Source organism: Nocardioides donggukensis (assembly GCF_014842875.1).
GTDB lineage: Bacteria > Actinomycetota > Actinomycetes > Propionibacteriales > Nocardioidaceae > Nocardioides > Nocardioides donggukensis.
Genome location: NZ_JACYXZ010000003.1, coordinates 112177 through 168335, shown reverse-complemented (window position 1 = coordinate 168335; position 56159 = coordinate 112177). Strand labels below are relative to the sequence as shown.

The window sequence follows — 56159 nt, the reverse complement described above, 5'->3', positions numbered from 1 at the left end:
GCGCGACTGCTCGCCGGCTACCTCGAGAAGGAGGTGCGCAACCAGGGGGTCGCCTCGTTCAGCCAGTCGATCGCCCTCGGCCACGCCGAGGGCCTCATCGGCGACGAGACCGCGGCGTTCGTCAAGGACAACGCCCGCAAGCTCGACGTCGCCGTGGACGAGGCCAACGACCGGCGCTTCGAGTACTTCGGGCTGCGGACGGTGGCCGACCGCTACCTGCTGCGGCACCCGCACACCCGGCTGGTGGTGGAGACCCCGCAGTACTTCCTGCTCCGCGTCGCCTGCGGCCTGGCGACCTCGCCGGGCGAGGCGATCGAGTTCTACCGGCTGATGTCGAGCCTGGCCTACCTCCCGAGCAGCCCGACGCTGTTCAACTCCGGCACCCGGCACACCCAGATGTCGAGCTGCTACCTGGTCGACTCGCCCCGCGACGACCTCGACTCGATCTACGACCGCTACCAGCAGGTGGCCCGGCTCTCGAAGTTCGCCGGGGGCATCGGCCTGGCCTTCTCCCGGATCCGCTCCCGGGGTGCGCTGATCCGCGGCACCAACGGGGCCTCCAACGGCATCGTCCCGTTCCTGCGCACGCTGGACGCCTCGGTCGCCGCGGTCAACCAGGGTGGTCGCCGCAAGGGAGCGGCCTGCGTCTACCTGGAGCCGTGGCACCCCGACATCGAGGAGTTCCTCGAGCTGCGGGAGAACACCGGGGAGGACGCCCGGCGCACGCACAACCTCAACCTGGCCAACTGGGTGCCCGACGAGTTCATGCGCCGGGTGGAGGCCGACGAGCAGTGGTCCCTGATCGACCCCGACCAGGCCCCCGAGCTCCCCGACCTGTGGGGCGAGGCCTTCGACGAGGCCTACCGGCGCGCCGAGGCCGAGGGCCGCGTCGTACGCCGCGTGGCCGCCCGCGACCTGTACGCGCGAATGATGCGCACGCTGGCACAGACGGGGAACGGCTGGATGACGTTCAAGGACGCAGCCAACCGGACCTGCAACCAGACCACCGACGCCGGGGGAGTGGGCGCCCCGGTCGTGCACCTGTCCAACCTGTGCACGGAGATCATCGAGGTCTCCTCGGACGCCGAGACGGCCGTGTGCAACCTCGGCTCGGTGAACCTGGCCCGGCACGTGGGGCCCGACGGCGTCGACTGGGAGAGGCTCCGCGCGACCGTGCGCACCGCGGTGCCGCTGCTCGACCGGGTGATCGACATCAACTACTACCCGAGCGAGCAGGCGGCCGCCTCGAACCCGCGCTGGCGTCCGGTCGGCCTCGGGGTCATGGGGCTGCAGGACGTCTTCTTCGCGCTCGGGCTCCCCTTCGACTCCGACGAGGCGCGCGAGCTGTCGACCCGGATCTCCGAGGAGGTCTACCTGACCGCACTCGAGGTGTCGTGCGACCTGGCCGCGCGGCACGGCGCGCACCCGGCGTGGCCGCAGACCAGGGCCGCCGGCGGCGCCCTGCAGCCGGACCTGTGGGGGGTGCGCCCCACGCAGGAGGAGCGCTGGGAGGCGCTGCGGACCCGGATCGCCGAGCACGGCCTGCGCAACTCGCTGCTGGTCGCGATCGCGCCGACCGCCACGATCGCCTCGATCGCGGGCTGCTACGAGTGCATCGAGCCGCAGGTGTCGAACCTGTTCAAGCGCGAGACCCTGTCGGGTGAGTTCCTCCAGGTGAACGCCGCGCTCGTGCGCGAGCTCAAGGCGCGGGACCTCTGGACGCCCGAGATCCGGGAGGCGGTCAAGCGGGCCGAGGGCTCGGTCCAGGGGATCGCCGCGCTCCCCGACGAGGTGCGCCGACTCTTCCGGACCGCGTGGGAGCTGCCGCAGCGGGCGCTCATCGACACGGCGGCCGCGCGGGCGCCGTACGTCGACCAGAGCCAGTCGCTGAACCTCTTCCTGGCCGCACCGTCGATCGGGAAGCTCTCGTCGATGTACCTCCACGCCTGGAAGTCCGGGCTGAAGACCACCTACTACCTGCGGTCGCGACCCGCGACCCGGATCCAGCAGGCGACCGTCGGCTTGGAGCCCGGGCGCCCCGCCGCTACCACGGGGGCCGCCGGGGTCGCACCGACGTCGCCCGGCACCGACCCGACAGCGGGGGACCAGGCGCTGGCCTGCTCCCTGGAGAACCCCGAGACCTGCGAGGCATGCCAGTGACCACCCCTGAGACGACCGGCCCTGAGACGACCGGCCCTGAGACGACCGGCCCTGAGACGACCGGCCCTGAGACGACCGGCCGGTCCGGTGACCGGATGCTCCTCGACCCGGGGATGAACCTCACCCTGCGGCCGATGCGCTACCCGCACTTCTACGACCGCTACCGCGACGCGATCAAGAACACCTGGACGGTCGAGGAGGTCGACCTGCACTCCGACCTCGCCGACCTGAAGCGGCTGACGGCCGCGGAGCGGCACCTGGTGAGCCGGCTGGTGGCGTTCTTCGCGACCGGCGACACCATTGTGGCCAACAACCTCGTGCTGAACCTCTACCAGCACATCAACTCCCCGGAGGGCCGGCTCTACCTGAGTCGCCAGCTGTTCGAGGAGGCGGTGCACGTGCAGTTCTACCTGACACTGCTCGACACCTACGTCCCCAACGAGGACGAGCGGCACGAGGCGTTCGCGGCCGTCGAGACGATCCCCTCGATCAAGCACAAGGCGGACTTCTGCTTCCGCTGGATCGACTCGACGTTCGACCTCGACGAGCTCCGCAGCAGGGAGGACCGGCGGGCGTTCCTGCTCAACCTCATCTGCTTCGCGGCCTGCATCGAGGGCCTGTTCTTCTACGGAGCCTTCGCCTACGTGTACTTCCTACGCTCGCGTGGCCTGTTGAACGGTCTGGCGTCGGGGACCAACTGGGTCTTCCGCGACGAGTCGATGCACATGGCGTTCGCGTTCGACGTCGTCGACACCGTGCGCGAGGAGGAGCCCGATCTCTTCGACGAGGAGCTGACCGAGCAGGTCCGCGCCATGCTGCGCGAGGCGGTGGACGCCGAGGCGCAGTTCGCCGAGGACCTGCTCGGCGGCGGTGTCGCCGGGCTGTCCACGAGCGACATGCGCTCCTACCTCGAGCACGTGGCCGACCGTCGGCTGCAGCGCCTGGGCCTGGAGCCGGTCTACGGGTCGCCGAACCCGCTGGCCTTCATGGAGCTGCAGGACGTGCAGGAGCTCTCGAACTTCTTCGAGCGGAGGGTCTCGGCCTACCAGGTGGGGGTGAGCGGCGCGGTGGGCTTCGACGAGGAGTTCTAGCGGACGGTCCGTGCGGTGAACCGGAAGCGTCGCTTGTCGTCGCGGGGGGTGCCGTTGCAGGCGTAGCCGCCGCCCGTCCCGCAGCGGTAGGACAGTGAGGCGTTGGCCAGGTTCAGCGACACCTTCCGGACCTGGTCCGGTGCGAAGTCGACCCGGAGGGTGCCGTTGCCCTTCGGCCCGAGGTCGACGACGCGCCGGGTCAGGGACCCGTCGCGACGGTGGACGAGCACCGAGGCGCGCGAGACGTCGCTCGGCCCGTTCACCGTGATCTTCAGCCGCCAGTTCGGGGCCAGCGCGGAGTCGGGCACCAGCCTGTAGTTGCGCGAGGACAGGTGCCGGATGCCCTGCGACTGCTCCTTCGTGCTGCGGGTCGAGCTGCCGAGGGTCCACTTCTGCGTCACCCCGGCCGTCGGATAGAGGTGGCCCTCGTCGTAGGACTTCTTCGGTGCGTTGTTCACGACCGAGAACGCGGCGAACTCACGCGCCATCGAGGAGCCCCTCGACGTGAGGGTGCGGTTCACCGCCTTGGTCGAGTGGGTGTCGACGGCGCGTTGCCACATGGCCCGGACCAGGCCGGTCCCGAGCTCCTCGCGCTCGGTGAGGAACCGGAAGAACACCCAGTTCCCGTACCAGGTCCGCGGATGGTCGAGGGCGAGCCGCGGCTTGGCGAGCGAGCTCTCGGCGAGGAAGTTCACATTGTCGTTGACCGCGTCGAACACCTCGTCCTCGATCCACGTCGCCGTGGACTCCATGAACCAGGGGTCCTCCAGGCGGTCGTAAGCGAACTGGATCGCATGGAAGAACTCGTGTGCCGCCGTCGCCTGCAGCACCTCGACGGGGTCCGCGTCGAAGGATGCGTAGTTGTTGTCGACCACGAGGTAGGCCGAGGAGGTCCTGCGGTAGCGGTCGTCCGGGACCGCGTACCCGTACAGCTCGGGGCTCAGGCGAGCGACGTACACGTCGAGCTTGGTGTCCGTGCCCTCCGAGGGTGGGCCGTCGTCAGGGAGAGGAGCGAGGTACCCCATCCGATCGACCTCGTCGGCCCACGCAGTCTCGAACGTCTCCAGGACGGTCTTGGCCCAGCGTCGTCCCGACCTCTCCTTGCCCTCCTTGGCCCGGGTCACGCAGACGTGCTCGCCGCAGATCACGCGCGTGGGGTTGTCGCCGTAGTTGTCGTCCGGCACGCCGTACTCGACGCCGTCGTCAGTGGGACGCGCGAACAGCGCCTCGGCCTGCTGCCGGTCCCGACCCTCGAGGTCGTCCACCTCGGAGGCGAGCTCGGCCAGCGCGAGGGTCGGATCGAGGTCACCCTCGCCGGCCAGTGCCTGCTCGGCCTGCTCGAGGGCCTGCTCGGCCTGGTCGGCGGCGGGGTCCGGCAGCGTCGGGAGCCCGGGGTGCGCCGGGTCGGCGGCCGGCGGGGTCACCGTGGGCGCGACGGCATCGGACGTGGTGGCGTCGGGCATGGCGGACGCGGACGTCGTGGAGGCCAGGACCAGACCCGCCAGCAGCGGGAGGACGGTGACCGAGAGCGCGAGGCGAGCCGGCCTTCCGGGGCGGGGGAGGCGCATGGAGGACAGGCTACGTGAGAAGTCCCACGTGGCGTCCAGCCCTGATTGGTCCTCAGTCGGTGGAGGAGATCTTCTCGATCAGCGCCGTGGTCGAGATCGCCGGGGTGCGGGGCAGGTACACCACCTCGCAGACGTCCTCGAACTCGTCGAAGCGCCCCTGCCAGTCGTCGCCCATGACGAGCACGTCCGCGCCGTACTTCACGATGTAGTCGCGCTTGAGCTCCAGGCTCTCCTCGACGAAGACCTCGTGGACCGGCTTGAGCGCCGCGACGATGGCCAGCCGCTCGGCCTGGCTGAACACCGGGACCCGGCCCTTCTTGCGCTCGTTGAGGGCATCGGCGGAGACCCCGACGACCAGCCGGTCACCGAGGGCCGCGGCACGCTCGATGACGCGCAGGTGGCCGACGTGGAAGACGTCGAAGGTGCCGAAGGTGATCACGGTGCGGGCCATGGCCGGGATTGTTCCACGGGTGCCCGGTGCGGCCCAGCCGGAGCCGCGCGTTTGGCGGGCGGAGGTTAGGCTAACCTTAGTCTCGCTGTCGTACCCGTCCCCGAAGGAGCCGACCGTCCATGCGCAAGCCCGCCCTGCTCGTCTCCGGCCTGGCCATGGCCACCCTCGTCACGGCCTCGGGGTGCAGCGCCTTCGGCAGTGACGAGCCGGCCGACCTGCAGGTCTACTCGGCCCGACACTACGGGGCCGAGGAGGTCTTCGCGCAGTTCACCGAGGACACCGGCATCACCGTGGACTTCCTCGCCGGTGACGACGCCGAGCTCCTGCAGCGGATCCGCGCCGAGGGCGAGGAGTCGCCGGCCGACGTCTACATGACCGTCGACGCCGGCAACCTGTGGGCGGCCGCCGACCAGGGCGTCCTGGCGGCCGTGGACAGCCCGGTGCTGGACGAGGCGGTGCCTAAGCAGTACCGCGACTCGCAGGACCGCTGGTTCGGCCTGGTCATGCGGGCCCGCACGGTGATCTACAACCCCGACAACGTCGACCCCTCCGAGCTCGACACCGAGGACACCTACGCCGGCCTCGCCGACCCGACCTGGGACGGGCGGCTGTGCATGCGCGGGACGACCGGCGTCTACACCGCCTCGCTGGTCGCCTCCCTGATCGACCTGCACGGCCGGGAGAAGGCACTCGAGATCGTCGAGGGCTGGGTGGCCAACGACGTCCGGATCGAGTCCAACGACGTGCTGCTGATCGACGCCGTCGACGCCGGGACCTGCGACGTGGCACTGGTCAACCACTACTACCTGGCCCGCGAGCTCGAGGAGCGGCCCGACCTCGACGTCGAGCTCATGTGGGCCTCGCAGGACGGCGCCGGCACCCACGTGAACGTCTCGGGGGCCGGCGTCGTGGAGTCCAGCGACAACCCCGAGGACGCCCAGGCGCTGATGGAGTGGCTGGCCACCGACGGCCAGGACGACCTGGTCGCCGGCAACCAGGAGTTCCCGGTCAACGCCGACGTGCCGGCCGAGGACATCGCCTCCGGCTTCGGCGACTTCGACCCGATGCCGATCGACGCGGAGGCCTACGGCTCGCTGAACGCCGAGGCGATCGACCTGCTCGCGGAGGCTGGTTACCAGTAGCCGTGACCCAGACCGCCTTCCCCCCGCCGCCGACCCGGCTGTCGGCCCGGGGACCCGCCCAGGCCCGGATCCGCCGTGCGAGCTCGCGCGGCCGACCGGGCTGGTCGGCGTTCGTGGTGCTGGTGGCGGTGCTGGTCGCGGCGCCGGTGCTGGGGGTCCTCATCGACGCCGGCACCGGGCAGGCCCCCGACCTCCCGCGCAACGTCGGCGACATGGTGCTGACGACGCTCCTGCTCATGGGCGGCGTCGGCCTCGGCACGCTCGTGCTGGGTGTCGGGCTGGCCTGGCTGGTGACCGCCCACACCTTTCCCCTGCGCAACGTGCTGGTCTGGCTGCTGGTGCTGCCGCTGGCGATGCCGGCGTACATCCTCGGCTTCGTCTTCCTCTCCACCCTCGACGCGGCCGGACCGGTGCAGTCCGCGGTCCGTGGTGTCGTCGGCGACGGGTTCGCCTTCTCCCTCGCGACACTGCCGGGCTGCGTGGTGGTGATGTCGCTGACGCTCTACCCCTACGTCTACCTGATGGCCCGGGCGGCGTTCGTCGAGCAGGCGCCCACGACGTACGACGCGGCGCGCACGCTGGGCGCCGGGCGGGCGCGGGCCTTCTTCCGGGTCCTGCTCCCGCTGGCCCGGCCCTCGGTGGCCGCCGGCCTGGCGCTGGTGATGATGGAGGTGTTGACCGACTTCGCCACCGTGCAGTACTTCAACGTGCAGACCGTCTCGGTCGGCGTCTACCTGGTCTGGAAGGGCAGCTTCGACTTCGCGTCGGCGGCCCAGCTCGCCTCGCTGGTCATGCTGTTCGCGGTCGCCGTGCTCGCGGGGGAGCGACTGATGCGGGGTCGGTCCCGGTTCACGCAGAAGGGTGGGCGCGGCTCCGGCCTGCGCCCGGCGCCGTTGACCGGGGCCCGGGCCTGGCTGGCCACCGGCGTCTGCCTGCTGGCCCTCGGGGCGAGCTTCTTCGTGCCGGTCCTGCGGCTCGGCGCCTGGGCGGTCGAGCGGGCCGCCAGCGACCGGCCGAGCGCGCTCGGCGGGCAGTTCGGCGAGGCGTTCGTGAACTCCGTGGTGGTCGCCGTCATCGCCTCGCTCACCTGCGTGACCCTGGCGCTGGTGATGGGCCACGCCCTGCGCCTCGGCGGCGGGAGGTCGATCCGGGCCGCCGCTCAGCTGACGACCTTCGGGTACGCCGTCCCCGGCGCGGTCATCGGCATCGGCACCCTGCTGACCTTCGCGTGGGCCGACCGCACGCTCGAGGCCGTGGGAGTGCCGGGCGGCACCGGTCTCCTGGTGACCGGCTCGGTCCTCGGCATCCTCTACGCCTACGCGGTCCGGTTCCTCGGCCCCGCCTACCAGGCCGTCGACGCGGCGTACGCCTCGGTGCCGACGACGATCACGCAGAGCGCGCTCAGCCTGGGAGCCGGACCGGTGCGGCTGCTCGGCCGGGTGCACGCGCCCCTGGTGCGCTCCGGGGTCGCGGTCGCGCTGGTGCTGGTCGCGATCGACGCGATCAAGGAGCTGCCGCTGGTGCTGCTGCTGCGTCCGTTCGGGTTCACTACGGTGTCGGTGTCGGTCTACCAACTCGCCAAGGAGAACCTGTGGGACCAGGCCGCGCTGCCCGCGCTGGTGATCGTGGCTCTGGCCATGGTGCCGGTCTTCCTGCTGTTCCGGCAGGTGCGGCACGGGGACCGCGGGAGCCGGCCGTGACCGCCACCCCGGCCCTGGTCCTCGAGGGAGTCTCCAAGTCGTACGGCGCGGTGCCGGCCGCCTGCGACGTCGACCTGGTGGTGCCGTCCGGGGAGCTGGTGACGCTGATCGGCCCCTCCGGGTGCGGCAAGTCCACCGCCCTGCGGCTGATCGCCGGACTGGAGCGACCCGACCGGGGGGAGATCCGGATCGCCGGGCAGACCGTGGCCGACGGGCGCACCTTCGTGCCGCCCGAGCGGCGCCGGGTCGGGTTGGTCTTCCAGGACCACGCGCTGTTCCCCCACCTCTCGGTCCGCCGCAACGTCGAGTTCGGCCTGCACGGCCAGCCGCGAGCCGACCGCGCGGCCCGGGTGACGCAGGTCCTCGACCTGGTCCGCCTGGGCCACCTCGCGGACCGGTACCCGCACGAGCTCTCGGGCGGCGAGCAGCAGCGGGTGGCCCTGGCCCGGGCGCTCGCCCCACGGCCGGCGGTGGTGCTCCTCGACGAGCCGTTCTCCTCCCTCGACGAGAACCTGCGCGCCCAGGTCCGGGCCGAGCTGGTCGGCGTGCTCCGCGAGACCGGCACGACGGCGGTGTTCGTGACCCACGACCAGACCGAGGCGCTCTCGATCGGCGACCGGGTGGTGGTGATGACCTCGGGCCGGATCGAGCAGGCGGACACGCCGTCCCGAGTGTTCGAGCAACCGGCCACCCGGTTCGTGGCGTCGTTCATGGGCGACGCGGACTTCCTCCGGGCGCACGTGCACCGGGCGCTGCTCACGTGTGAGATCGGCGTGGTCTCGACGGTCCCGGGCTGGGCGGACGCCGAGACCGACGTCGACGTCGTGCTCCGGCCGCACGAGGTGGCCCTGACCGCCGAGCCGGACCGGTCCGACGACGGACCGGCGGTGGTGGCGGTGGAGTACCACGGCGCGTTCGTGCTGCACACGGTCCGGCTCGGCTCCGGGCAGACCGTCCGCTCCTGGCAGCCGCACTCGGTGCGGCACCCGGTCGGGACGCCGGTGCGGGTCTCGGTGGTGCCCGGCGTGACCCCGACCCTGCTGGTCGGGGACACCGCGGTGAGCAGCCCGCCGCCGCGCGGCTGACACAATCCCAGCGATGACGATTCCCCTGATCACGCCGGAGCCGGATGCCGACGCCGCCCGGGCCTCCGCCCTGCGGCGGATGCGTGCGGTCGCGCTGGGTCTGCTGCTGTTCGCGGCGGTCGTCTACGTCCTCACCCGCGGCACCGACGGGTGGCTCGGCTTCGTCAACGCCGGAGCCGAGGCGAGCATGGTGGGCGCGATCGCGGACTGGTTCGCGGTGACCGCGCTGTTCCGGCACCCGCTCGGGCTGCCGATCCCGCACACCGCGCTGATCCCGCGCCGCAAGGACGACCTCGGCCGCGGGCTCGAGGAGTTCGTGGGGGAGAACTTCCTGCAGGAGGACATCGTCCGCGAGCGCACCCGCGCCGCACGGGTGGCGATGCGGCTGGGTCGCTGGGCCTCGCAGCCCGAGCACGCCCGGCGCGTGGTCGACGAGGTCACCGACGTGGCCGCCATCGGCCTGGACACGGTCCGCGACCACCACATCGCGGAGTTCGTGGAGCAGGCGCTGGTGCCGCGGTTCCGGGAGGAGCCGATCTCGCCGATCCTCGGCAGCTTCGTCACCGAGGCGGTCCGTGACGACCTGCACCACGGGGTGGTCGACCTGGCCCTGGAGGAGATGTACGACTGGCTCACCGACAACCAGGAGACCTTCGCCGACGTCCTGACCGAGCGGGCTCCGTGGTGGGCGCCGGAGCGGTTGAACGAGGCGGTGACGACGCGCCTGCACGCCGAGGCGATCCGCTGGCTGGGCGACATCCGCGACGACCCGCGGCACCGGGCCCGGCTGGCGCTCGACTCGATGCTTGCCCAGCTCGGCCAGGACCTGCTCACCAACCCCGACACCCAGGAGCGCGCCGAGAACCTCAAGCTGCGGCTGCTGGAGCACCCGCAGTTCCCGGCCACCGCGATCTCGCTGTGGAAGGCGTTCCGGACCGCCCTGCTCGAGGCGCTCCGCGACCCCAGCGGGCCCCTCAAGGAGCGGCTCACCGCGGAGCTGGTCGCCCTGGCCGGCAGGGTCACCACCGACGCGGAGCTGCGCGAGCGGCTGGACGGGCTGTTCGAGGACGTCGCTGTCTTCGCGGTGTCGCGCTACGGCGCGGAGCTGACCACGGTGATCACGCACACGATCGAGCGGTGGGACGGCCAGGAGGCCTCCCGGCGGATCGAGCTGCACGTCGGTCGCGACCTGCAGTTCATCCGGATCAACGGCACCATCGTCGGCGGCCTGGTCGGGGTGCTCATCCACACCTTCGCCGTCCTCCTCGGATGAGGGCCGGCCGCCCGCCCGCCCGGTGGTTGAGGAGCGAGCGCCCCCGGTGGTTGAGGAGCGAGCGCCAGCGAGCGTCTCGAAACCCGCGGTGGTTGAGGAGCGAGCGTCGCTCGGTGGTTGAGGAGCGAGCGCCAGCGAGCGTCTCGAAACCACTCGGAGGTTGAGGAGCGAGCGCCACCCGGTGGTTGAGGAGCGAGCGCCGCTCGGTGGTTGAGGAGCGAGCGCCAGCGAGCGTCTCGAAACCACTCGCGGGGGTCTCGAGACGGGCCTGGCGGCCCTCCTCGACCACCGGGCAGGGGCCTGGACGGTAGTGGAGCGAGCGTCGCTCGGTGGTAGAGGAGCGAGCGCCAGCGAGCGTCTCGAAACCCCCGGAGGTCTCGAGACGGGTCTGGCGGCCTCTCGACCACCGTCGGGCCGGGTGCGGGCACAATGGCGGGGTGAGCGAGCAGCCGAGCGGCGAACCCGTGGACGTGCCCATCCGTGACCGGTCGATCCGGCTCGGCCAGTTCCTGAAGCTGGCGAACCTGATCGAGAACGGCTCGGACGCCAAGCTCGTCACCGCGGACGGCGCGGTGAGCGTCAACGGCGAGGTCGAGACCCGTCGTGGCCGCCAGCTGGTGCCCGGTGACGTCGTCGCGCTCGGTGGGCTGACGGCGCGGGTCGCCGGCGAGGGCTGACAGGCAGGGCTGACCCCCAGGGTTGGGCGGTCAAGAGTGGGCGGCCAGGGCTGACAGGAAGGACCCGGCGCCGCGCCGGGTCAGGAGACCGAGACCAGGTCCACCACGAAGATCAGCGTCTCGCCACCGGCGATCACGCCGCCGGCGCCCCGGTCGCCGTACCCGAGGTGCGGCGGGATCACGAGCTGGCGTCGGCCGCCGACCCGCATGCCCTGGACTCCGGCCTCCCAGCCGGCGATGACCTGGCCGGCGCCGAGCCGGAACCGCAGCGGCTCGCCGCGGTTGTACGAGGCGTCGAACTCCTCGCCCGTCGAGTGCGCCACCCCGACGTAGTGCACGGTGACCGTGCTGCCGGAGACCGCCTCGGTGCCCTCTCCGGCGAGGAGGTCGTTGGCGACCAGGTCGTCCGGGGGCGGGAAGTCGGGGAAGTCGATCTCAGGCTTGTCCACGGGGTCCTCTCGGCTCAGGTCTGGTGCACGTAGTGGTCGAGCTGGTCGCGCTCGAACTCGAGTTCGCCGATCCGGCTCTTGACCACGTCGCCGATGCTGATGATGCCAGTGAGCCTGCCCTCGGTGAGCACCGGGACGTGCCGGATCCGGTGCTCGGTCATGATGTGCATGAGCTCGTCCACGTGGGTGGACCCCTCGCAGGTCTGCACGGTCGTGGTCATGATCGCCGACACGGGCCCATCCAGCAGCGCCTCGTCGTCGTGCAGGCTGCGCACCACGTCCCGCTCGGACACGATCCCGTCCACCGAGGTGCCGTCCTGACTGACGATGAGGGCTCCCAGGTTGTGCTCGGCCAGCAGCCCGATCAGCTCCCGCACACCCGAGTCCGGGCCGACCGTGACCACGTCCTGTCGGGCCTTGCCCTTGAGCACGTCGTTGATGCGCATGCGACCTCCTGGAGTTCGTCCGCCTCGTGGAGGAACGCTATCCGGGCGAGCCGTCACTTGGATAGAGGCGTGCCGGCTCAGCCCAGGGGAGGCTCGTCACCCTTGCCCGCCGGGGTCCGTCGCGACCTGAGGTCGTGCACCGATCCACCGGCCGAGCGGGGGGAGTCGGGGTCGTCGCCGTCCACCGAGCCCAGGAACGCCAGCGCCGCCTCGTGGAGGTGACCGTTGCTGGCGACGGCGTTGCCGCCGAACGGTCCGGGGGTCCCGTCGAGGGCGCTGAACTGGCCTCCGGCCTCCCGGACGATGACGTCCAGCGCGGCCATGTCGTAGAGCTCGAGCTCCGGCTCGGCGGCCAGGTCGACGGCACCCTCGGCCAGGAGCATGTAGGACCAGAAGTCGCCGTACGCCCGGGTCCGCCAGCAGCGTCGGGCCAGCGACTGGAAGTCCTCCGACCGGCCCCGCTGCTCCCAGCCGGACAGCGACGAGTACGACAGCGAGGCGTCCTCGAGGCGGCGGACGTCGGAGGTGTGGCACTGGGTGGCCTTGAGCAGCGACTTGCCGGTCCACGCGCCGTTGTCGCGGGAGGCCCACCAGCGCCGCTGCAGCTGGGGCGCGGAGACCACGCCGGCCACGACCTCCTCGTCGACGACCAGGGCGATCAGCGTGGCCCACACCGGGACGCCGCGCACGAAGTTCTTGGTGCCGTCGATCGGGTCGATCACCCACTGCCGCTGGCTGTGGCCGCTGGAGCCCATCTCCTCGCCGAGCACCGCGTCGCGCGAGCGGACCCGGGAGAGGGTGCGCCGGATCCCCTCCTCGACGGCCTGGTCCGCGTCGGTCACGGGGGTGAGGTCCGGCTTGCTCATCACGTGCAGGTCCAGGGCCCGGAACCGTGCCGTGGTGGTCGAGTCGGCGTCGTCGGCCAGCACGTGCGCGAGGCGCAGGTCGTCGGTGAAGTCGGTCGGCATGACACACAGGCTATTCCCCGTGCTCGGGACGCCGGCTGGCCTAGGGTGCACCCCATGGACATCAATGGCCTTCCGCTGCACCCGCTCGTGGTGCACGCGGCCGTGGTGCTGATCCCGATCGCGGCCGTGCTGGCGGGTCTCTACGCCGCCGTCCCACGGTGGCGGTGGGCCACCCGGTGGCCCATGGCCGGCGCGGCGCTGGCGGCCCTCGGGTCGGTGCTGGTCGCGTACTTCTCGGGGCGGGACTTCGTCAAGGAGCGCTTCCCGGACGAGCGGTCGACGGTGATCCAGCTCCACGAGGAGCGGGCCGAGGTCCTGCTCTGGCTGACGATCATCTTCGTCGCGGTCGTGCTGCTGGCGGCCTGGGGGCTCGGTGGCCCCTCCGCCCTGGCGTCCGGGCGGGGCGCCCGGGGCAAGCACGCCCCCCTGATCGAGTGGTCGCTCGTGGCGATGCTGGCGATCTTCGCGGTCTCGCTGATCCTGATGACGATCCAGACCGGGGAGGCCGGGGCCCGCTCGATCTGGGGCTGACAGGTCAGTCCGCCGAGGCCTCGCGCGCCGCGAGCAGCCTCCGGAACGACTCGACCCGCAGTGGGTCGGCGTGCCCGGCCGCCAGGGCGTCGTCGAGGCCGCACTCGGGCTCCCCGGCTCCGTGGCTGCAGCCCCGCGGACAGTCCTCGGTGAGCTCCTCGAGGTCCGGGAACGCCCCGATCAGCCGCTCGGGCTCCACGTGGGCCAGCCCGAACGACCGGATGCCGGGCGTGTCGATGATCCAGCCGGCCTGGTGGGGGAGCGGCATGAGGTACGCCGAGGTCGAGGTGTGCCGGCCCCGGCCGGTGACCGCGTTGACGTGCCCGACCTCCCGGTCGGCGTCGGGCACCAGCGCGTTGACGAGGGTCGACTTGCCCACACCGCTGTGCCCGACGAGCACGCTGGTCTCGCCGGCGAGCACCTCGCGCACCGGTGCCGGGTCCGCGCCACGGCGGGTGACGACGTACGGCACGCCGAGCGACCGGTAGGTGGTGAGCAGGGTCTCGGGGTCGGCGAGGTCGGCCTTGGTGAGGCACAGGATCGGCCGCATCCCCGCGTCGTACGCCGCCACGAGGGCGCGGTCGATCAGCCGCGGCCGCGGCTCGGGGTCGGCCAGGGCGGCGACCACCACCAGCTGGGTGGCGTTGGCGACGATGACCCGCTCCACGGGGTCGTCGTCGTCGGCGGTGCGTCGCAGCGTGGTGGTGCGCGGCGCGACCTCCACGATCCGGGCGAGCGAGCCGTCGGCGCCGGAGGTGTCCCCGACGACCCTGACCCGGTCCCCGACCACGACCCCCTTGCGGCCGAGCGGGCGCGACTTCATGGCGGTGACGGTGCGTCCGTCGACGAGCAGGGTCCAGCGGCCGCGGTCGACGGTCAGGACGAGGCCGTCGACGGCGTCGGCGTACGTGGGTCGCTCCTTGGTGCGCGGCCGGGTCCGGCGCCGGGGACGCTCGTAGTGCTCGTGGTCGTGGTCGGAGTAGCGCCCGCTCACGTGCGGCTCACCCGGCCCTGCCGGCGGGGCTCTCCTCGAGCAGGCCCGCCCAGAACGCCGCGAAGTCGGGGAACGTCTTGGCGGTCGTGGCGACGTCCTCGACCAGCACGCCGTCGACAGCGGCGCCGACGACCACGCCTGCGTGCGCCATGCGGTGGTCGGCGTAGGTGCCGAAGACCCCGCCGTGCAGCGTGGCCGGCCGGAGCGAGAGCCCGTCGTCGTGCTCGGTGACGTCGGCGCCGAGGCCGCCGAGCTCGGTCGCGAGGGCGGCCAGCCGGTCGGTCTCGTGGCCGCGGATGTGGGCGATCCCGCGCAGGTGGGTGGGCCCGTCGGCCAGCGCGCACAGAGCGGCGACCACGGGCGCCAGCTCGCCCACGTCGTGCAGGTCGAGGTCGACACCCTGCAGCCGGTCCGGCCCGGTGACCGTGAGACCGGCGTCGGAGAGGTCCGCGGAGCAGCCCATCTCGGTGAGGATCCCGCGGAGCGCGTCGCCGGCCTGGGTCGTGTGCCGCGGCCAGTCCCGCACCGTCACCGAGCCCCCCGAGAGCGCGGCCAGCGCCAGAAACGGACCCGCGTTGGAGAGGTCCGGCTCGATCAGGTGGTCCCGCGCGGCGACCGGGCCCGGTGCCACCGTCCACCGGTGCGGGTCGGCGTCGTCGACCTCGACGCCGTGCTCGCGCAGCATCGCCACGGTCATGTCGATGTGGGGGAGCGAGGGGACCGGCTTGCCGTCGTGCCGGACGTCGACGCCCTGCTCGTAGCGGGCGCCGGCCAGCAGCAGTGCCGAGACGAACTGGGAGCTGGCGGAGGCGTCGATGACCACCCGACCGCCGCGCACGCGTCCCGCGCCGGTGACCCGGAAGGGCAGCCGGTCGCCGTCGGAGACCGCGACGCCCAGGCTGCGCAGCGCCGCCAGCACCTCGCCGATGGGGCGGTTGCGCATGTGCGCGTCCCCGTCGAAGTCGATGGACCCGTGTGCGAGCGCGGCCACCGGCGGCACGAACCGCATCACGGTGCCGGCCAGGCCGCAGTCCACGGCGGCATCGCGGTCGAACGGTCCCGGGGTGACGACCCAGTCCTCGCCCCCGGTCTCGACGTGCGACCCGAGGGCGGTCAGCGCTCCCGCCATGAGCGAGGTGTCGCGCGAGCGGAGGGCACGGCGTACGACGGAGGGGCCGTCGGCGATCGCGGCCAGCACCAGGGCCCGGTTCGTGAGCGACTTCGACCCCGGCAGGGTGACGGTGAGGTCAACCGGCGTGCGGGCGCGCGGCGCGGGCCAGGGAGAGCTTGTCGTCACACGCTGCAGGTTAGTCGTCCTGCCTCACTGTCCACGACTGCGTGTTGTTCGTCTCGTCGGAATCCGTGAAGCCCACCGGCACGGCAACCACGTCGAGCCGTCCTCCCTGAGCCCGGGAGACGACCGGCAGCAGCACGTCCGGGGACTCCTCCGAGACAGTGCACGTGACCAACTTGCTGTCCGCCCGCTGGCACTGGCTGGGCAGCAGGTCGTTGTCGATGATCGCGTTGAAGGCGTTGCTGCCCGTGATGTCCAGGCGAGCGTGGATCTCGGCGCCGGCCGGGATGCCGGTCGTGGACAGCTTGAGCACCGCCACGTCGACCGGGAAGGGACCGATCGCCAGCGAGGCTCCGACCGAGACCGCGGACTCGATCGGGAGCAACGTCAGATCGCTTGTCGGCTGGCCGTCTCCGTCGCCGCCGTCGTTGCCGCCGTCGTCGTTGCCGCCGTCGTTGCCGCCGTCTCCGCCGTCTCCGCCGTCTCCGCCGTCTCCGCCGTCTCCGCCGTCTCCGCCGCCGTCTCCGCCGTCTCCACCGGTTCCGCCGTCTCCACCGGTTCCGCCGTCTCCACCGGTTCCGCCGTCCTCGCCGGTTCCGGTGCCGCCGTCTTCGCCGGTGCCGCCGTCTTCGCCGGTGCCGGTTCCGCCGTCTTCGCCGGTGCCGGTGCCGCCGTCTTCGCCGGTGCCGGTGCCGCCGTCTTCGCCGGTGCCGGTGCCGCCGTCTTCGCCGGTGCCAGTGCCCGTGCCGTTCCCGTTCCCGTTCCCGTTCCCGTTCCCGTTCCCGTTCCCCGTGCCGGTGCCGTTCCCGTTCCCCGTGCCGTTCCCGTTCCCGTTGCCGGTCCCTGTGCCAGTCCCGTTGCCGGTCCCGTTGCCGTTCCCGGTGCCGGTCCCGGTGTTGTCCCCGGTCCCGCTTCCCGTACCCGTCCCGGCCGAGCCCGTCGGCTGGGTGGCGCCGTCGCCGGCGACCACCGGTGCGGCGTCGGTGACCGCGTCGACGGGCGCGTCGCCCGGTGGTTCCTGCGCGGCCAGCGGCGGTGCCGTGCGCTCGTCAGGCCGGGTGCGGTCGCGTCGCTCGGCCCGCTCCTCGCGGTCCCGGCGACGCTCCGCGCGACCCTTGCGGGCGTCGGTGTCCGGGGTGACGGACTCGTCGGCGGTGCCGGCATCGGGCGTCGCCGCGGGGGCAACGGCCTGGTTCGACGGCTCCGCGAGGATCCGCTCATTACCGTTCGCGACGACGGCGATCGTCAGGCCGACCACCGCGGTGGCGGTGACCACGCCGCCGACGGCGGCGGCCTGCGTGTTCGCCGCCACGAACTCCTTGGTCCGGCCGAACGCCGCGAGCAGCAGACCGCCCTTGACCGCGCCGCCCGCCGCCAGGTAGCCGCTCGCGGCCGCACCCAGGAGCAGCGGGGCGAGGATGCCGGAGAGGTTCGAGTTGACCTCGACCAGCTCGAGGTAGACGCCCATGCAGGACCGGCAGCCGTCGAGGTGCTGCTCGACCTTGGCCGCGTCCCGCTTCGAGGCGCCCTTGCGCACGTAGGCGCCGAGGTGCTCGTGGGTCCAGCGGCACTCGGCCTCGTCGAGGGTCTCGGCATGCGAGGTGAGGAAGGCCTGGCGCAGCCCCTCGCGGGCCCGGTAGGCGAGCGCCGAGACCGAGTTGGCGCTCATGCCGAGCAGCTCACCCACCTCGGCGGGCTTCTGACCCTCCACCTCGGTGTGCCACAGCACGAGCTGCCAGCGCTCCGGCAGCGAGGCGAAGGCCCTGGCCGCGGCGGCGTTCTCGAAGCCCTCGACCGCGGTGTCCCGGAACGGCACCCCCGGGTCGAAGGCCTCCATGTCGTCGGTGGTCTGCAACCGCGAGGTGGCCCGGATCCGGTCGACGTGCAGGCGGCGTACGGCGGTCAGCAGGTAGGCGCGGAAGGCGACGTCCGGCCCGCCTCCGGCCTGGAGCACGCGCAGGACCTTGGCGAAGGCGTCCGAGACCAGGTCGTCGGCGTCGCCGGCGCTCACCAGCTGCCTCGCCAGCCGGCGGGCCGCGCCCACGTGCCGTTCGAACAGCGCGCCGTACGCGGACACGTCCCCACCGCGGACGGCCGAGATCAGCTCGGCGTCGCCCGGATCTTCGAGACGGATGAGCGTTTCGGTCACGGTGCTCAGCGTTCCTCATGGCGATGGGACCCTCGGATTCTAGACCGGCGGGTACCCCGGGGGGTGCCGAAGAGAAAAAGTGGACGAACCGCGTCATGGGTGGGCCAGACCGCCGTTCCTCCAGTGAGACCGACGAGGTCTCTTTCGTCGTGGAGCATGAGACCGAGGGGAGCAGCCGTGGGTTTCTTCGTGGACCGACCACGTAGGACGCTCATGGACGGTCCCGAGGCGACGCTGGAGCTGCCCGAGCACGTGCGGACGAGGATCCCGGCACGGTTCGAGGCGGTCGGGGAGGCGTTGGCCTCGGGATCGGGCTCCACCCGTGCCTGCGAGGTGGCCGCCCAGGCCCTCGCCCGCGACGGTGCCTCCCTCGACGAGGTGTTGGCCGGCCTGCGGGCCACGGCCCAGGCCACCATCGGCTCCGATCCGGACTTCGCCGACACCCAGACCATGTGCGTCGCCTGGAGCGAGGCGACGCTGGCCTACCTCCACCAGCTCTCCTGCGAGGACCCGCTGACCGGCCTGGCCAGCCTCTCCCACGTGCGGAGCCGGATCTCCGAGCTCTACCGCGCGCGGGCGCACGGCTCGAGGCCCCTCCAGGAGAGTCACGGACTGATCGTCATCGACCTGCCCGACGATCGTCCCGGGGAGGTCGAGGGCGACTCCTTCTCGCGGGCGATGCGCCTGGTCCGCCTGGGGGAGCGGGCGCGGGCCGTGTTCTCCGGCGAGGAGACGATCGGCCGGCTGGGGACCAACCGGATCGTGGTGGTGGCCCAGCGCGACCCGCAGCTGGGACGCCGCGTCGCGATCCTGCGCACCATGCTCGCGATCGTCGAGTTCCCGACCCGGGTCTGGATCGAGGGGCTGCCCTCCACCGACCACGCCGCGGCGATGCTGCTCGACGAGCTCGCCCGCCCCTGACCCCGGTCGGCCCTAGGCTGGGGCCATGTGCGGTCGCTACGCCTCCTCGCGCAAGCCGGAGGACCTCGTCGAGGAGTTCGAGGTCGAGGCGCCCCGGATCGCGGAGCCGCTGGCCCCCGACTACAACGTGGCGCCCACCAAGGAGGTGTACGCCGTGCTCGAGCGGCCGCCGCGTCGCGGGGAGCCCGAGCAGTCCGGTGGGGAGAGCCCCCCGGACCGGCCCGCCGAGCGGCAGCTGCGGGTCCTGCGCTGGGGGCTGGTCCCGTCGTGGGCCAAGGATCCCTCGATCGGCAACCGGATGATCAACGCCCGCATGGAGACCGTCGCCGAGAAGCCGGCCTACCGCCGCGCCTTCGCGGCCCGGCGCTGCCTGCTGCCGGCGGACGGCTACTTCGAGTGGTACCCCACCAGCGAGCTGACCTCGGCGGGCAAGCCCCGCAAGCAGCCGTTCTTCATCCGGCCCACGGACGGCGGGGTGCTGGCGATGGCCGGCCTCTACGAGATCTGGAGGGACCCGACCCGGACCGACGACGATCCGGACCGGTTCCGGTGGACCTGCACCGTGCTCACCACCCGGGCCGAGGACGACCTCGGCCACATCCACGACCGGATGCCGCTCATGGTCCCCCCGGAGCGTCGGGCGGCCTGGCTGGACCCGACCCGCTCGGCCACGGGCGACCTGCTGGAGCTGCTCGAGCCGGCCGCCCCGGGCCGGCTGGAGGCCTACCCGGTCTCCACGCTGGTCAGCAACGTCCGCAACAACGGGCCCGAGCTGCTCGAGCCCCTCGAGGCCCAGGAGTGACCCGCCGATGACCGAGCGCACGATCGCCACCCCGCACGGCGACGCCCGACTGGTCTCGCACCGCTCCCGGCACCCGGTGGCGACGCTGCTGCTCAGCCACGGCGCCGGCGCCGGGATCGACACCCCGGACCTCGAGGGCCTGGCCCGGTCGCTGCCCGGTCACGGGATCACCGTGCACCGCCTGGAGCAGCCGTGGAAGGTCGCCGGGCGCAAGGTCGCCACCGCCCCTGCGACCCTGGACGACGCGCTGCGCGCCGCGGCGGACTGGATCCGGCCGCGCACGCCCCTGGTGCTGGGGGGCCGCTCGGCCGGAGCCCGCTCGGCGGCCCGCAGCGCCCGGTCCCTCGGCGCCTCCGGACTGCTGGCGCTGTCGTTCCCGCTCCACCCGCCCGGCCGGCCGGAGAGGAGCCGCCTCGACGAGCTGGTCTCGGCCCGGGTCCCGACGCTGGTCATCCAGGGGGAGCGGGACCCGATGGGCACGCCCGAGGAGTTCCCGGACGGGACCAACCTGACCGTCGTACCCTTCGCCGACCACTCGCTGCGGGTGCCGAAGTCGGCCCCGCTGAGCGCCGACGACGTGGTCGCGATGGTCGTGGAGGCCACCCTGGAGTGGATCGTGCGCGACGTCGCCCGCGGCTGAGCGGGCGCCGGCCGGCGCCGCCGTCGGCGCCGTGTTCGGTGACATCGGTGGGGATCGGGGGAATTGTCACGGCCCGCCTCCTGTTCTCCCCTCGTGCTTGCCGTACTGGACCGTCCCACGTCCCCGCTAGTCTGGGAGGCGATGACTGACTCCCTGACCGGTGCCGACGTCGACGTCGCCACCGAGACCGACGCCGAGCGCTCCGCGCGCTTCGAGCGCGACGCGCTCCCGTTCCTCGACCAGCTCTACTCCGCGGCGCTCCGGATGACCCGGAACCCCGCGGACGCGGAGGACCTGGTCCAGGAGACCTTCGCGAAGGCCTTCTCGGCCTTCCACCAGTTCAAGCCCGGCACGAATCTCAAGGCCTGGCTGTACCGGATCCTGACCAACACCTTCATCAACTCCTACCGCAAGAAGCAGCGCGAGCCGCAGCAGTCGATGTCGGAGGAGGTGGAGGACTGGCAGCTGCACCGCGCCGAGTCGCACACCTCGAGCGGGCTGAAGTCCGCCGAGGCCGAGGCGCTCGGGCACCTGCCGGACTCGCAGGTCAAGGACGCCCTCCAGCGGCTCCCCGAGGAGTTCCGGCTCGCGGTCTACCTCGCGGACGTCGAGGGCTTCCCCTACAAGGAGATCGCCGAGATCATGGACACCCCCATCGGCACCGTCATGTCCCGGCTGCACCGCGGCCGTCGCCAGCTCCGGGACATGCTCGAGGGCTACGTACGCGAGAACGACCTGCTCACCGTCGGCCGGGAGAGGGGGAAGGCATGAGTGCGGACCTGCCCCAGGACCAGCAGGGCGACCAGCCCAGCAAGGGCGAGTGCGTGGAGTACCTCGAGCGCATCGTCTACCTCATCGACAACGAGCTGGACCAGAAGGACTGCGCCGAGGTGCAGCTGCACCTCGAGGAGTGCGCCCCCTGCCTGCGTGAGTACGACCTCGAGCGCACCGTGAAGGCCGTGGTGGCCCGCTCCTGCTCCGAGACCGCCCCCGAGGACCTCCGGCAGCGGGTGCTGCTGAGGATCCACGAGGTGCAGGTCCGCATCGGCGACGCCTGAGACACCCGTGCGGGGTGCCCCGGGTCGGACCCGATTCGCGGAGCGGCCCGCGACCTGAGAAGATGACGGCTGCGATCACTCCAGGAGGACACCATGGGCAAGACCGGACGCAAGCGCCGCGCTCGCAAGAAGAAGGGCGCGAACCACGGCAAGCGCCCCAACGCCTGACCGATGCGGTCTGCTGAGCCCCCGAGCCCCCTGGGCGTCGGGGGCTCGCTGCATCTCGGGGGCCCGCGTTCCTAGACTGCCCGACATGGACGCCACGCTGACCTTCACCGTGACCGACGACGACACCGCGAGCGCGCTCGGCTCCGGGACGCTGCCGGTGCTGGCCACCCCGCGGCTGCTGGCGTGGTGCGAGGCGGCCACCTGCGCCGCGATCGACCCCGCCCTGGGCGCCGGCAGCACCTCGGTGGGCACCCGGGTCTCGCTGGAGCACTCCGGCGCCAGCGCGGTGGGCGCCGAGGTCGAGGTGACCGCCTCGGACACCTACGTCGACGGCCGGCTGCACCGGTTCACGGTCTCCGCCCGGTCGGGCGGGAAGCTGGTCGGCTCCGGCGAGATCACCCGGGTCGTCGTCGACGCCGACCGGTTCCTCGCCCGCCTCACCTGACCCGTCGCTCGGGTCCACCCGCCACGCCGACACTCACGACGGGTCGAGGGGGAGGGTGTAGGCGATCAGGCCCACCCCCGGCAGCGGACTCCAGTCCCGCTCCGGCGCCCGGGTGAAGCCGAGCCGCTCGTAGAGCCGGTGCGCCGCGCTCATCACCGGCAGGCTCGAGATCACCACCCGGCGGGCCTGCTGCTCGCGGGCCCGGTCCAGGGCCAGCCGCACCAGCGCCGCCCCCACGCCACGGCCGTGCGCGGTCGGCGCCACGGACAGCATTCGGAACTCGCCCTCCTCGGCGCGGGCCAGCTCCCGCCACGGGGAGCCGGGCGGACAGACGGTCACGCTGCCGAGCACGACGCCCTCCTCCTCCGCGACCCACAGCTCCGCCTCCCGGTGCCGGCTGGCGGCGTCGCGCAGCCGGTCGGCGTAGGAGTCCTCCGGGCCGCCGAGGAACGGGGCGTACGCCGCCACCGTGATCTCCCCGATCCGCTCGAGGTCGGCCGGCACGGCGCGGCGCAGCAGCATCCTCAGATGCCGAAGGTGGCGCGCGGGTAGGCGGCCTCGACGTCGGTGATCACGTTGACCAGGTACGGCACGCCCGAGGCGAAGGCCCGGTCCAGCGCCGCCCCGATCTGCCGCGGGTCGCTCACGGTCTCCCCGGCGCCGCCGAGGGCCTTGACCACCTCGTCGTACCGCGTGCGCGGCGCCAGGTCGGCGGCCACGTCGTACCCGTAGAGCATCTGCATCGGGCCCTTCTCCAACCCCCAGGCGGAGTTGTTGCCGCAGACCATGACCACCGGCAGGTCCTGCCGGACCAGGGAGTCGACGTCCATCAGCGAGAACCCGGCCGCCCCGTCGCCGAGCAGCAGCACCACCTGCGAGGAGGGCCGGGCGATCCGGGCCGCCATCGCGGCACCCAGCCCGGCGCCGAGGCAGCCGTACGGACCGGGGTCGAGCCAGCAGCCGGGCCGCTTCGGCTCGACGAACTTGCCGGCGAAGCTGACGAAGTCGCCGCCGTCCCCGATCACCACCGCGTCGTCGGCCAGCCGCGGCACCAGCTCGCCGTAGATGCGTGCCGGGTGGATCGGGTCCGCCTCGGCGTCGAGCAGCAGCCGGTCCCGGGCGACGGCGGCGGCCACGGTCTCTTGGAGCCCGCTCACCCACGGCCCCCAGTCGGGTCGCCGCACCAGCTGGTCGACGGCGTCGCGCAGCCCGTCGAGGACCGCCGTGAGGTCGCCGTGCACGGAGGCGACCAGCTCGGCGTGCCCCGAGACCTGCCCGGCGGAGTCGGCCACGTGCACGACGCTGGCCATCGGCGCGCCGTCCTTGCCGCCGAAGACGCCGTACCCGAGCCGGAAGTCGAGCGGGGTGCCGACCACGATGGCCAGGTCGCAGGTCCCGAGCGCCTGTCCCCGGGCCTTCGTCACCAGCTGGGGGTGTCCGCCCGGGACGACACCGCGCCCCATGCCGTTGGTGATCGCCGGCAGCCCGGTGGCCTCGACCAGGTCGAGCGCGGCCTGCTCGGCTCCGTCCGCCCAGACGTCGGTGCCGAGGATCAGCACCGGCCGCTCGGCCCGGCCCAGCAGCTCGGCGATCGTGCTGATCGCCTCCGGGTCCGGGTCCTCGCCGCGGGGGCCTCCCTCCTCCAGGTGGGGCGCCTGCGCGCTGTTGAAGAACTCGTCCATGGGGACGTCGACGAAGACCGGTCCCCGGTGCGGCGACCCGGCCACCCGGAACGCCTCGTCCATGCCCGGGACGATGTCGGCCGCGGTGTGCAGGGTGCGGGCCAGCTTGGAGACCGGGGCGATGATCGGCGGCTGGTCCAGCTCCTGGAGGCTGCCGCTGCCCCACCGGTTGGCCGGCGCCCGGCCGCCGACGACCACCATCGGGGAGCCGGCGAACTGGGCCTGGGCGATCGCGCTGAGGCCGTTGGTGACGCCCGGCCCGGCCGTGAGCACCGCCAGCCCGGGCGTGCGGGTCAGCTTGCCGGTGGCCTCCGCGGCGAAGGCCGCCGTCTGCTCGTGCCGGACGTCGACCAGTCGCATCGGCGGGTCGGCCTTCACCGCGCCGTCGTACATCGGGAACACGTGCGCACCCGAGAGCGTGAACATCGTGTCCACGCCGTGCGAGCGGGCCACCTCCACGGCCAGCGCACCCCCGTGGCCGGAGAGCGTGGGCCCCTCCGACTGGCCGTCCGTCGGTTCGGCGGTGGTCTGGTCCGTACGCCGCGCGGTCTCAGTCGGCTCCGTCGTCTCGCTCATGGGGCGAGGTTAGCGACCGCCCCGCAGATCCGGGTTCGTGGCTCGCAGGGCGTCCACCAGGACCAGCAGCAGGTCGGGGCGGACCGCCGGGTGCGGCCGGTCGGCGCTGGGCTGTCCGATCGAGAGCCGCAGGTAGAGCGCCCGCAGGTAGCCCTCGACGTCGTGCGTCCGCTCGAACGGGTTGGCCGCCCCGGAGGCGTGCTCCCGGTCGGCGCCGAGTGCCAGCCGGGACACCCACGGCTCGAGCACGCGCAGGGGTACGACGTCGCGCCGCAGGATCTCGACCGTCGCGGCGGCCATCCGGTCGGGCTCGCCGGCGACCATGACGCCGGGTGCGGGCAGCAGCAGCCGGTCGGCGATGACGTCGAGGAGGACCGTCAGCTCCGGCGCCGCCAAGCCGGGGGAGCGGGCCAGTGCACCCAGCGCGTCGGCTCCGTGCGCCGCGGCGTGCGCCCAGCCCTTGCCCGGCACGAAGCCGCGCAGGTCCTGCTCGCGGACGTACCACGCGGCCAGCCGGTCGCCCCAGGTCAGCACCCGGCTCACCGGCAGCAGCTGCCGCACGTTGTCCCGCGCGATGCACCTGCCGAGCAGCAGCGCGGAGAAGCTGCGGCGGAACACCGTGTCGGTGCCGGACTCCCCGAGCCCCACGTCGAGCCCGGCGGTCATGCCGTCGCCGAGGCCGACGAGCAGGTCGTCGTACACACCGCGGTCCAGCCACGTCGACAGCAGCTCGAGGGCGCACCCCTCCCGGAGCGCGGGGTCGGTGCTGCCGAGCATCGTCGTCAGCTCGGCCGTCAGCTCGCCCAGGGGACGGTCGGTGGGGACCTGGAGGCCGTCCGCCACCACCTGCTCCCAGAAACCCGACGCCATGGCTCCATCCTGCCAGCACCGGCAACGTCGGGGACCGGGGAGGGGCGAGGGTTACAGTGACCCGCGTGCCGACCCTCGACGAGCTCGCCACGGCGCACACGGGCCTGGCCGCCGACGACCTGCGCTGGCTGCACCTGCTGACCGCGGACTGGCAGATCATCGCCGACCTGTCCTTCGCGGACCTGGTGCTGTGGCTCCCGGACCGCGAGGGTCAGGGGTTCTGGGCGGGTGGCCAGATGCGGCCGACCACCGGCCCGACCGCGCTGCTCGACGACGTCGTGGGCTCGTTCGTCCCGCACGGTCGGCGGCCCCTGCTGGACCTCGCGTGGAGCCAGGGGCGGCTGGTCCGCGAGGGCGACCCGGAGTGGCGCGACGACGTCCCGGTGCGCGTCGAGACGATCCCGGTGCGGCGGGAGGACCGGGTGATCGCGGTCGTGGCCCGGAACACCAACCTGCTGGGGGTGCGCACGCCCAGCCGGCTGGAGCTGTCCTACCTGCAGACCGCGAGCGACCTCACGCAGATGATCAGCCGGGGCCACTTCCCGATCCCCGGGGAGCGCAGCGACCACGCGGACTCGCCGCGGGTGGGTGACGGCTTCGTGCGGGTGGACGCCGCCGGACGGGTCGCCTACGCCTCCCCGAACGCGCTCAGCGTCTACCGCAGACTCGGCCACACGGGCGACCTGACCGGGCACCACCTCGCCGAGCTGACCCGACAGCTGGTGCCGCCACGCCGCCGCCCGGACGAGGAGACCCTCAGCGCCGTGCTCGGTGGTCGGCTCGCCCGGGACACCGAGGTCGGCAGCGGCGGGGTGTCCCTGATCCTGCGCTCGATCCCGCTCCGCCCGCAGGGCGAGCACCTCGGGGCGCTGGTGCTGCTGCGCGACGTGACCGACCTGCGCCGGCGGGACCGGGAGCTGGTCACCAAGGACGCGACGATCCGGGAGATCCACCACCGGGTGAAGAACAACCTGCAGACGGTCGCGGCGCTGCTCCGGCTCCAGGCCCGGCGGATCGGGTCGCCCGAGGCGCGCTCGGCGCTGGAGGAGGCAGTACGCCGGGTGGGGTCGATCGCGATCGTGCACGAGACGCTGAGCGCCGCGGTGGAGGAGAGCGTCGACTTCGACGAGGTGGTCGACCGGCTCGGCCGGATGGTCACCGACGTCGGCGCGCTCGGGGGTGCGGTCCGGGTCCGTCGCACCGGCAGCTTCGGCGTGCTGTCCTCCGAGACCGCGACCGCGCTGGCCATGGTGGTCACCGAGCTGCTGCAGAACGCGGTCGAGCACGGCTACCCGACGGCCGGCCGGGACGCCGACCGGCCGGGGGAGCCGGGGGAGTCGGCTGAGCCGGGTGAGCCGGGTGAGCCGGGTGAGATCGTCGTCGACGCCCGCCGACTGGTGGGCCGGCTGCACGTCAGCGTGGCCGACGACGGCAGGGGGCTGCCCGAGGGCTTCTCGCTCGACGAGTCGGTCAACCTCGGGCTGTCGATCGTGCGGACCCTCGTGGAGTCCGAGCTCGGGGGTCAGCTGGACGTGGGTCCGGCCGGTGGGGCCCAGCTGTCGGGCACCCGGATCGGGATCGACCTGCCACTCGAGTGAGACACCCCCAGGGGCGCAGGTGGGCGAGCGGGCGCCCCGCTCAGGCGGTGCGCACGCGGGCCCGCGCGTTGCGGCGCTTCAGCGCGCGGCGCTCGTCCTCGCTCAGACCGCCCCAGACGCCGTGGTCCTGGCCCGCCTCCAACGCCCACGCGAGGCACTGCTCGCGCACGTCGCAGCGTCGGCACACCTGCTTGGCCTCCTCGATCTGGAGGATGGCCGGACCGGTGTTGCCGATCGGGAAGAACAGTTCCGGGTCCTCGTCGAGGCACGCGGAACGATGGCGCCAATCCACGCTGGGAGACTCCCTCTCTCGATGACGTGGCGGCCCGACGGGCCGCTGCAAGTGTGTGCGCGCAGGACGAAGTAGTGAAGACGTTCACGAGCGCAAAGGCAAGATTCCCAAGTCTGCGCCCCCAAGACAACCCCTCGGGCGGGTCACGTTGGTCACAAGTAGGGTTTTCTCCCGTGAGCACCCCTCCCGGACCGGCCGGCAACCGCATCCCGCGGGACCTCCCGCCCCCACTGACGGTGGCGGCCAGCCTGGCCGCGATCGAGGGCCTCGGGCTGCTCGCCTACGCCGTGCTGGAGGTGGCGGCGACCACGTCCAGCCGCCTGGCCGTCGGCCTGACCACGTCGTTCTTCTTCGCAGCCTACGGCGCGGTGCTCATCGGGTGCGCGTGGGCCCTGACCCGGGGACGGTCCTGGTCGCGCAGCCCCGTCGTGCTGGCGCAGCTGATCCAGCTCGGGGTCGCCTGGAGCTTCCGCGGCGGGGACACCACGCTGATCGCGGTCGCCCTCGGCCTGGTCGCCCTGATCGTGATCGCCGGCCTCCTGCACCCCGCGAGCATCGCCCATCTCACCGAGGAGGAGCCGGCATGACGCCCCGAACCCCCACCCGGCGCTTCGACTTCCGGTTCGCGCCGGCCTACCGGCCCCCGGCCCTCGCCCTCGGCATCACTCCGCGAACGGCGTGGGTCGACCTCGACGAGGTCGAGCTCCGGGTTCGGTTCGGGCTCTGGTCGATGCGGGTGCCGCTCGCCCACGTGGTCGGGACCAGCCTGTCCGGCGGGTATGCGTTCTTGAAGACGGCCGGCCCGCCGCACCTGTCGTTCACCGACCACGGCGTCACCTTCGCCACCAACGGTGAGGCCGGTGTCTGCGTCCGGTTCAGCGAGCCGGTGCGGGTGCTCGACCCCACCGGTCGCCTCGGGCACCCCGGCGCCACCCTCACGGTGCGCGAGCCCGCCGAGCTGGCCGCGGCGCTGGAGGAGCTCAGGCCGGCTCCGTGAGCAGCCGGTGCAGCTTGGCCATCGCGACCGCGCCGGCCACCGGGCCGATCGCCAGCAGCGCGGTGGCGGCCGGCCAGCCGGCCACCTCGACGACGTAGGGCACGGCGTTGATCGTGGCCACGGTCAGCAGGAAGCCGACCGCGGTCTGCGTGGTGAGCGCGGTGCCGACGTACCTCGGGTCAGCGACGTCGGCCACGCAGCTGGAGAACAGGCCCGAGTCGGCGATCACCGAGGCGCCCCACAGCAGCAGGACCGGCAGGACCAGCCACGGGGACTGGCCGAAGACCAGGGCCGCGAGCAGGCAGCAGGCCGCACTCACGCGCATCGCCCAGCCGGCCACCCTGGCCCGTCCGAGCCGGTCGCCGAGCAGTCCGCCGCCCAGGCACCCGACGACTCCGGCCACCCCGATCACGGTGAAGGCGGCCAGGCCCACCACCGTCCGGGAGCCCTCGACCGAGCCGTCCTCGGCGAGGCTCGCGGCGAGGTAGGCCGGGGTCCAGGTCCACATCGCGTAGAGCTCCCACATGTGGCCGAAGTAGCCCAGGTTCGCCAGCAGCGGTCCGCGCTCGGTGAACAGCGTGAGCACGTAGCGCGGGTGCAGCGGAGGAGCCGGCCGCGCCAACGGCCCCGGGCGGACCAGCAGCCAGGCCACGATCGCGCCGGTCAGCGAGAGCAGCGCGGAGACCACCAGGACGCCGCGCCACGGCAGGGCGGCGAAGCTGCTCACCAGCTGCGGCAGGGCGCTGCCGAGCGTGAGGGCCGCGACCAGCACGCCCAGGGCCAGCCCGCGCCCCCGGTCGAACCAGGACGTCATCAGCTTCAGGCCGGTGGGGTAGACGCCGGCCAGTGCCATGCCGGTGACGAAGCGCAGGAGCAGGGCCGGCGCCAGGGAGTCCACCGTCAGCGCGATCACCGCGGTGGACGCCGAGGCGACCAGCGCCGAGACCGCGACCACCGCGTGCGCGGGGAACAGGTCGGAGACGTTCAGCGCGGCCGAGGTGACCGCCCCGGTCACGAAGCCCAGCTGCACCGCCACCGTGAGCAGCGTGGCCTGGCCGGCGGTGATCCCCCAGTCGACGCGGAGCGCCGGGACCACGGCCGAGGCGGAGAACCAGCAGGACATCACCAGCACCTGGACGGCGGCGATGAGGGCCAGCTGGGTCCGCGGGGTGCTGGTCGCCGCGACCGCCGTACCGCTCACGGGTGCTCCCGCTCCTCGACCAGCGACTCGCGCAGCCGCTCGAGGGTCCTGTTGAGCAGCCGCGAGACGTGCATCTGGCTGATGCCCACCTCCGCGGCGATCTGGGACTGCGTCATGTTCCGGAAGAAGCGCAGCAGGAGGATCGTCTTCTCGCGGTCGGGCAGGACGTCCAGGAGCGGCTTGAGCGACTCGCGGAGCTCGACCCGCTCCAGCCCGGCGTCGTCGACGCCCATCGTCTCCAGCATCGACACCGGGCCGGTCTCGGAGCCGTCGCCGGCATCGAGGGACAACGTCGAGTAGGCGTTGCTCGACTCGATCCCCTCGATCACCTCCTCGACCGGGCAGCCGATCTCCGTGGCCAGCTCGGACGGCGTGGGGGAGCGGCCGAGGCGCTGGTTCAGCTCCGCGGTGGCGGTGGCGATCTGCATGCGCAGCTCCTGCAGCCGCCGCGGCACCCGGACCGCCCAGCCCTTGTCGCGGAAGTGCCGCTTGATCTCCCCGATGATCGTCGGCGTGGCGTACGTCGAGAACTCCACGCCGCGCTCGGTCTGGAACCGGTCGACCGCCTTGATCAGCCCGATCGTGCCCACCTGGACCAGGTCCTCGAACGGCTCGCCCCGGTTGCGGAACCGGCGGGCGCAGTGCTCGACCAGCGGCAGGTGCAGCCGGACCAGGTCGTCGCGGGCCCGCGCGCGGTCCCCGTCCGAGGCGGCGCCGTCCTCGGCGGCGGCGAACAGCGCCCCGCTGGCCTGCTTCATCGCCGAGAGCGGACTCGTCCCGCTCGGCTTCCCCCCGTCGTCGGTCATGTCAGGCGTCGACGCTCGACGTGGTCGTGAGCGACACGGTGAACTCGCCCCCCTCCGCGGAGACCCCGGTGCTGGTGGCCAGGGCGCTGAGCACCTGCCACGCGAACCCGTTCTCGTCGGGGAGGTCGGGGGCGTCGCTGACCACGGTGACGGTCACCGTCAGCTCCCCGGGCCGCAGGTAGAACCGGTTGGTCAGCCCGGAGTCCGGCTCCGCGCTGGGCAGCACCATCGCGCAGGCCTCGCCGACCGCGATCCGGAGGTCCTCGATGTCGTCGATGGTGAAGTCCAGCCGGGCGGCCAGGCTGACCGTGGTGGCCCTCAGGACGGCCACGTAGGCACTGTCGGCGGGCAGTCGCAGCTCGACGTCGGGGCGCATGGGGTCAATCTAATCGACCGGGTCGGCCGCGCCGCTCGCTCACCCCGGGGACGACGAAGGGGCCGGCGCTGGCGCGCCGGCCCCTTCGTCTGACCGTTCGTGGTCACCGTGAGCGGTGAAGGGTCCGGCGCTGGCGCGCCGCTCCCTTCCTTCGGACCGTGCGTGGTCACCGTGAGCGGTGAAGGGTCCGGCGCTGGCGCGCCGCCCCCTTCCTTCGGACCGCGAAGGGCTTCTCTTCGTTCAGCCCTTCTTGGTCTCCCAGAAGATCTCGGCGATCTCGTCGATCTTCGCGAGCAGCTCGTCGGCCTTAGCGGCGTCCAGCTCGCCCTTGGTGCCGCTGGCGCCGGCCAGCTTGGTGGCCTCGTTGAAGAGCGTGTGCAGCTGCGGGTACTTCTCGAAGTGCGGGGGCTTGAAGTAGTCGGTCCACAGCACCCACAGGTGGTGCTTGACCAGCTCGGAGCGCTGCTCCTTGATCAGCACCGCACGGGTCCGGAAGTCCGCGTCGTCGTTGTCGGCGACCTTGGCGATGATCCCCTTGATCGACTCCGCCTCGATGCGGGCCTGGGCGGGGTCGTAGACACCGCAGGGGAGGTCGCAGTGGGCCTGGACCTCGACGGTGGGGGCGAAAATGCGCGAGAGCATGCTTGGCGTCTCCTTCTCGGGTCGGTGTCTTCGATCACCTGCGACACTACTCTGCGTGCCACGTCGCCAGATCCGGTGCCCGCAGGGGCGCTCCGACAAACCCCGGGGGGCCGGACGCTGGGGTCTCGCGGTGGTCCGCGGGCGCTCGATGGAGCCCGGTCTGCGCGACGGCGACCGGCTCCTGGTGCGGTACGCCGCGGTGGTGCGGCCCGGCTCCCGGGTCCTCGTCCGGATGCCGGACGGGACGCTCGCGGTCAAGCGGGCGGCCGAGCGCCGCGCCACCCGGACCGGCGCCGACGGGTGGTGGGTGCTCAGCGACAACCCGGACGAGGGAGTCGACTCCCGGCACCGTGGCGTGCTCGACGAGGAGGCGGTGCGGGCCGTGGTCCGGCTGCGGGTCTGGCCACCGGGCCGCCGCTGACCCGGCGCCTCGCCGTGTGTCAGGATGACCGCAGGGAGACCCCCTGGTCCACGAAGTTCCGCGAACCACCACTCCGCGTCGAGCTTGACCTTGCCCACGCCGTTCGCCAGATCGAGAGTTCCCGCCATGCCTGCCCCAGCCGACGACGTCCCCACGGGTCACCCGCACGCCGGCGACCCGGTGTTCGACCTCCACCTCGGGGGCAAGATGGGGATCCGGTCGGCGGTCGAGCTGACCGGCTCGGAGGAGCTCTCCCTCGCCTACACGCCGGGCGTGGCCCGGGTCTGCACGGCGATCGCCGACGACCCGACGATGAGCGAGCACTACACCTGGGTGCCGAACACGGTGGCGGTGGTCACCGACGGCACCGCGGTGCTCGGGCTGGGCGACATCGGACCGGCCGCGGCGATGCCGGTGATGGAGGGCAAGGCCGTGCTGTTCAAGCAGTTCGGCAACGTCGACGCGATCCCGATCTGCCTGGCCACCACCGACGTCGACGAGATCGTGGAGACCGTGGTCCGGCTCGCGCCGTCGTTCGGCGGGATCAACCTCGAGGACATCTCCGCCCCGCGCTGCTTCGAGATCGAGCGGCAGCTCAAGGAGCGGCTCGACATCCCGGTCTTCCACGACGACCAGCACGGCACCGCGGTGGTCACCCTCGCCGCCCTCGAGAACGCGCTGCGCCTCACCGGGCGGACCATGCACGAGACCCGGGTGGTGATCTCCGGCGCCGGGGCGGCCGGCGTCGCCGTGGCCCGGATCCTGCTCGCCGCCGGCCTGCGCGACCTGGCCGTCGTCGACCGGCAGGGCGTGCTGAACTCCGAGCGGTCCGACCTGACGCCGGTCAAGGAGGCGCTGGCCCGCGACACCGCGGACCACTTCGGACGCTCCGGGACGCTGGCGGAGGTACTGGAGGGGGCCGACGTCTACATCGGGGTCTCCGGCGGCACCGTGCCCGAGGAGGTCGTCGCGCGGATGGCGCCGGAGTCGATCATCTTCGGCCTCGCCAACCCCACCCCCGAGGTGCACCCCGACGTCGCGCACCGGCATGCCCGGGTGGTGGCCACCGGCCGGTCGGACTTCGCGAACCAGATCAACAACGTCCTCGCCTTCCCCGGCATCTTCCGCGGCGCCTTCGACGCCCGGGCGACCTCGATCACCGAGGGCATGAAGCTCGCCGCCGCCACGGCGCTGGCCGACCTGGTCGGCGACGACCTGGCCGAGGACCTGGTCATCCCCGGACCGTTCGACCCGCGGGTCGGCCCGGCGGTGGCCACCGCCGTGGCCGAGGCGGCCCGCCGGGACGGCGTGACCCGGGCCTGAGCGCGGCACCGCGATCGGAGCCGGCCCGGCGGGACTGGATCCGGCGGGGCCCGATCGGCCCGGCCAACCCCGGTTGGCTAGCCTCGGGGGCATGTTCGCTGTCTACGCCTCGTCCTTCTCCGCCGACGACCCGCTGAGCGGGCTGGTGGTCGGGGAGCGCCCCGACCCCGAACCCCGCGACGGGTGGACCACCGTCTCGGTCAAGGCGGCCTCGCTCAACCACCACGACCTGTGGTCGCTGCGCGGCGTCGGCCTGCGCGAGGAGGCGCTGCCGATGATCCTGGGCTGCGACGCCGCCGGGCTCGACGAGGACGGCAACGAGGTGCTCGTGCACGCGGTCGTCAGCGACCCGGACTGGTCCGGTGACGAGACCCTCGACCCGAAGCGCTCCCTGCTCTCCGAGCGGCACCAAGGGACGTTCGCGGACACGGTGCTGGTGCCGCGGCGCAACGTCGTACCCAAGCCGGCGTCCCTGTCGTTCGAGGAGGCGGCCTGCCTGCCCACGGCCTGGCTCACCGCCTACCGGATGCTCTTCGTGCAGGGCGGGCTCAAGGCCGGCGACTCCGTCCTGGTGCAGGGTGCCAGCGGCGGCGTCGCCACCGCGCTGATCGTGCTGGGCCGGGCCGCGGGGCTGAAGGTGCTCGCCACGAGCCGGGACGAGGGGAAGCGGGCGCGCGCGCTCGAGATCGGCGCCCACGAGGTGTTCGAGTCCGGCGCCCGGCTCCCGTTCAAGGTGGACGCGGTCATGGAGACCGTCGGCCGGGCCACCTGGTCGCACTCGATCCGGGCGCTGCGGCCCGGCGGCGCGATCGTCATCAGCGGTACGACGTCCGGACCCCAGCTCGACGACGCCGAGCTGACCCGGATCTTCTTCCTGCAGCTGCGGGTCGTCGGCTCCACCATGGGCACCCGCGGCGAGCTCGCGTCCCTGACGCAGATGCTCGACGCCACCGGGGCCCGGCCGCTCATCGACCGGACGGTGCCGATGACCGAGGCCCGCGACGGGTTCGCGGCCATGGCCGAGGGGCAGCAGTTCGGCAAGATCGTCTTCACTCGATGATGCGGCACCTCATCACCGGTGCCGGGTCCGGGATCGGCGACGCGCTGGCCCGGGCCCTGCACGACCGGGGCGACGAGCTGTGGCTGCTGGCCCGCTCGACCGAGCGGGCCGCGGACCTGGAGGCTTCGTTCCCGGGCGCCCGCACCGTGGTCGCCGATCTCGCCGACGCCGAGGGGCTGGCCCGGCTCGCGGATTCGGGCGACCTGCCGGACCGGATCGACTCGCTGGTGCACAGCGCGGGCGTCGTCGAGCTCGGGACGGTGGCCGACCTGGGTGTGGCGGAGATGCGGGCCCAGCTCGAGGTCAACCTGCTGGCGCCGATGGTGCTGACCCGCGCCTGCCTGCCGGCGCTGCGCGCCGCCCGCGGCCTCGTGGTGCTGGTCAACTCCGGCGCCGGGCTGGCCGCCAACCCCACCTGGTCGGCGTACGCCGCGTCCAAGTTCGGCGCCCGCGGCTTCGCCGACGCGCTGCGCGCCGAGGAGGGCGAGCACGGCGTCCGGGTGACCAGCGTCTACCCCTCCCGCACGGCCACGCCCATGCAGGAGAAGGTGCACGCCCAGGAGGGCAAGGACTACGACGCCGCGCAGTGGATCCAGCCGGGCACCGTGGCGGCGACGATCCTGCACGCGATCGACCTGCCCGCCGACGGCACGGTCTCCGACCTCACCGTGCGCCCGGCCCCACGCTGAAGCCCCGCGGCCTGCTCGACCCCCGGCTCAGTCGTCCGGGTCGTCGAGGCGGGCCAGCCAGGTGGCCAGCCGCTCGACGGCGGTCTCGAACTCCGGGTGGGTGTCGGTGAACTCCTGCAGCCGGTCGGCCACCCACGCCAGGGTGACCTCCTCGTCACCCCGACGCTTCTCGAGCTCCTCGATGCCGCGGTCGGTGAAGTACACGGCTCAGTAGTCGTCGGTCCGGGCGCCCGACGCCGCCGAGGCGAACGAGCGGGCGATCAGGTCCTTCTGCTCCTCCTGGTGCCGCTTCGCGACGCCGACCGACGGGGCGGCCGACGCCGAGCGCGAGACCCGCTCCACGGTGATGCCGTGCTCGGCCGCGATCTCCGGCCAGACGTTGAGCTGGTAGTGCGGCCAGGGGCCCATGTTGGCGGGCTCGTCCTGGACCCAGCGGATCGTCCTGAGGTTGGGGTAGCGCCTGATCTCCTCGCCGATGAGCTCGTCCGGCGCCGGGTAGAGCTGCTCGACCCGCGCGATCGCGAACTTCCCGCCCTCCTCGCGCTTGCCGCGCTCGACCATGAGGTCCCAGGTGACCCGCCCCGAGCACAGCAGCAGCGTCTCGACGGCGTCCGGGTCGTCGGTCCCGTCGCCGATCAGCGGCCGGAACGAGCCGTCGGTGAAGTCGACCGGCTGCGAGGCCGCCTCCTTGCGCTTGAGCATCGACTTCGGCGTGAACACCACCAGCGGGCGGTGCTCCTCACCGAGCGAGTGCCGCCGCAGCAGGTGGAAGTACGACGCGGGCGTGGACGGCTGCGCGACCACCATCGCGTCCTCGGCGCACATCGTGAGGAAGCGCTCGATGCGGGCCGAGGAGTGGTCGGGGCCCTGGCCCTCGTAGCCGTGCGGCAGCAGCAGCACGACACCGGACTGCTGGCGCCACTTGGTCTCGCCGGCGGAGATGAACTCGTCGATGACCGTCTGGGCGCCGTTGACGAAGTCGCCGAACTGCGCCTCCCAGAGCACCAGCGCCTCCGGCCGCGCCACCGAGTAGCCGTACTCGAACCCGAGGGCGGCGTACTCGGAGAGCAGCGAGTCGTAGATGTGGAACTTGGCCTGGTCCTCGGTGAGCGTGGTCAGCGGGACCCACTCGTCGGCGTTGTGCCGGTCGATGATCGTCGCGAACCGCTGCACGAACGTGCCGCGCCGCGAGTCCTGCCCGGCGAGCCGCACCGGGCGGCCGTCCATGAGCAGCGCGCCGAAGGCCACGATCTCGGCGGTGCCCCAGTCGATCGGCCCGTCGGTGATCGCCGCCGCACGGCGCTGCAGCTGCGGCATCACCTTCGGGTGGACGGTGAAGCCGTCCGGCGGGGTGGTGTAGGCGTCGGCGATGCGCTTGAGCACCTCGTTGGGCACCGCGGTGGTCGCCTCGCCGGCCGGCTTCTCCGGGTAGTCCGGGACGGTCGTCCACTCGTCGGGGGCGCCGGTCGCCTCGCGGACCTCGGTGAAGACCCGCTCGAGCTGCTGCTGGTAGTCCTTGAGGACCTGCTCGGCCTCCTCGATCGTGATGTCGCCACGGCCGATGAGCGACTCGGTGTAGAGCTTGCGGACCGAGCGCTTCTGCTCGATGAGGTCGTACATCAGCGGCTGGGTGTACGACGGGTCGTCGCCCTCGTTGTGCCCGCGCCGGCGGTAGCAGACCAGGTCGATGACGACGTCCTTGTTGAACGCCTGGCGGTACTCGAAGGCCAGTCGGGCCACCCGGATGCAGGCCTCGGGGTCGTCGCCGTTGACGTGGAAGATCGGCGCCTGGACCATCCGGGCCACGTCGGTGCAGTAGAGCGAGGAGCGCGAGGAGCCGGGGGAGGTGGTGAAGCCGACCTGGTTGTTGACCACCACGTGGATGGTGCCGCCGGTGCGGTAGCCGCGCAGCTGGCTCAGGTTGAGGGTCTCGGCGACCACGCCCTGGCCGGCGAACGCCGCGTCGCCGTGCACGAGCAGCGGCAGGACCGGGTACTCGGCGCCGCGGTCGAGCACGTCCTGCTTGGCCCGGGCGATGCCCTCGAGGACCGGGTCCACCGCCTCGAGGTGCGAGGGGTTGGCGGCCACGGAGACCTTGATCTCGTGCCCGGTGCCGGCCACGAACTCGCCCTCGGCGCCGAGGTGGTACTTCACGTCGCCGGAGCCCTGGACGGTGCGGGGGTCGATGTTGCCCTCGAACTCCCGGAAGATCTGGGAGTACTTCTTGCCGACGATGTTCGCCAGCACGTTGAGCCGGCCGCGGTGCGCCATGCCGATGCACACCTCGTCCATGCCGGCCTCGGCCGCGGCCTCGCAGATCTCGTCGAGCACCGGGACCGTGGTCTCGCCGCCCTCGAGGCTGAACCGCTTCTGGCCGACGAACTTGGTCTGCAGGAAGGTCTCGAACGCCTCGGCCTGGTTGAGCTTGAGCAGGATCCGGAGCTGCTCCTCGCGGGGCGGCTTCACGTGCGGCTGCTCGACCCGCTCCTGGATCCAGCGCCGCTGCTCGGGGTCCTGGATGTGCATGTACTCGATGCCCGTGGTGCGGCAGTAGGAGTCGCGCAGGATGCCGAGGATCTGCCGCAGCTTCATGAACCGGCGGCCCTCGCCGCCGAACGAGCCGGTGGCGAACTCGCGATCCAGGTCCCAGAGGGTGAGCGCGTGCGTCTCCACCTCGAGGTCGGGGTGGCTGCGCTGCTTGTACTCCAGCGGGTCGGTGTCGGCCATCATGTGGCCGCGCACCCGGTAGGCGTGGATCAGCTCGAGGATCCGGGCCTGCTTGCTGATCTCGTCGTCGTGGGAGGTGGCGATGTCCGAGGCCCAGCGGATCGGCTCGTAGGGGATCCGCAGCGACCGGAAGATCTCGTCGTAGAACCCGTCGCCCCCGAGCAGCAGCTGGTGCACGCGGCGCAGGAACTCGCCGGACTGGGCGCCCTGGATCACCCGGTGGTCGTAGGTGGAGGTCAGCGTCATGACCTTGCTGATCGCGCTGCGCGAGAGGGCCTCCTCCGAGGCGCCCTGCCACTCGGGCGGGTACTCCATCGCCCCGACGCCGATGATCGCGCCCTGGCCCTTCATGAGCCGCGGCACCGAGTGGTTGGTGCCGATCGTGCCCGGGTTGGTCAGCGAGATCGTGGTGCCCTGGAAGTCGGCGACCGTGAGCTTGCCGTCGCGGGCCTTGCGGACGACGTCCTCGTAGGCGGTCCAGAAGGCGGCGAAGTCCATGCCCTCCGCGGCCTTGATCGAGGGCACGAGCAGCTGGCGGGTGCCGTCCGGCTTCTGCATGTCGATGGCGAGGCCGAGGTTGATGTGCGCGGGGGTGATCAGGTTCGGCTTGCCGTCGACGACGTCGAAGCCGACGTTCATCTCGGGCATCGTGCGCAGCGCCTTGACCAGGGCGAAGCCGATGAGGTGGGTGAAGCTGACCTTGCCGCCCCGGGCGCGGGCCAGGTGGTTGTTGATGACGGTCCGGTTGTCCCAGAGCAGCTTGACCGGCACCGAGCGCACCGAGGTGGCCGTCGGCACGGTCAGAGAGGCGTCCATGTTCTGCGCGGTCCGGGCCGGCGCGCCGCGGAGGACGGTGAGCTGCGGCTCGTCGCCGGCCTCGGCGGTCGGTGCCGGCTTCGGGTCGCGGGGCTCGGGTGCGCTCGTGCCCTTGGCCGGCTCGGCGGCCTTGGTGTTGGCCGGTCGCGGGGTGGCCTTCGGGGCAGGGGAGCCGGACTTCTCCTCGGCCGGCTTCGCCTCGGAGGACTTCTCCTCGGCGGCGGGCTTCTGGGTCTTCCGCTCCGGCGCCGGGGCGGCGGACTTCTGGCTCGCCCGCTCCGGGGCCTTGCCCGTGGACGTCGACGCCTGGGGCGCGGCGGGCCCAGACCCGGTGCGAGACCCGGTGCCGGACCCGGTGCCAGACCCGGTGCGACCGGGCTCGGCACTGCCGTTGGAGGAGCCGCTGGACTCGAAGTAGGCGATCCACTCGGGACCCACGCTGCCCGGGTCCTTCTGGTACTGGGCGTACATCTCGTCGACGAGCCATTCGTTGGCTCCGAAGTCCGAGAGGGGGTTGTTCTGAGCAGACTCAGCCACGTCCTGGTTCGCCTCTTCCGGTGCGGCATGTGCGGGGTAGGGATTCAAGCGTCAAGGCTAGACCCACCGAGCAACAAATGCCGAGGCCGCCACCACTTGTCGGGCACAGTGTTGCGCGACTAACACTGAGGTGTGCCGAACGTCGGGTCCCGGGGAGTTCCGGGTGCCCCGGGAAGAGGAGTGTGCCGGTGATCCGGAGTCCCCAGCGCCGGGCGGCGATCGCGGCGGCCGTGCTGTCGATCGTGGCCGCGGGAGGCGCCTGCGCCGGCGAGGAGGAGGCGGAGCCGCCGGCGAGCTCGAGCGACTCCCAGGAGCCGACTGCCGAGCCGGAGCCGAAGGACGCCCGGCTGCGGGCCCGGGTGGGCGCGGTCACCGGCGAGCTGCGGCCCGAGCGGCGCCGGGCCGTCGCCCGGGCGGTGGGCGGCGCCGTCGACCGGTGGTTCGAGGCGGCCTGGCTGGCCGGTGACTACCCGCGCACGAAGTTCGGCCTCGGCGCGTTCCCGGGATTCACCCGCGAGGCGGCCGGACGGGCGCGGGCGGACCGTCGGCTGCTGACGAACCGCGTCCTCGGCGGCCGGGTCGACGACGTGGTGGCGCGGCGGCGGGAGGTCGTCGTGGACATCTTCAGCCCGGCCGGGCGGCCGGCCGGCGCGACCGCGCGGTTCCGCATGGTGATGGTCACCTTGGGTCAGGCCGAGCGACGGGTCGCGGTGCGCGGCTCCCTGGTGCTCACGCCGGGACCCGAGCGCTGGCGGATCACCGGGTACGACGTGGCGCGCGACGTCCGCGCGACCAAGCGGTCGGCGACGAAGGGGGAGAAGTCGTGATCCGAGTGCTGCGGAAGGCCGCGCTCGGCCTGGCCCTGGCCGGTGCGCTGCTGGTGGTGCCGGAGGGGACCGTCCAGCCGACGGGTGCCGCGCTGGTCAAGGTCGAGCGGGCCCAGGCGCTGGACCTCTCCCCGGACGTCGTCTGGATCCTGGCGCTCGGCTCCGACGCCAGGCCGGGCGGCCCGGTGCTGCGCAGCCGCGCGGACGCCATCCAACTGGTCGGCATCAACACCCGCACCGGCGCGGCGACGAGCATCGGCGTCCCCCGGGACTCGTGGGTCGCGATCCCGGGGCATGGCTCGAACCGGATCAACGCGGGGCTCTACTTCGGTGGTCCGCAGCTGATGGCGAGGGCCGTGCAGGGTCTCATCGGGATCGAGCCCGACTACGTGATGGTCAGCAGCTTCTGGGGGCTGCGCGGGATGGTCGACGCGATCGGCGGCATCACCGTGCAGTCCGCGCACGCGTTCTCCGACCCCTACCTGCGCCGACAGGGGTTCCGGGTCGGCCCGAACCGGGTGCAGGGTCTGGGCGCGCTCGCGTTCTCCCGGATCCGCAAGGACCTGCCGCGGGGAGACTTCGACCGGTCGGCCAACCAGCAGCGGACGCTGAGGGCGATCCACCGCACAGTCCGCGACAATGCGGCCCGCCCCGGATTCCTGGACCGCGGGGCGCTGGCCGTGCTGCGGCACATGGACGCCCAGGTGAAGCCCGGCGACCTGTTCCTGCTCGCCCGCGCCGTCGCGGACGTCGAGCCGGGCAAGGTGACCGGCTGCGTGCTGGCCGGGAGCATCGGGAACGTCGGCGGTGCCAGCGTCGTCTTCCCCAGCCGCACCCAGGCCCGCCGGCTGGGCGACGACGCCCGCAACGACGCCACGATCAGCCGCTGCTGACGGCACCGGCGGTGCCGCGTCCGGAGACGCAGCACCGCCGGTCCCGACTCACGTGCGCTTGAGGTAGGCGCGGGCGACGCCGAGGTTGATCACGGTGTCGCCGGGGGAGTCGTCGACGATCGTCACGCGCAGGGCGGTCACCCTCAGGCCACGCTTCCCGCCCTCGCGGAGGTAGGGCTCGATGGTGACCTGACCGTCCGGGGTGGCGAAGGTCTCGGCCTCCCCGGGGCCGGGCACCGACTGCTCCTCGCCGCCGACGGTCACCGATCCGATCGTGGTGCCGGTCATGCTGCGGCGCGTGATCCGGCCTCGGCGGTCCTGCGTGACGTTGGCCCGGCCCACGACGCCCCGGATCGTGAGCCCGTCCTCCCCGCCGACGTTCAGCGAGGCCAGCCGGCCCTCGGTCCAGGCCCGGGCCCGGCCGTCCTCCCTCTGGATGCCGAAGACCCGTGACGTCGGGGCGTCGACCTGCACGACGCCGGCGTTCCCGAGGTCGACGTCGGCCACCGAGGCCTGGCGCACGTTCCCCCGCGTCCCGTTGCACGGCAGCTGCAGGGGCACCACGCGCCCGACGTTGAGCACCTCGCCGACCAGCTTGGCGTCCACGGGCCAGGCGGTGCCGCGCATGACGCCCGCGGGCAGGTTCCGGTAGACGAACGCCCGGGCCCGGCCGATCTTGGTCTCGATGTCGTCGCCACCGCCCTTGGCCAGGTCCTCGCCGAACAGGGTGACCCGGAGCGCGACCGCCCCCGCCTTCGCGCTCCTGGCGAAGACCCGGTTCTTGTCGTTGCCGAGGGCGATCTCACCCAGGCTCGGCACCTCGAGGACGCCGCCCGGTGCGGCGGCCACCTCGTCGAGCAGGTCCTGGAGCGTGGCGCCCACACCGTTCAGCACCTCGTCCAGGTCGGTGTCGGTGGCCGAGCCGATCCCGGCCGAGGCGAACCGCGAGCTGGCGTGCAGGGTGCCGTTCGGCATCGCCCAGGCATCCGCCCGGGTGCGCAGCGCCCGGATCGTGATGTTCACGCCGTCGGGGTCGCCGAGGACCACCTCGGACACCCGGCTGGTGGCGCGGCTCCCGACCCGACCGGTCCTCGGGTTGCGCAGCGTCCGGGTCCGGTTCTCGACCCCGGCCACGTGCAGCGCTGCGCCCAGGGAGCCGCCGGTCTCGGCGACGGTCTCGGTCTTGGTCACCCCGGTCTCCCGGGTGCAGCCGAGGAAGCTGTAGGCGGTGCGCTGCGAGCTGACCCCGGCCTCCTCGAAGTTGGCCACGCTCCCGAACGCCCTCGCGCTGAAGCCGTAGTCGGTGACGGTGCCGGCCAGCGCGGGTGCGGCCGTGCCGCCGGCCAGGGCCACGGCGCCGGCGAGCACCGTGGCACCCGCGGTGTGGACGGCCACCAGCCGTCGGATCGAGTTCCGCATGTCCACATCCCCTGACAGTGATTGGATACTGGCGAGCGCCAATGACCAATCAGTGTGCACAGAGGCGCCATGCGGCGTCAGGGGAACCGAGAAAGTCCGGGAAGGTCCGGGAGCGTGGCCGCGTCGGCGGCGTGGTACCCCCGGTAGGATTCGAACCTACGCTTCCGCCTCCGGAGGGCGGCGCTCTATCCCCTGAGCTACGGGGGCTCGGGTGTGGGACGACCCTACAACGGACCACGACCGGCGCTGCAAGCGGGCGGTGGCGTCTCGGCGCCGGGTGCCGGTGGGCGGGGCGTCCCGTCCGGCGGTCTCGGTGCGCCCGCCCGCGCGGGCCGCCGATAGGGTGACCGGGTGACTCCCGAGCAGCTCTCCACCGCGATCGTCCACGCCCTGACCACGCTCGTCGGGCGCGGCGCCGTGACGCTGCCGGACGGGGTCCCGGCGCAGGTCGTGGTGGAGCGCCCGAAGGTCCGCGAGCACGGCGACTACGCCACCAACCTCGCCCTCCAGCTGGCCAAGCGAGCGGGGGTCCCGCCACGCGACCTGGCCGGTCTGCTCGCCGAGGAGCTGCGCTCGGCCGACGGGATCGCCGAGGTCGAGGTCGCCGGTCCGGGCTTCCTCAACGTGCGGGTCTCCTCCGGCGCCCAGGGTGCGGTGGCCGCGCAGGTGCTGGCCCTCGGGTCGGCGTACGGCTCCTCGGACCTGTTCGCGGGCGAGCGGATCGACCTCGAGTTCGTCTCCGCCAACCCCACCGGCCCGATCCACATCGGCGGCACCCGGTGGGCCGCCGTGGGGGACGCGCTGGGCCGGATCTTCTCCTTCACCGGGGCCGAGGTCACCCGGGAGTACTACTTCAACGACCACGGCGCCCAGATCGACCGGTTCGCCCGCTCCCTGCTCGCCAGCGCCCAGGGCAAGCCGGCACCCGAGGACGGGTACGGCGGCCAGTACATCGTCGACATCGCGGACGCGGTCCTGGACCGCCGTCCCGACGTCCTCGACCTGCCCGAGGAGGAGGCGCAGGAGGTGTTCCGCGCCGAGGGCGTCGAGGCGATGTTCACCGAGATCAAGAAGACCCTGCACGACTTCGGGGTCGACTTCGACGTCTACTTCCACGAGAACCACCTGCACGAGACCGGCGCCGTCCAGCGGGCGATCGACCGGCTCACCGAGCTCGGCAACACCTACGAGCAGGACGGCGCGCTCTGGCTGCGCACCGAGCAGTTCGGCGACGACAAGGACCGAGTGATCGTCCGGTCCAACGGGCAGCCGGCCTACCTCTCCGGCGACCTCGCCTACTACCTCGACAAGCGCGAGCGCGGCTTCGACCGCTGCCTGATCATGCTCGGCGCCGACCACCACGGGTACGTCGGCCGGATGATGGCGATGTGCGCGGCCTTCGGCGACGTCCCGGGCACCAACCTGGAGATCCTCATCGGCCAGCTGGTCAACCTGCTCAGTGACGGGGCGCCGCTGCGGATGTCCAAGCGGGCCGGCACCGTGATCACCCTCGACGACCTGGTCGACGCCATCGGTCGCGACGCCGCGCGCTACGCCCTGGCCCGCTACACCTCCGACTCCGAGATCGACATCGACCTCGACCTGTGGGCGCGCGCCACCAGCGACAACCCCGTGTACTACGTCCAGTACGCGCACGCCCGGGTCTCCTCGATCCTGCGCAACGCCGCCGACCTCGGCCTGCTGCTGCCGGTCGCACCCCACGGCCCCGTCGACCCCGACGAGACCGGCTTCGACCCGTCGCTGCTCTCGCACGAGAAGGAGGGTGAGCTGCTGCGGGCGCTCGCCGAGTTCCCCCGGGTGGTGACCTCCGCGGCGCAGCTCCGGGAGCCGCACCGGGTGGCGAGGTACCTCGAGGAGGTGGCCGCCTCCTACCACCGGTTCTACGACAACTGCCGGGTGCTCCCGATGGGCGACGAGGAGGCCGGCGACCTGCACCGCGCCCGCCTGGTCCTGGTCGCGGCCACCCGGCAGGTCATCGCCAACGGACTCGACCTGCTCGGCGTCTCGGCGCCGGAGCGCATGTGAGCGGGCCGGCATGAGGGCACACGAGGCCGGCGCGCTGCACGCCGACATCAACTCCCGTGGGCCGGCCTGGCTCCGGCAGCCGGCCGACCCCAACGACCTCGTCGGCCACCTGTGGTCCGCGACCGCGGAGAAGGCCGACGGGGTGCTCGCCGTCGGCGGGGTGCCGCTCCCGGACCTCGTCGCCGAGCACGGCTCCCCGGCGTACGTCCTGGACGAGGCCGACTTCCGGGCCCGGGCCGGCGCCTTCCGGGACGCCTTCGCCGACTACGACGTGTTCTACGCGGGCAAGGCGTTCCTCTGCACGACCGTCGCCCGGTGGGTCGCCGAGGAGGGACTCTGCCTGGACGTCTGCTCCGCCGGTGAGCTGAGCGTCGCCCTCGCCGCCGGCTTCGACCCGGCCCGGATCGGCTACCACGGCAACAACAAGACCGCCGACGAGCTGGCCCGGGCCCTCGAGGCCGGGGTCGGCCGGATCATCGTCGACTCCTTCCACGAGCTGGAGCGGCTCGAGGCGCTGACCGCGGCCACCGGGCGGGCGGCCCGGGTGATGGTGCGGGTGACCGCCGGCGTGGAGGCGCACACCCACGAGTACATCGCCACCGCCCACGAGGACCAGAAGTTCGGGTTCTCGATCACCGCGGGCGACGCCCTCGAGGCGGTACGCCGGGTGCTCGCCGCGCCGGGCCTGGAGCTGCTCGGCCTGCACAGCCACATCGGCAGCCAGATCTTCGACACCAGCGGCTTCGAGGTGGCCGCCCGTCGGGTGCTGGCGCTGCACGCCCGGGTGGCGACCGACCTGGGCGTGAGGATGCCCGAGATGGACCTCGGCGGCGGGTTCGGCATCGCCTACACCACCCAGGACGACCCGGCCGAGCCGGCGCGGCTGGCCGCCGAGATGACCGCGATCGTCGAGCACGAGTGCCGGGCGCTGGGCCTGGACCGGCCGCGGCTCTCGATCGAGCCCGGTCGCGCGATCGTCGGCCCGAGCGTCTGCACGGTCTACGAGATCGGGACCGTCAAGGAGGTCGCGCTGGACGGCGGCGCCCGGCGCAGCTACGTCTCCGTCGACGGCGGGATGAGCGACAACATCCGGACCGCGCTCTACGACGCCGACTACTCCTGCACCCTCGCCTCCCGCACCTCGACCGCGGCCCCGGTGCTGGGCCGGGTCGTCGGCAAGCACTGCGAGGCGGGGGACATCGTGGTCAAGGACGAGTTCCTGCCCGGCGACCTGGCGCCGGGGGACCTGCTCGCGGTGCCGGGCACCGGGGCCTACTGTCGGTCGATGGCGAGCAACTACAACCACGCGCTGCGACCGCCGGTGATCGCGGTCCGGGACGGCGTCGCGCGCGTCGTCGTACGCCGGGAGACTGAGGACGACCTGTTGGCAACGGATGTGGGAGCGACGCGATGAAGCGCCTCAAGGTGGCCGTGCTCGGCTGTGGCTCGGTCGGTTCGCAGGTGGTCCGGCTGCTCACCGAGCAGGCCGACGACCTGGCGGCGCGCGTGGGCGCGCCGGTGGAGCTGGTCGGCGTCGCGGTCCGCCGGCTGGACGCGCCGCGCGAGGTCGAGGTGGCGCCGGGACTGCTCACCACGGACGCGCACGGGCTGGTCTCCGGTGGCGAGGTGGACCTCGTGGTCGAGCTGATCGGCGGCATCGAGCCCGCGCGCTCGCTGATCCTCACCGCCCTCGAGCACGGCGCCTCGGTGGTCTCGGCGAACAAGGCCCTGCTGGCCGAGGACGGCTCCACGTTGTTCGAGGCGGCCGAGAAGGCCGGTCGGGACCTCTACTACGAGGCCGCGGTGGCGGGCGCGATCCCGATCCTGCGACCGCTCCGCGAGTCGCTGGCCGGTGACACCGTCACCAGGGTGCTCGGCATCGTCAACGGCACCACGAACTTCGTCCTGGACAAGATGGACACCACGGGAGCCGGCTTCACCGACGCCCTGGAGGAGGCCCAGGAGCTGGGCTACGCGGAGGCCGACCCCACCGCCGACGTCGAGGGCTTCGACGCCGCGGCGAAGGCGGCGATCCTCGCCAGCCTCGCCTTCCACAGCCGGGTCACCGTCGCCGACGTCTACCGCGAGGGCATCTCCGAGGTGACCGCCGCGGACGTCGCCTCGGCCCGCGAGATGGACGCGGTCGTGAAGCTGCTGGCGATCTGCGAGCTCAAGGACGGCGCGGTCGCCGCCCGCGTGCACCCGGCGATGATCCCGCGCTCGCACCCGCTCGCCTCGGTCCGTGAGGCCTACAACGCGGTCTTCGTCGAGTCGGAGGCGGCCGGTCAGCTCATGTTCTACGGACCGGGGGCGGGCGGCTCGCCGACCGCGTCCGCGGTGCTCGGCGACCTGGTCACGGTCGCGCGCAACCGGCTGGCGGAGACCCGCGGCACCGGGGAGTCGTCGTACGCCGCGCGGGCGGTGCTGCCGATGGGGGAGACGCTGACCCGCTACCACGTGAGCATCGACGTGGCCGACCGCGCCGGCGTCCTCGCCGCCGTGGCGACCGCCTTCTCCGAGCACGGCGTCTCCATCCAGACCGTCCGCCAGGAGGGTCGCGACGACGACGCCCAGCTGGTCGTCGTCTCGCACCGGGCGACCGACCGGCAGCTGGCCGACACCGTCGAGCACCTGCGCGGGATGGAGATCGTCCGCGACATCACCTCGGTCATGCGGGTGGAGGGGATGTCGGAGTGAGCACGCACCAGTGGCTCGGCGTCATCGAGGAGTACCGCGACCTGCTCGACCTCCCCGAGGGCACCCCGGCCGTCACGCTGCGCGAGGGCGGGACGCCGCTGGTCGAGTCCGGGTGGCTGTCCGGCGAGACCGGGGCCAGCGTGTGGCTCAAGGTCGAGGGCGACAACCCGACCGGCTCGTTCAAGGACCGCGGGATGACCACCGCGATCTCGGCCGCGGTGCACGAGGGCCAGCAGGCCGTGGTCTGCGCCTCGACCGGGAACACCTCGGCCTCGATGGCCGCCTACGCCGCCAAGGCCGGGCTCAAGCCCCTGGTCCTGGTGCCCGAGGGCAAGATCGCCGCGGGGAAGATGGCGCAGGCGATCATGCACGGCGCCCAGGTGATCATGGTGCGCGGCAACTTCGACGACTGCCTGACGATCGCCCGCGGTCTGTCCGAGGCCTACCCGGTCGCGCTGGTGAACTCGGTCAACCCCTACCGGCTCCAGGGCCAGAAGACCGCCTCCTTCGAGATCGTCGACCTGCTCGGCGACGCACCGGACCTGCACTACCTGCCCGTGGGCAACGCCGGCAACATCTCGGCGTACTGGATGGGCTACCGGGAGTACGCCGACCTCGGCCGCGCGACCCGGCTGCCGCGGATGCGGGGCTTCCAGGCCGAGGGCGCGGCGCCCCTCGTCACCGGGGAGCCGTTCCCCGAGCCCGAGACCAAGGCGACCGCGATCCGGGTCGGCAACCCCGCGTCGTGGAAGCTCGCGGTGACCGCGGCGGAGGAGTCCGGTGGCGGGTTCGCGGCGCTGTCCGACGACGAGATCCTGGCCGGGCAGCGTGAGCTAGCGGCCCGGGACGGGGTGTTCGTGGAGCCCGCCTCCGCGGCCGGCGTCGCCGGGCTGCTGCGCGACGCCCGGGCGGGGGAGTCCCTCGCGGGTCGGACGATCGTGGTGACCGTCACCGGGCACGGGTTGAAGGACACCGCGACGGCGCTGGAGGGCTTCGGCCACCTCGTCGACAACATCGTCGACGCGGAGGTGGGTGCCGCCGCGGCCGCCGCCGGCCTCCGGGCCTGAGCGGCGCCGACGATGGTGCGCTACGTCGACGAGCCGGTCCGGGTCACGGTGCCGGCCACCTCGGCCAACCTCGGGCCGGGCTTCGACTCCCTCGGGCTGGCCCTGGGCCTGCGCGACGAGCTGGAGGCCCGGGTCGTCGGGAGCGGTCTCCTCGTCGAGGTGACCGGAGCCGGGGCCGACGAGGTGCCGCGCGACGCCTCGCACCTGGTGGTGCGCGCCATGCACGAGGCGTTCGCCGCCATGGGCGCCACGCAGCCGCCCGGGCTCAGCCTGCGGTGCACCAACCGGATCCCGCACAGCCGCGGGCTCGGGTCCTCCTCGGCGGCCATCGTGGCGGGGCTGGTGCTCGCGAGGGGGTTGGTCGGCGGCGGTTCGCTGCTGCTCGACGACGACGCCCTCCTCGACCTGGCGGCCCGGATGGAGGGGCACCCCGACAACGTCGCGCCGGCCCTGCTCGGAGGCTTCGTCATCGCCGGTCAGGAGGACGGCGGGTTCTACGCGGTCCCCTCGCCGGTGGACCCGCGGATCTCGGCCGTGGTGTTCGTCCCGCCGACCCCGGTGCGCACGGAGGTGGCCCGTGGGCTGCTGCCCGCAACCGTGCCGCACGCCGAGGCGGCCGCCAACTCCGGCCGGACGGCGCTGCTCGTGGCCGCCCTGGCCGGACGTCCCGACCTGCTCGCGACCGCCACCCGCGACTACCTGCACCAGGAGTTCCGCGAGCGGGCGATGCCGGAGTCGCTGGCCCTCGTGCGGTCGCTCCGGGCCGACGGGCACGCCGCGGTCGTCTCCGGTGCCGGACCGACGGTGCTGTGCTTCACCGACGGGCCGGCCCGGCCCACGGCCGGCTGGGCCACCGGACCCGACGACCTGCTCCGGCGCTGCCCGGACGGCTGGCAGGCCACGCATCTGGACCTCGACACCCACGGTGCCCTGCTCGGGCCGTGAGCGTCGGTTGTGTCACATCCGGGTCGGCCGGGTGTTAGGCTGAGCGGGCGCCACGTTCGTTGGCGTTCGCACCGACGAGGGGTCCGCCCCGACTGGTGCACCCCTCCATCTCCGCGACCGGGTCGGGCCACTGGGCCGTGACGACCGGGCGCCGGGGCACACACGAAGCCGCCGCCGGCCGGCAAGCCGGATCGGCGCTGATACGTGGGAAGGACCTCACGTGACGGACATGATCGACTCCACCCCCGCTGCCGCAGACGGTGCAGCCGCCGACGCCCCCAAGGCCTCGGCCAAGAAGCGCGGTGGTGGACTCAACTCGATGCTGATCGCCGACCTGAAGTCGATGGCCGGCAGCATGGGGATCGCGGGCGCCGGGGGCATGAAGAAGGCCCAGTTGGTCGAGGCGATCACGTCCGCCCGGGCGGGGGGCTCGCCCCAGCAGGGTGCCCCGAAGCAGTCGGCCCCGCAGAAGGCCGCCCAGCAGGATTCCCAGCAGAACGCCCAGAAGGGCTCCCAGCAGGACGCCCCCCAGCAGGAGCGCCCGGGCCGCGACCGGGACGGGCAGGGCCGGCGGCAGGGCGAGCAGTCGAACCAGGGCGAGCGGTCGAACCAGGGCGAGCAGCCGAACCGGGGCGAGCGGTCGAACCGGGACGAGCGGTCGAACCGGGACGAGCGGTCGAACCGGGGCGAGCGGTCCGAGCAGACCGGCCGGGGTGACCGGGAGCGGTCCGACCGGGAGGACCAGGGCAACCGGGGTGACCAGTCCGGCCAGTCGAACCAGGGCGACCAGTCCAACCGCGGCGACCAGTCGGGCCAGTCCAACCGGGGCGACCAGCCCCGCGACGGTCAGGGCAGCGGCCGCAACCGCCGCCGGCGCGGTCGGGACCGCAACGACCGCAACGAGCGCTCCGAGCGCGGCGACCGGTCCGGCGGGGGTGCGCGGAGCCGGAACGAGCCGGACACCACGATCCTCGAGGACGACGTCCTGGTCCCGGCGGCCGGGATCCTCGACGTCCTCGACAACTACGCCTTCGTCCGGACCAGCGGCTACCTCCCCGGTGCCGACGACGTGTACGTCGCCCTCTCCATGGTCCGCAAGTTCGGGCTGCGCCGCGGCGACGCGATCGTCGGCCAGGTGCGTCAGCCGCGCGAGGGGGAGCGCAAGGAGAAGTTCAACCCGATGGTTCGCATCGACTCGGTCAACGGCGCCGAGCCGGAGTCGGCCACCTCCCGGGTCGACTTCGCCAAGCTGACGCCGCTCTACGCCTCCGAGCGGCTGCGCCTCGAGACCGAGCCCACGAACCTCATCGGCCGGGTCATCGACATCGCCGCGCCGATCGGCAAGGGCCAGCGTGGCCTGATCGTCTCGCCCTCCAAGGCCGGCAAGACGATGATCATGCAGTCCATCGCCAACTCGATCACCACGAACAACCCGGAGTGCCACCTCATGGTGGTGCTGGTCGACGAGCGGCCCGAGGAGGTCACCGACTTCGAGCGGTCGGTGAAGGGCGAGGTCATCTCCTCGACGTTCGACCGCCCCGCCAGCGACCACACCACCGTCGCCGAGCTCGCGATCGAGCGCGCCAAGCGCCTCGTCGAGCTCGGCCACGACGTGGTCGTGCTGCTCGACGGCATCACCCGACTGGGCCGCGCCTACAACCTGGCCGCGCCGGCCAGCGGCCGGATCCTCTCCGGCGGCGTCGACTCGGCCGCGCTCTACCCGCCCAAGCGCTTCTTCGGGGCCGCCCGCAACATCGAGAACGGCGGATCCCTGACGATCCTGGCCACCGCCCTGATCGAGAGCGGCTCGAAGATGGACGAGGTGATCTTCGAGGAGTTCAAGGGCACCGGCAACATGGAGATCCGGCTGCGCCGCGACTTCGCCGACAAGCGGATCTTCCCGGCCATCGACGCGGTGCAGTCGGGGACCCGGCGCGAGGAGCTGCTCATGAGCAAGGAGGAGCTCAGCATCGTGTGGAAGCTGCGCCGGGTGCTCTCGGGCCTCGACGGCCAGCAGGCCCTCGAGCTGCTGCTGGAGCGCCTGAAGAAGTCCCAGAGCAACATCGAGTTCCTCATGCAGGTGCAGAAGACCACCCCGAGTGGCGGCCGCGAGGAGGACTAGGGTCCCGGGTACACTCCGGCCATGGTCAACATCGTTGTCGCTGATGACGACGAGGACATCCGGGAGCTGGTGGTCTTCAAGCTCCGCCAGTCCGGGCACGAGGTCACGGCGGTCTCGGACGGTGCCGCAGCAGTCTCCGCCTGTCAGGCGGAACGGCCGGCCCTGGTGCTCCTCGACGTGATGATGCCGGGTATGAGTGGGCTGGACGCCGCGCGTGCGCTGCGTGCCGATCCGGGGACGGCGACGCTGCCGATCATCCTGCTGACCGCCCGGGCCCAGGAGGCGGACATCGAGCAGGGCTTCGCCACCGGGGTCGACGACTACATCACCAAGCCGTTCTCGCCGCGCGAGCTGGCATCCAGGGTCACCGCGGTGCTGGCTCGGAGTGGTGCGTGAATGGCCTGGCCCTCCTCGTCGCGTCGCTGTGCCTGATCACCGTCGGCCTGATCGTGGGCCTGCTCTTCCTGCGCTTCACCAGTGACCTGAGGGAGCGTCGGCGGGCTCGTCGGCACGCCCAGCGTCGCGACCAGGTGATGATGCTGATCATGGGCGAGCCCGAGGAGGCCGCCGCCGCGCAGGCCAGTCTCGACGCGCTGCCTCCCTCGGCCTGGCCGGCGACCGAGGAGCAGATCTTCGCCCTGCTGCCGAAGGTGCGGGGCGAGTCCCGACTGGTGCTCGTGGGTCTGCTCTCCTCCCGGGGTGCCGCGGAGCGGGCCCGGCAGCTGCTGTCCTCCCGCTCGGTGGTGCGCCGCTGTCGCGGTGCCTACCGGCTCGGGGCGCTGCACCCGGCCGATGCGACGGCGTCGCTCCTGCCCCGCCTCGGCGACCACTCCTTCCTCGTGCGGCGGGTGACCGTCCGCGCCCTCGGCAGCGTCGCCGACCCGGAGGCGGTCGGACCGTTGTTCGACTCCTGCGGCTCCGACACCCGGCTGACCCGGGACCTGGTCAGCGCCCTCGAGCGGATCGGCACCGCCGGCGCCCCTCGGCTGCGCGAGGTCCTCGCCGTCCCGAGCGGGCGGCGGGACGCCCGCCACGCCGAGATCGCCGCGATCGTGCTCGGCCTGCTCGGCGACGTCTCCGCCGTGCCGCTGCTCCTCGACGCGTTGGGCGACGAGGCACCCGGCCTGCGGGCCGCGGCCGCCGAGGCCCTCGGCCGGATCGGCGTCCCGCAGGCGATCCCCGGACTCACCGCGGCGCTCGACGAGCCCGAGGAGCTGGTCCGCCGCTCCGCCGCCGCGGCCCTGGGCGACATCGGGGACCCGCGCGCCGCGGAGGGGCTCGACCGTGCCCTGACCGAGGCCTCCCGGTTGACCAGCCGGGCCATCGCCGCGGCCCTGCTCGCGCTCGGCGACCCGGGGCGGGAGACCCTGCGTCGCAACCCCTCGCCGTACGCCGCCGAGGCCCTCGCCGTCCAGGGCCTGCGCGGTGGGCTGCGATGAGCGTCGTGGAGCTGCTGCGGGGGCTGATCGAGGCGATGGGGTGGTTCTTCATCTCCTACTCGCTGCTGATCAACACCAGCTTCCTCGCACTCACCGTGCTCGCGGTCGTGGACTTCGTGAACTACCGGCGCCGGATCCAGTTCGCGGCGTACGACGAGTCCTTCGGCGAGCCGCTCGCCCGGGGGATCTCGGTGCTGATGCCGGCCTACAACGAGTCCGAGACGATCATCGGGTCGGTGCAGGCGATGATGGCGATGCGCTATCCCGACTTCGAAGTCGTCGTGATCGACGACGGCTCGAAGGACGACACGGTCGCCAAGCTCATCGAGGCCTTCGACCTGGTCCGGCTCCCGATGGTCGTCGACGACCTGGTGCCGATCGTGGGCGAGGTGACCGGCACCTGGCTCTCGCGCCGCGGCTCGCACAGCCTGGTCCTGGTGACCAAGGAGAACGGCGGCAAGGCCGACGCGCTCAACACCGGGATCAACCTGGCCCGCAAGGAGCTGGTCTGCATGGTCGACGCGGACTCGATCCTCGACCCCGACTCCCTGCTGCACGTGTCGCGTCCGTTCGCCGACGAGCCCACGGAGGTCGTGGCCGCAGGGGGCGTCGTCCGGGTGGCGAACGGGTCCACGATCTCCCAGGGCCGGGTCACCAACGTCCGGATGCCTCGGCGCTGGCTGGCGCGGGTGCAGGTGGTGGAGTACCTCCGGGCCTTCATGATCGGTCGCGCGGGCTGGTCGGCCACCGGGGGCCTGCTGATCATCTCCGGCGCGTTCGGCCTGTTCCGCAAGGACGTCCTGGTGGAGGTCGGGGGAATGGCCACCGACTGCATCGGCGAGGACGCCGAGCTGGTCGTGCGGATCTACCGGTGGATGGGCGACGGCGACCGCGCCGGCAAGGTCGTGTTCGTCTCCGAGCCGGTGGCCTGGACCGAGGCTCCCGAGGACCGGGCGACCCTGCGCAAGCAGCGCCGCCGGTGGCACCGCGGGCTCGCCGAGATCCTCACCCGGCACCGGGACATGCTCTTCCGACGCCGCTACGGCTTCGTCGGCCTGGTCACCATGCCGTGGTTCGTGGTCTTCGAGCTGCTGGCGCCGTTCCTGGAGATCTTCGGGCTGGTCTACTTCTTCGTGGTCCTGGTGCTGCTCGGCCTCGAGGACCTCGGGTTCCTCTCCACCGACCTGGTCGACCCGACCCTGGTGGTGCTGCTGTTCTCCGCCTCGATCCTGTACTCCTTCCTGCTGACGATGGTCGCGCTGCTGGCCGAGGAGATGTCCTACCGCCGGTACCGCGGGGTGGGCGACCTGCTGCGCGCGATCCGGGCGGCCGTGGAGGAAAACTTCGGCTACCGGCAGCTCAACGCCTGGTGGCGGATGGGTGGGGCGGTCGAGGCGGTGCGCCGCAGCCAGCACGACTGGGGCGAGATGAAGCGCCGCGGGTTCGGGGACGGCGCGTGAGCACCCACCCGGCGGCCGACCGACGCGCCCCCGGGCCCGAAGGACAGGGGGACCGCGACTACCTCAGGTTCGTGCTCGTGCTCGGCGCGCTCATCGCGCTCGGGCCGCTCTCGATCGACATGTACCTCCCGGCCTTCCCCCGGATCGCCGAGGACCTGTCGGCGACGCCCTCCCAGGTGCAGCTGACGCTGACCGGGATGCTCTGCGGGCTCGCCCTGGGGCAGCTGGTCATCGGCCCGCTCTCCGATGCCTTCGGACGGCGTCGCCCCCTGCTGGTCGGCCTGCTGGTCCACGCCGTCGCCTCGATCCTGTGCTCGATGGCCTCCACGATCGAGATGCTGTCGGTGCTGCGGGTGCTCCAGGGGCTGGCCGGCGCGTCGGTGTCGGTGACCGCGATGGCGATGGTCCGCGACCGGTTCGCCGGGGTCGCCATGGCTCGGCTCATGGCCCGGCTGATCCTGGTCATCGGGCTGGCGCCGATCATCGCGCCGTCCCTCGGCGGGCTGGTGCTGGAGTGGACCGGCTGGCGCCGGATCTTCGACGTCCTCGCCCTCGCCGCCCTGCTGCTCGCGACGCTGGCCGCCCGCTCGCTGCACGAGACCCTGCCCCCGGAGCGTCGTCGTCCGGCCCGGGTCCGGGCCAGCCTCGCGGCGTACGGCGGGCTGTTCCGGGACGCCCGGTTCCTCGCCCTGGCCCTCATCGGCGGCTCCATGATGGCGACGCTGTTCGCCTACGTCTCGGGCGCCTCCTTCGTCCTCCAGGAGGGCTACGGGCTCTCCGAGCGCACCTTCGCGATCGTCTTCGGCGTCAACGCGGCCGGCTTCGTGGTCGGGTCCCAGCTCAACCCCGTGCTGCTGCGCCGCTACTCCCTGATCCAGGTGCTCACCTCCGGCATCCTGCTCACCTTCGCCGCCGCCGCGCTGCTGCTGGTGACCAGCCTGACCGGCCTGGGTGGCCTGGTGGGCGTCCTGGTGCCGCTCGGGGTGGTGATGTCGGCCGCCGGGCTGTCGATGCCGAACACGCCCGCGCTCGCGCTCGAGCGGTACGCCGGGTCGGCCGGCACCGCCGCCGCCGTGCTCGGCAGCCTCCAGTTCGGGGTAGGCGCGGCGGCGGCGCCGCTGGTCGGCGCGTTCGGGGGCCAGAGCGCCACGCCGATGGCCGTGGTGATGCTGGCGCTGTCCGGCCTGGCCGCGACGCTGATGTACGCCGTGGTGCGGCGCCCGGGCCCCGCACGGGTCGGGTCCGGCACCGGCTGAGCGGCGGTCGGCGCCGGGGAATGCCCTGATTCGCTCGGCGGTTGCAGGAGGTGGCACACTTGTGCGCCGGTTCCGGTTCACGGTCCCGCACCGCGCGGCACCGACCCGGCGACCCAGGAGAGGACACCATGAAGAAGGACATCCACCCGAACTACACCGACACCCAGGTCACCTGCACCTGTGGCGCGCAGTTCACCACCCGCAGCACCGCGACCTCCGGCACCATGCACGCCGACGTCTGCTCGCAGTGCCACCCGTTCTACACCGGCAAGCAGAAGATCCTCGACACCGGCGGCCGCGTGGCCCGCTTCGAGGCCCGGTACGCCAAGAAGGCTGCGAAGCAGGACAGCAGCAAGTAGCTCCGTCGAGGCGCCGGCCACCGCAGGGAGACCTGCGGGGCCGGCGCCTCTTCTCGTCCCCACCCGCACGGCACCCCGCCCGGCCCCCGGCCGGCGGGAGGCCGGGTCATCGAAGGAGCACACCGTGTTCGAGGCAGTGGACGGACTGCTCGCCGAGCATGCCGAGCTCGAGACCCGACTCGCGGCGCCGGAGACCCATGCGGACCAGCGGCTCGCGAAGCGGCTCAACCAGCGGTACGCCGAGCTGGCGGCCATCGTGCGCACCTGGCGGGAGTGGCAGGAGGTCGGGGAGGACCTCGGGGCCGCCCGTGAGCTGGCCGCGGAGGACGCCTCGTTCGCCGACGAGGCGGACGAGCTGGCCCGGCGGCGCGAGGCCGCGGCCGAGCACCTGCGACACCTGCTGGTGCCCCGGGAGCCCAGCGACAGCAAGGACGCTCTGCTGGAGGTGAAGTCCGGCGAGGGCGGCGAGGAGTCCGCGCTGTTCGCCGGCGACCTGCTGCGGATGTACTCCCGGTGGGCCGAGCGGCGTGGCTGGCGGACCGAGATCCTCGACGCCACCGAGTCCGACCTCGGCGGCTACAAGTCGGTGACGCTGGCCGTGCAGGCCCGTGGCGCCGCGCCGCTGCCCGGCGAGGCGCCGTACGCCCTGCTGAAGTTCGAGGGTGGCGTGCACCGCGTGCAGCGGGTGCCGGTGACCGAGTCCCAGGGGCGCGTGCACACCTCGGCCGCCGGGGTGCTGGTGCTGCCGGAGGCCGAGCCGCTCGACGTCAGCCTCGACGAGAACGACCTGCGCATCGACGTCTTCCGGTCCAGCGGGCCCGGCGGCCAGAGCGTCAACACGACCGACTCCGCGGTCCGGATCACCCACCTGCCCTCCGGGATCGTGGTGAGCTGCCAGAACGAGAAGTCGCAGCTGCAGAACCGCGAGCAGGCCATGCGCATCCTCCGCGCACGGCTTCTGGCGGCCGCCGAGGAGGCGGCCGACGCCGAGGCCAGCGAGGCCC

At 72.7% G+C, this 56159-nt stretch carries 55 protein-coding genes and 1 tRNA gene (2 of these 56 only partly in view); 36 read left to right on the top strand and 20 right to left on the bottom strand.

The features are described 5' to 3' along the window. Positions 1-2160, top strand: partial view of a ribonucleoside-diphosphate reductase subunit alpha gene (locus tag IE331_RS11050; protein WP_225579999.1) — the 3' portion only. Its footprint begins 297 nt before the window's first position; 2160 of the gene's 2457 nt are visible here — the last part of the coding sequence; its start codon lies off the left edge, out of view; its stop codon occupies positions 2158-2160. 95 nt (positions 2161-2255) lie between these two features. Continuing rightward, on the top strand, positions 2256-3251 hold the full coding sequence (locus tag IE331_RS11045) for a ribonucleotide-diphosphate reductase subunit beta (protein ID WP_192143498.1): 996 nt from the start codon (positions 2256-2258) through the stop codon (positions 3249-3251). On the opposite strand, the gene IE331_RS11040 is transcribed toward IE331_RS11045, so the two are convergent. Both IE331_RS11040 and IE331_RS11035 read right to left on the bottom strand, forming a co-directional pair. Continuing rightward, the gene (locus tag IE331_RS11040) at positions 3248-4819 is read right to left on the bottom strand and encodes an MXAN_6640 family putative metalloprotease (protein WP_192143497.1); all 1572 of its coding nucleotides are present in this window, start codon (positions 4817-4819) and stop codon (positions 3248-3250) included. The genes IE331_RS11045 and IE331_RS11040 overlap by 4 nt on opposite strands. A 52-nt stretch (positions 4820-4871) precedes the next feature. After that, the gene (locus IE331_RS11035; RefSeq protein WP_192143496.1) at positions 4872-5270 is read right to left on the bottom strand and encodes an adenylyltransferase/cytidyltransferase family protein; all 399 of its coding nucleotides are present in this window, start codon (positions 5268-5270) and stop codon (positions 4872-4874) included. 119 nt (positions 5271-5389) lie between these two features. Here IE331_RS11035 and IE331_RS11030 point away from each other — a divergent pair, with 119 nt between their 5' ends. The 5 genes from IE331_RS11030 to IE331_RS11010 all read left to right on the top strand — a co-directional run bounded on the left by IE331_RS11030 (position 5390) and on the right by IE331_RS11010 (position 11147). After that, positions 5390-6412 carry an extracellular solute-binding protein gene (locus IE331_RS11030; RefSeq protein WP_201931631.1) on the top strand — a complete coding sequence of 341 codons (1023 nt, stop codon included), beginning with the start codon at positions 5390-5392 and terminating at the stop codon, positions 6410-6412. Positions 6413-6414: 2 nt separating this feature from the next. After that, complete coding sequence (locus IE331_RS11025) at positions 6415-8112, top strand: ABC transporter permease (RefSeq protein ID WP_192143495.1); 1698 nt, start codon at positions 6415-6417, stop codon at positions 8110-8112. Further along, positions 8109-9197: an ABC transporter ATP-binding protein gene (locus IE331_RS11020; protein WP_192143494.1), complete on the top strand. Its 1089-nt coding sequence runs from the start codon at positions 8109-8111 to the stop codon at positions 9195-9197. The genes IE331_RS11025 and IE331_RS11020 overlap by 4 nt, the downstream gene beginning before the upstream one ends. Positions 9198-9210: 13 nt before the next feature. Continuing rightward, positions 9211-10470 (top strand): DUF445 domain-containing protein, encoded by a 1260-nt coding sequence (locus tag IE331_RS11015; protein WP_192143493.1) that lies wholly within the window; start codon positions 9211-9213, stop codon positions 10468-10470. Positions 10471-10946: 476 nt separating this feature from the next. Continuing rightward, the gene (locus tag IE331_RS11010) at positions 10947-11147 is read left to right on the top strand and encodes an RNA-binding S4 domain-containing protein (RefSeq protein ID WP_449866966.1); all 201 of its coding nucleotides are present in this window, start codon (positions 10947-10949) and stop codon (positions 11145-11147) included. An 80-nt stretch (positions 11148-11227) separates the two neighbouring features. Here IE331_RS11010 and IE331_RS11005 read toward each other — a convergent pair whose 3' ends face one another. The 3 genes from IE331_RS11005 to hisN all read right to left on the bottom strand — a co-directional run bounded on the left by IE331_RS11005 (position 11228) and on the right by hisN (position 13010). Then, complete coding sequence (locus IE331_RS11005) at positions 11228-11596, bottom strand: FKBP-type peptidyl-prolyl cis-trans isomerase (RefSeq protein ID WP_192143492.1); 369 nt, start codon at positions 11594-11596, stop codon at positions 11228-11230. Between the two features lie 14 nt (positions 11597-11610). Continuing rightward, entirely contained in the window at positions 11611-12042 is a 432-nt protein-coding gene (locus IE331_RS11000) for a CBS domain-containing protein (protein ID WP_192143491.1), read from the bottom strand. A 77-nt stretch (positions 12043-12119) separates the two neighbouring features. Continuing rightward, entirely contained in the window at positions 12120-13010 is an 891-nt protein-coding gene (gene hisN, locus IE331_RS10995; RefSeq protein ID WP_192143490.1) for a histidinol-phosphatase, read from the bottom strand. Positions 13011-13064: 54 nt separating this feature from the next. On the opposite strand from hisN, the gene IE331_RS10990 reads away from it, so the two are divergent. Further along, positions 13065-13541 carry a DUF2231 domain-containing protein gene (locus IE331_RS10990; RefSeq protein WP_192143489.1) on the top strand — a complete coding sequence of 159 codons (477 nt, stop codon included), beginning with the start codon at positions 13065-13067 and terminating at the stop codon, positions 13539-13541. A 4-nt stretch (positions 13542-13545) separates the two neighbouring features. Here IE331_RS10990 and rsgA read toward each other — a convergent pair whose 3' ends face one another. The 3 genes from rsgA to IE331_RS10975 are packed head-to-tail and all read right to left on the bottom strand — an operon-like array spanning position 13546 to position 17978. After that, positions 13546-14535, bottom strand: a complete 990-nt coding sequence (gene rsgA, locus IE331_RS10985; protein ID WP_192143488.1) for a ribosome small subunit-dependent GTPase A — start codon at positions 14533-14535, stop codon at positions 13546-13548. Between the two features lie 7 nt (positions 14536-14542). Beyond that, positions 14543-15832: a 3-phosphoshikimate 1-carboxyvinyltransferase gene (gene aroA / locus IE331_RS10980; RefSeq protein ID WP_201931622.1), complete on the bottom strand. Its 1290-nt coding sequence runs from the start codon at positions 15830-15832 to the stop codon at positions 14543-14545. A 10-nt stretch (positions 15833-15842) separates the two neighbouring features. Next, positions 15843-17978, bottom strand: coding sequence for a sigma-70 family RNA polymerase sigma factor (locus tag IE331_RS10975; protein ID WP_192143487.1), 2136 nt, complete (start codon positions 17976-17978; stop codon positions 15843-15845). Positions 17979-18191: 213 nt separating this feature from the next. Here IE331_RS10975 and IE331_RS10970 point away from each other — a divergent pair, with 213 nt between their 5' ends. The 7 genes from IE331_RS10970 (at position 18192) to IE331_RS10945 (ending at position 22012) form a co-directional block, all read left to right on the top strand. Next, positions 18192-18899 (top strand): nucleotidyl cyclase domain-containing protein, encoded by a 708-nt coding sequence (locus tag IE331_RS10970; RefSeq protein ID WP_192143486.1) that lies wholly within the window; start codon positions 18192-18194, stop codon positions 18897-18899. A gap of 25 nt (positions 18900-18924) precedes the next feature. Further along, on the top strand, positions 18925-19701 hold the full coding sequence (locus IE331_RS10965; protein WP_192143485.1) for an SOS response-associated peptidase: 777 nt from the start codon (positions 18925-18927) through the stop codon (positions 19699-19701). 7 nt (positions 19702-19708) lie between these two features. Next, on the top strand, positions 19709-20341 hold the full coding sequence (locus IE331_RS10960) for an alpha/beta hydrolase family protein (protein ID WP_192143484.1): 633 nt from the start codon (positions 19709-19711) through the stop codon (positions 20339-20341). Between the two features lie 141 nt (positions 20342-20482). Beyond that, positions 20483-21112: a sigma-70 family RNA polymerase sigma factor gene (locus IE331_RS10955; protein WP_192143483.1), complete on the top strand. Its 630-nt coding sequence runs from the start codon at positions 20483-20485 to the stop codon at positions 21110-21112. Continuing rightward, positions 21109-21399, top strand: a complete 291-nt coding sequence (gene rsrA, locus IE331_RS10950; RefSeq protein WP_192143481.1) for a mycothiol system anti-sigma-R factor — start codon at positions 21109-21111, stop codon at positions 21397-21399. The genes IE331_RS10955 and rsrA overlap by 4 nt, the downstream gene beginning before the upstream one ends. 93 nt (positions 21400-21492) lie before the next feature. Then, complete coding sequence (locus IE331_RS17090) at positions 21493-21567, top strand: 50S ribosomal protein bL37 (protein WP_369759046.1); 75 nt, start codon at positions 21493-21495, stop codon at positions 21565-21567. 85 nt (positions 21568-21652) lie between these two features. Continuing rightward, entirely contained in the window at positions 21653-22012 is a 360-nt protein-coding gene (locus IE331_RS10945) for a thioesterase family protein (RefSeq protein WP_192143478.1), read from the top strand. Between the two features lie 33 nt (positions 22013-22045). On the opposite strand, the gene IE331_RS10940 is transcribed toward IE331_RS10945, so the two are convergent. From IE331_RS10940 to IE331_RS10930, 3 genes are read right to left on the bottom strand one after another with little or no spacing between them, the layout of a single operon-like run. Further along, on the bottom strand, positions 22046-22534 hold the full coding sequence (locus IE331_RS10940; protein WP_192143476.1) for a GNAT family N-acetyltransferase: 489 nt from the start codon (positions 22532-22534) through the stop codon (positions 22046-22048). 2 nt (positions 22535-22536) lie between these two features. Continuing rightward, positions 22537-24270, bottom strand: a complete 1734-nt coding sequence (locus IE331_RS10935; RefSeq protein WP_192143474.1) for an acetolactate synthase — start codon at positions 24268-24270, stop codon at positions 22537-22539. 9 nt (positions 24271-24279) lie between these two features. After that, a complete protein-coding gene (locus IE331_RS10930) occupies positions 24280-25140 on the bottom strand; it encodes a DUF2785 domain-containing protein (protein ID WP_192143472.1) in 861 nt (286 codons plus the stop codon). Positions 25141-25205: 65 nt separating this feature from the next. Between IE331_RS10930 and IE331_RS10925 the strand changes: the two genes are divergently transcribed. Then, complete coding sequence (locus tag IE331_RS10925; RefSeq protein WP_192143470.1) at positions 25206-26738, top strand: sensor histidine kinase; 1533 nt, start codon at positions 25206-25208, stop codon at positions 26736-26738. A gap of 40 nt (positions 26739-26778) precedes the next feature. On the opposite strand, the gene IE331_RS10920 is transcribed toward IE331_RS10925, so the two are convergent. After that, complete coding sequence (locus tag IE331_RS10920) at positions 26779-27030, bottom strand: WhiB family transcriptional regulator (protein WP_027863177.1); 252 nt, start codon at positions 27028-27030, stop codon at positions 26779-26781. 173 nt (positions 27031-27203) lie between these two features. Between IE331_RS10920 and IE331_RS10915 the strand changes: the two genes are divergently transcribed. After that, the gene (locus IE331_RS10915; RefSeq protein WP_192143468.1) at positions 27204-27617 is read left to right on the top strand and encodes a hypothetical protein; all 414 of its coding nucleotides are present in this window, start codon (positions 27204-27206) and stop codon (positions 27615-27617) included. Next, positions 27614-28027, top strand: a complete 414-nt coding sequence (locus IE331_RS10910) for a hypothetical protein (protein WP_192143467.1) — start codon at positions 27614-27616, stop codon at positions 28025-28027. Before IE331_RS10915 ends, IE331_RS10910 begins: the two co-directional genes overlap by 4 nt. Here the strand turns inward: IE331_RS10910 and IE331_RS10905 are convergent. The 4 genes from IE331_RS10905 to sodN all read right to left on the bottom strand — a co-directional run bounded on the left by IE331_RS10905 (position 28011) and on the right by sodN (position 31052). Then, the gene (locus tag IE331_RS10905) at positions 28011-29228 is read right to left on the bottom strand and encodes an MFS transporter (RefSeq protein ID WP_201931620.1); all 1218 of its coding nucleotides are present in this window, start codon (positions 29226-29228) and stop codon (positions 28011-28013) included. The two genes, IE331_RS10910 and IE331_RS10905, sit on opposite strands and share 17 nt — an antisense overlap. Further along, positions 29225-30034 (bottom strand): RNA polymerase sigma factor SigF, encoded by an 810-nt coding sequence (locus IE331_RS10900; protein ID WP_192143466.1) that lies wholly within the window; start codon positions 30032-30034, stop codon positions 29225-29227. Before IE331_RS10900 ends, IE331_RS10905 begins: the two co-directional genes overlap by 4 nt. 1 nt (position 30035) lies before the next feature. After that, positions 30036-30410: an ATP-binding protein gene (locus tag IE331_RS10895; protein WP_192143465.1), complete on the bottom strand. Its 375-nt coding sequence runs from the start codon at positions 30408-30410 to the stop codon at positions 30036-30038. 240 nt (positions 30411-30650) lie between these two features. After that, positions 30651-31052, bottom strand: a complete 402-nt coding sequence (gene sodN, locus IE331_RS10890) for a superoxide dismutase, Ni (protein WP_192143464.1) — start codon at positions 31050-31052, stop codon at positions 30651-30653. A 55-nt stretch (positions 31053-31107) separates the two neighbouring features. On the opposite strand from sodN, the gene IE331_RS16755 reads away from it, so the two are divergent. The 4 genes from IE331_RS16755 to IE331_RS10870 all read left to right on the top strand — a co-directional run bounded on the left by IE331_RS16755 (position 31108) and on the right by IE331_RS10870 (position 34545). Continuing rightward, positions 31108-31473: a S24/S26 family peptidase gene (locus IE331_RS16755; protein WP_201931618.1), complete on the top strand. Its 366-nt coding sequence runs from the start codon at positions 31108-31110 to the stop codon at positions 31471-31473. Positions 31474-31599: 126 nt separating this feature from the next. Beyond that, positions 31600-32796 (top strand): NAD(P)-dependent malic enzyme, encoded by a 1197-nt coding sequence (locus IE331_RS10880; RefSeq protein ID WP_192143462.1) that lies wholly within the window; start codon positions 31600-31602, stop codon positions 32794-32796. Between the two features lie 91 nt (positions 32797-32887). After that, complete coding sequence (locus IE331_RS10875) at positions 32888-33856, top strand: zinc-binding dehydrogenase (protein WP_192143460.1); 969 nt, start codon at positions 32888-32890, stop codon at positions 33854-33856. Then, complete coding sequence (locus tag IE331_RS10870) at positions 33853-34545, top strand: SDR family oxidoreductase (protein WP_192143458.1); 693 nt, start codon at positions 33853-33855, stop codon at positions 34543-34545. Before IE331_RS10875 ends, IE331_RS10870 begins: the two co-directional genes overlap by 4 nt. 27 nt (positions 34546-34572) lie before the next feature. Here the strand turns inward: IE331_RS10870 and IE331_RS10865 are convergent, their stop codons facing one another. Continuing rightward, positions 34573-34749 carry a DUF6104 family protein gene (locus IE331_RS10865; RefSeq protein WP_192143457.1) on the bottom strand — a complete coding sequence of 59 codons (177 nt, stop codon included), beginning with the start codon at positions 34747-34749 and terminating at the stop codon, positions 34573-34575. 3 nt (positions 34750-34752) lie between these two features. Continuing rightward, entirely contained in the window at positions 34753-38559 is a 3807-nt protein-coding gene (locus tag IE331_RS10860) for a multifunctional oxoglutarate decarboxylase/oxoglutarate dehydrogenase thiamine pyrophosphate-binding subunit/dihydrolipoyllysine-residue succinyltransferase subunit (RefSeq protein ID WP_404821749.1), read from the bottom strand. Positions 38560-38813: 254 nt separating this feature from the next. On the opposite strand from IE331_RS10860, the gene IE331_RS10855 reads away from it, so the two are divergent. Next, a complete protein-coding gene (locus IE331_RS10855) occupies positions 38814-39452 on the top strand; it encodes a hypothetical protein (protein ID WP_192143455.1) in 639 nt (212 codons plus the stop codon). Further along, the gene (locus IE331_RS10850) at positions 39449-40345 is read left to right on the top strand and encodes an LCP family protein (protein WP_192143454.1); all 897 of its coding nucleotides are present in this window, start codon (positions 39449-39451) and stop codon (positions 40343-40345) included. Before IE331_RS10855 ends, IE331_RS10850 begins: the two co-directional genes overlap by 4 nt. A 48-nt stretch (positions 40346-40393) precedes the next feature. Here IE331_RS10850 and IE331_RS10845 read toward each other — a convergent pair whose 3' ends face one another. Both IE331_RS10845 and IE331_RS10840 read right to left on the bottom strand, forming a co-directional pair. Beyond that, the gene (locus tag IE331_RS10845; protein WP_192143452.1) at positions 40394-41764 is read right to left on the bottom strand and encodes a choice-of-anchor P family protein; all 1371 of its coding nucleotides are present in this window, start codon (positions 41762-41764) and stop codon (positions 40394-40396) included. A 132-nt stretch (positions 41765-41896) separates the two neighbouring features. Continuing rightward, positions 41897-41971, bottom strand: a tRNA-Arg gene (locus IE331_RS10840). A 144-nt stretch (positions 41972-42115) separates the two neighbouring features. On the opposite strand from IE331_RS10840, the gene argS reads away from it, so the two are divergent. The 12 genes from argS to prfA form a co-directional block, all read left to right on the top strand. Beyond that, the gene (gene argS / locus IE331_RS10835) at positions 42116-43810 is read left to right on the top strand and encodes an arginine--tRNA ligase (RefSeq protein ID WP_192143450.1); all 1695 of its coding nucleotides are present in this window, start codon (positions 42116-42118) and stop codon (positions 43808-43810) included. Between the two features lie 10 nt (positions 43811-43820). Then, positions 43821-45224, top strand: coding sequence for a diaminopimelate decarboxylase (gene lysA, locus IE331_RS10830; RefSeq protein ID WP_192143448.1), 1404 nt, complete (start codon positions 43821-43823; stop codon positions 45222-45224). After that, entirely contained in the window at positions 45221-46507 is a 1287-nt protein-coding gene (locus IE331_RS10825; RefSeq protein ID WP_192143446.1) for a homoserine dehydrogenase, read from the top strand. The genes lysA and IE331_RS10825 overlap by 4 nt, the downstream gene beginning before the upstream one ends. Further along, entirely contained in the window at positions 46504-47574 is a 1071-nt protein-coding gene (gene thrC / locus IE331_RS10820) for a threonine synthase (RefSeq protein ID WP_192143443.1), read from the top strand. Before IE331_RS10825 ends, thrC begins: the two co-directional genes overlap by 4 nt. Positions 47575-47586: 12 nt before the next feature. Next, on the top strand, positions 47587-48519 hold the full coding sequence (thrB, locus tag IE331_RS10815; protein WP_192143441.1) for a homoserine kinase: 933 nt from the start codon (positions 47587-47589) through the stop codon (positions 48517-48519). Between the two features lie 319 nt (positions 48520-48838). Further along, a complete protein-coding gene (gene rho, locus IE331_RS10810; protein ID WP_449866965.1) occupies positions 48839-50641 on the top strand; it encodes a transcription termination factor Rho in 1803 nt (600 codons plus the stop codon). 21 nt (positions 50642-50662) lie between these two features. Continuing rightward, a complete protein-coding gene (locus tag IE331_RS10805) occupies positions 50663-51037 on the top strand; it encodes a response regulator transcription factor (protein WP_192143437.1) in 375 nt (124 codons plus the stop codon). Then, on the top strand, positions 51034-52080 hold the full coding sequence (locus tag IE331_RS10800; protein WP_192143435.1) for a HEAT repeat domain-containing protein: 1047 nt from the start codon (positions 51034-51036) through the stop codon (positions 52078-52080). The genes IE331_RS10805 and IE331_RS10800 overlap by 4 nt, the downstream gene beginning before the upstream one ends. Further along, the gene (locus IE331_RS10795; protein WP_201931616.1) at positions 52077-53540 is read left to right on the top strand and encodes a glycosyltransferase family 2 protein; all 1464 of its coding nucleotides are present in this window, start codon (positions 52077-52079) and stop codon (positions 53538-53540) included. Before IE331_RS10800 ends, IE331_RS10795 begins: the two co-directional genes overlap by 4 nt. Next, positions 53537-54796, top strand: coding sequence for a multidrug effflux MFS transporter (locus tag IE331_RS10790; RefSeq protein WP_192143433.1), 1260 nt, complete (start codon positions 53537-53539; stop codon positions 54794-54796). The genes IE331_RS10795 and IE331_RS10790 overlap by 4 nt, the downstream gene beginning before the upstream one ends. 128 nt (positions 54797-54924) lie before the next feature. Continuing rightward, positions 54925-55155 carry a 50S ribosomal protein L31 gene (gene rpmE, locus IE331_RS10785; protein ID WP_192143431.1) on the top strand — a complete coding sequence of 77 codons (231 nt, stop codon included), beginning with the start codon at positions 54925-54927 and terminating at the stop codon, positions 55153-55155. Between the two features lie 124 nt (positions 55156-55279). Further along, positions 55280-56159 carry the 5' portion of a peptide chain release factor 1 gene (prfA, locus tag IE331_RS10780; RefSeq protein ID WP_192143429.1) on the top strand. The gene runs 197 nt beyond the window's last position, so 880 of the gene's 1077 nt are visible here — the first part of the coding sequence; the start codon lies at positions 55280-55282; its stop codon lies off the right edge, out of view.

Bases quoted from the DNA above. Each gene is read 5' to 3' on its own strand.
- IE331_RS10965 (WP_192143485.1), top strand. From the start codon at position 18,925: ATGTGCGGTCGCTACGCCTCCTCGCGCAAGCCGGAGGACCTCGTCGAG.
- IE331_RS11045 (WP_192143498.1), top strand. From the start codon at position 2,256: ATGCTCCTCGACCCGGGGATGAACCTCACCCTGCGGCCGATGCGCTAC.
- IE331_RS10955 (WP_192143483.1), top strand. From the start codon at position 20,483: ATGACTGACTCCCTGACCGGTGCCGACGTCGACGTCGCCACCGAGACC.
- hisN (WP_192143490.1), bottom strand. From the start codon at position 13,010: ATGCCGACCGACTTCACCGACGACCTGCGCCTCGCGCACGTGCTGGCC.
- rho (WP_449866965.1), top strand. From the start codon at position 48,839: ATGCTGATCGCCGACCTGAAGTCGATGGCCGGCAGCATGGGGATCGCG.
- thrB (WP_192143441.1), top strand. From the start codon at position 47,587: ATGGTGCGCTACGTCGACGAGCCGGTCCGGGTCACGGTGCCGGCCACC.
- IE331_RS10895 (WP_192143465.1), bottom strand. From the start codon at position 30,410: ATGCGCCCCGACGTCGAGCTGCGACTGCCCGCCGACAGTGCCTACGTG.
- rpmE (WP_192143431.1), top strand. From the start codon at position 54,925: ATGAAGAAGGACATCCACCCGAACTACACCGACACCCAGGTCACCTGC.
- sodN (WP_192143464.1), bottom strand. From the start codon at position 31,052: ATGCTCTCGCGCATTTTCGCCCCCACCGTCGAGGTCCAGGCCCACTGC.
- IE331_RS10990 (WP_192143489.1), top strand. From the start codon at position 13,065: ATGGACATCAATGGCCTTCCGCTGCACCCGCTCGTGGTGCACGCGGCC.
- IE331_RS11000 (WP_192143491.1), bottom strand. From the start codon at position 12,042: ATGCGCATCAACGACGTGCTCAAGGGCAAGGCCCGACAGGACGTGGTC.
- IE331_RS11035 (WP_192143496.1), bottom strand. From the start codon at position 5,270: ATGGCCCGCACCGTGATCACCTTCGGCACCTTCGACGTCTTCCACGTC.
- IE331_RS10945 (WP_192143478.1), top strand. From the start codon at position 21,653: ATGGACGCCACGCTGACCTTCACCGTGACCGACGACGACACCGCGAGC.
- IE331_RS10930 (WP_192143472.1), bottom strand. From the start codon at position 25,140: ATGGCGTCGGGTTTCTGGGAGCAGGTGGTGGCGGACGGCCTCCAGGTC.
- IE331_RS11015 (WP_192143493.1), top strand. From the start codon at position 9,211: ATGACGATTCCCCTGATCACGCCGGAGCCGGATGCCGACGCCGCCCGG.
- IE331_RS10825 (WP_192143446.1), top strand. From the start codon at position 45,221: ATGAAGCGCCTCAAGGTGGCCGTGCTCGGCTGTGGCTCGGTCGGTTCG.
- IE331_RS10935 (WP_192143474.1), bottom strand. From the start codon at position 24,270: ATGAGCGAGACGACGGAGCCGACTGAGACCGCGCGGCGTACGGACCAG.
- lysA (WP_192143448.1), top strand. From the start codon at position 43,821: ATGAGGGCACACGAGGCCGGCGCGCTGCACGCCGACATCAACTCCCGT.
- IE331_RS10870 (WP_192143458.1), top strand. From the start codon at position 33,853: ATGATGCGGCACCTCATCACCGGTGCCGGGTCCGGGATCGGCGACGCG.
- IE331_RS10860 (WP_404821749.1), bottom strand. From the start codon at position 38,559: ATGTACGCCCAGTACCAGAAGGACCCGGGCAGCGTGGGTCCCGAGTGG.
- IE331_RS10795 (WP_201931616.1), top strand. From the start codon at position 52,077: ATGAGCGTCGTGGAGCTGCTGCGGGGGCTGATCGAGGCGATGGGGTGG.
- rsrA (WP_192143481.1), top strand. From the start codon at position 21,109: ATGAGTGCGGACCTGCCCCAGGACCAGCAGGGCGACCAGCCCAGCAAG.
- IE331_RS10960 (WP_192143484.1), top strand. From the start codon at position 19,709: ATGACCGAGCGCACGATCGCCACCCCGCACGGCGACGCCCGACTGGTC.
- IE331_RS11040 (WP_192143497.1), bottom strand. From the start codon at position 4,819: ATGCGCCTCCCCCGCCCCGGAAGGCCGGCTCGCCTCGCGCTCTCGGTC.
- IE331_RS10910 (WP_192143467.1), top strand. From the start codon at position 27,614: ATGACGCCCCGAACCCCCACCCGGCGCTTCGACTTCCGGTTCGCGCCG.
- IE331_RS10875 (WP_192143460.1), top strand. From the start codon at position 32,888: ATGTTCGCTGTCTACGCCTCGTCCTTCTCCGCCGACGACCCGCTGAGC.
- IE331_RS11030 (WP_201931631.1), top strand. From the start codon at position 5,390: ATGCGCAAGCCCGCCCTGCTCGTCTCCGGCCTGGCCATGGCCACCCTC.
- IE331_RS10880 (WP_192143462.1), top strand. From the start codon at position 31,600: ATGCCTGCCCCAGCCGACGACGTCCCCACGGGTCACCCGCACGCCGGC.
- IE331_RS10845 (WP_192143452.1), bottom strand. From the start codon at position 41,764: ATGCGGAACTCGATCCGACGGCTGGTGGCCGTCCACACCGCGGGTGCC.
- IE331_RS10900 (WP_192143466.1), bottom strand. From the start codon at position 30,034: ATGACCGACGACGGGGGGAAGCCGAGCGGGACGAGTCCGCTCTCGGCG.
- IE331_RS10940 (WP_192143476.1), bottom strand. From the start codon at position 22,534: ATGCTGCTGCGCCGCGCCGTGCCGGCCGACCTCGAGCGGATCGGGGAG.
- IE331_RS10970 (WP_192143486.1), top strand. From the start codon at position 18,192: ATGGACGGTCCCGAGGCGACGCTGGAGCTGCCCGAGCACGTGCGGACG.
- IE331_RS10805 (WP_192143437.1), top strand. From the start codon at position 50,663: ATGGTCAACATCGTTGTCGCTGATGACGACGAGGACATCCGGGAGCTG.